Origin of the sequence: Nostoc sp. CCY0012 (assembly GCF_963920855.1) — a bacterium.
GTDB lineage: Bacteria > Cyanobacteriota > Cyanobacteriia > Cyanobacteriales > Nostocaceae > Cyanocohniella.
The window spans coordinates 57,672-101,561 of sequence record NZ_CAWUDM010000007.1 but is presented as its reverse complement, the minus strand read 5'-3'; the positions used below and the strand labels follow the sequence as shown (position 1 = coordinate 101,561).

Annotated in this window: 28 protein-coding genes and 1 pseudogene (1 of these 29 cut by a window edge); 14 read left to right on the top strand and 15 right to left on the bottom strand. The window is 39.8% G+C overall.

The genetic code is table 11. The annotated features are described in order from the left end of the window. Positions 1–704 precede the first annotated feature (704 nt). Complete coding sequence (locus tag ACM0OS_RS03325; RefSeq protein WP_414541729.1) at positions 705–920, bottom strand: hypothetical protein; 216 nt, start codon at positions 918–920, stop codon at positions 705–707. A gap of 1,157 nt (positions 921–2,077) precedes the next feature. Here ACM0OS_RS03325 and ACM0OS_RS03320 point away from each other — a divergent pair. Continuing rightward, on the top strand, positions 2,078–2,278 hold the full coding sequence (locus ACM0OS_RS03320; protein WP_414541728.1) for a hypothetical protein: 201 nt from the start codon (positions 2,078–2,080) through the stop codon (positions 2,276–2,278). 18 nt (positions 2,279–2,296) lie between these two features. Here ACM0OS_RS03320 and mobF read toward each other — a convergent pair whose 3' ends face one another. Next, positions 2,297–6,364: a MobF family relaxase gene (mobF, locus tag ACM0OS_RS03315; RefSeq protein ID WP_414541727.1), complete on the bottom strand. Its 4,068-nt coding sequence runs from the start codon at positions 6,362–6,364 to the stop codon at positions 2,297–2,299. Then, positions 6,351–6,833 carry a hypothetical protein gene (locus tag ACM0OS_RS03310; RefSeq protein WP_414541726.1) on the bottom strand — a complete coding sequence of 161 codons (483 nt, stop codon included), beginning with the start codon at positions 6,831–6,833 and terminating at the stop codon, positions 6,351–6,353. Before ACM0OS_RS03310 ends, mobF begins: the two co-directional genes overlap by 14 nt. A 338-nt stretch (positions 6,834–7,171) precedes the next feature. Between ACM0OS_RS03310 and ACM0OS_RS03305 the strand changes: the two genes are divergently transcribed. Genes ACM0OS_RS03305 through ACM0OS_RS03290 form a run of 4 tightly spaced genes read left to right on the top strand, consistent with a single transcriptional unit; the run spans position 7,172 to position 10,042 of the window. Then, positions 7,172–8,296 (top strand): ParM/StbA family protein, encoded by a 1,125-nt coding sequence (locus tag ACM0OS_RS03305; protein WP_414541725.1) that lies wholly within the window; start codon positions 7,172–7,174, stop codon positions 8,294–8,296. Beyond that, positions 8,289–8,726 (top strand): hypothetical protein, encoded by a 438-nt coding sequence (locus ACM0OS_RS03300; protein WP_414541724.1) that lies wholly within the window; start codon positions 8,289–8,291, stop codon positions 8,724–8,726. Before ACM0OS_RS03305 ends, ACM0OS_RS03300 begins: the two co-directional genes overlap by 8 nt. Positions 8,727–8,741: 15 nt before the next feature. Then, on the top strand, positions 8,742–9,626 hold the full coding sequence (locus ACM0OS_RS03295) for a hypothetical protein (RefSeq protein ID WP_414541723.1): 885 nt from the start codon (positions 8,742–8,744) through the stop codon (positions 9,624–9,626). Further along, positions 9,542–10,042, top strand: a complete 501-nt coding sequence (locus tag ACM0OS_RS03290) for a hypothetical protein (RefSeq protein WP_414541722.1) — start codon at positions 9,542–9,544, stop codon at positions 10,040–10,042. The genes ACM0OS_RS03295 and ACM0OS_RS03290 overlap by 85 nt, the downstream gene beginning before the upstream one ends. A gap of 89 nt (positions 10,043–10,131) precedes the next feature. Here ACM0OS_RS03290 and ACM0OS_RS03285 read toward each other — a convergent pair whose 3' ends face one another. Continuing rightward, positions 10,132–10,884, bottom strand: coding sequence for an antirestriction protein ArdA (locus tag ACM0OS_RS03285; RefSeq protein ID WP_414541721.1), 753 nt, complete (start codon positions 10,882–10,884; stop codon positions 10,132–10,134). A 303-nt stretch (positions 10,885–11,187) separates the two neighbouring features. Between ACM0OS_RS03285 and ACM0OS_RS03280 the strand changes: the two genes are divergently transcribed. Next, the gene (locus ACM0OS_RS03280; protein ID WP_414541720.1) at positions 11,188–11,382 is read left to right on the top strand and encodes a hypothetical protein; all 195 of its coding nucleotides are present in this window, start codon (positions 11,188–11,190) and stop codon (positions 11,380–11,382) included. Positions 11,383–11,545: 163 nt separating this feature from the next. Here ACM0OS_RS03280 and ACM0OS_RS03275 read toward each other — a convergent pair whose 3' ends face one another. Next, positions 11,546–11,860 carry a phospholipase D-like domain-containing protein gene (locus tag ACM0OS_RS03275; RefSeq protein ID WP_414541719.1) on the bottom strand — a complete coding sequence of 105 codons (315 nt, stop codon included), beginning with the start codon at positions 11,858–11,860 and terminating at the stop codon, positions 11,546–11,548. A gap of 284 nt (positions 11,861–12,144) precedes the next feature. On the opposite strand from ACM0OS_RS03275, the gene ACM0OS_RS03270 reads away from it, so the two are divergent. The 4 genes from ACM0OS_RS03270 to ACM0OS_RS03255 are packed head-to-tail and all read left to right on the top strand — an operon-like array spanning position 12,145 to position 28,332. Next, on the top strand, positions 12,145–15,012 hold the full coding sequence (locus ACM0OS_RS03270) for a DEAD/DEAH box helicase (protein ID WP_414541718.1): 2,868 nt from the start codon (positions 12,145–12,147) through the stop codon (positions 15,010–15,012). Continuing rightward, entirely contained in the window at positions 15,009–19,841 is a 4,833-nt protein-coding gene (locus tag ACM0OS_RS03265; protein WP_414541717.1) for an Eco57I restriction-modification methylase domain-containing protein, read from the top strand. Before ACM0OS_RS03270 ends, ACM0OS_RS03265 begins: the two co-directional genes overlap by 4 nt. Beyond that, positions 19,838–26,164, top strand: coding sequence for a DEAD/DEAH box helicase (locus tag ACM0OS_RS03260; protein ID WP_414541716.1), 6,327 nt, complete (start codon positions 19,838–19,840; stop codon positions 26,162–26,164). Before ACM0OS_RS03265 ends, ACM0OS_RS03260 begins: the two co-directional genes overlap by 4 nt. Positions 26,165–26,202: 38 nt before the next feature. After that, a complete protein-coding gene (locus tag ACM0OS_RS03255; RefSeq protein WP_414541715.1) occupies positions 26,203–28,332 on the top strand; it encodes a UvrD-helicase domain-containing protein in 2,130 nt (709 codons plus the stop codon). Positions 28,333–28,605: 273 nt separating this feature from the next. On the opposite strand, the gene ACM0OS_RS03250 is transcribed toward ACM0OS_RS03255, so the two are convergent. Then, positions 28,606–30,468, bottom strand: coding sequence for a DEAD/DEAH box helicase family protein (locus ACM0OS_RS03250; protein ID WP_414541714.1), 1,863 nt, complete (start codon positions 30,466–30,468; stop codon positions 28,606–28,608). Between the two features lie 155 nt (positions 30,469–30,623). On the opposite strand from ACM0OS_RS03250, the gene ACM0OS_RS03245 reads away from it, so the two are divergent. Then, positions 30,624–30,977 (top strand): Spx/MgsR family RNA polymerase-binding regulatory protein, encoded by a 354-nt coding sequence (locus ACM0OS_RS03245; RefSeq protein WP_414541713.1) that lies wholly within the window; start codon positions 30,624–30,626, stop codon positions 30,975–30,977. Positions 30,978–31,211: 234 nt separating this feature from the next. Continuing rightward, positions 31,212–32,210, top strand: a complete 999-nt coding sequence (locus ACM0OS_RS03240) for a tyrosine-type recombinase/integrase (protein WP_414541712.1) — start codon at positions 31,212–31,214, stop codon at positions 32,208–32,210. Between the two features lie 39 nt (positions 32,211–32,249). Here the strand turns inward: ACM0OS_RS03240 and ACM0OS_RS03235 are convergent, their stop codons facing one another. The 3 genes from ACM0OS_RS03235 to ACM0OS_RS03225 form a co-directional block, all read right to left on the bottom strand. Further along, positions 32,250–32,804 carry a hypothetical protein gene (locus ACM0OS_RS03235; RefSeq protein WP_414541711.1) on the bottom strand — a complete coding sequence of 185 codons (555 nt, stop codon included), beginning with the start codon at positions 32,802–32,804 and terminating at the stop codon, positions 32,250–32,252. A gap of 258 nt (positions 32,805–33,062) precedes the next feature. Next, positions 33,063–34,820 (bottom strand): hypothetical protein, encoded by a 1,758-nt coding sequence (locus ACM0OS_RS03230; RefSeq protein ID WP_414541710.1) that lies wholly within the window; start codon positions 34,818–34,820, stop codon positions 33,063–33,065. Positions 34,821–35,012: 192 nt separating this feature from the next. Next, entirely contained in the window at positions 35,013–35,522 is a 510-nt protein-coding gene (locus ACM0OS_RS03225) for a hypothetical protein (RefSeq protein ID WP_414541709.1), read from the bottom strand. A gap of 756 nt (positions 35,523–36,278) precedes the next feature. Between ACM0OS_RS03225 and ACM0OS_RS03220 the strand changes: the two genes are divergently transcribed. Then, on the top strand, positions 36,279–36,800 hold the full coding sequence (locus ACM0OS_RS03220; RefSeq protein ID WP_414541708.1) for a hypothetical protein: 522 nt from the start codon (positions 36,279–36,281) through the stop codon (positions 36,798–36,800). A 118-nt stretch (positions 36,801–36,918) separates the two neighbouring features. On the opposite strand, the gene ACM0OS_RS03215 is transcribed toward ACM0OS_RS03220, so the two are convergent. Then, positions 36,919–39,087 carry a dynamin family protein gene (locus ACM0OS_RS03215; RefSeq protein WP_414541707.1) on the bottom strand — a complete coding sequence of 723 codons (2,169 nt, stop codon included), beginning with the start codon at positions 39,085–39,087 and terminating at the stop codon, positions 36,919–36,921. A 452-nt stretch (positions 39,088–39,539) separates the two neighbouring features. On the opposite strand from ACM0OS_RS03215, the gene ACM0OS_RS03210 reads away from it, so the two are divergent. Next, positions 39,540–40,205, top strand: a complete 666-nt coding sequence (locus ACM0OS_RS03210; RefSeq protein WP_414541706.1) for a hypothetical protein — start codon at positions 39,540–39,542, stop codon at positions 40,203–40,205. A gap of 40 nt (positions 40,206–40,245) precedes the next feature. Here the strand turns inward: ACM0OS_RS03210 and ACM0OS_RS03205 are convergent. From ACM0OS_RS03205 to ACM0OS_RS03185, 5 genes and pseudogenes are all read right to left on the bottom strand, one after another. Further along, positions 40,246–41,813 (bottom strand): annotated as a pseudogene (locus ACM0OS_RS03205) (ThiF family adenylyltransferase). Between the two features lie 251 nt (positions 41,814–42,064). Further along, positions 42,065–42,550 (bottom strand): hypothetical protein, encoded by a 486-nt coding sequence (locus ACM0OS_RS03200; protein WP_414541705.1) that lies wholly within the window; start codon positions 42,548–42,550, stop codon positions 42,065–42,067. Between the two features lie 130 nt (positions 42,551–42,680). After that, on the bottom strand, positions 42,681–42,962 hold the full coding sequence (locus tag ACM0OS_RS03195) for a hypothetical protein (protein WP_414541704.1): 282 nt from the start codon (positions 42,960–42,962) through the stop codon (positions 42,681–42,683). Positions 42,963–43,036: 74 nt separating this feature from the next. Then, positions 43,037–43,363, bottom strand: a complete 327-nt coding sequence (locus ACM0OS_RS03190; RefSeq protein ID WP_414541703.1) for a hypothetical protein — start codon at positions 43,361–43,363, stop codon at positions 43,037–43,039. Positions 43,364–43,419: 56 nt separating this feature from the next. Continuing rightward, positions 43,420–43,890, bottom strand: the 3' portion of a protein-coding gene (locus tag ACM0OS_RS03185; RefSeq protein ID WP_414541702.1) for an NYN domain-containing protein. Its footprint extends 102 nt past the window's final position; 471 of the gene's 573 nt are visible here — the last part of the coding sequence; its start codon lies beyond the right edge, outside the window; its stop codon occupies positions 43,420–43,422.

Sequence of the window (43,890 nt, the reverse complement as noted above, 5' to 3'; positions counted from 1 at the left end):
CCTCTCGCACGTAGTCAAGGTTTTGACATTCATATTTCCAGGTGCAAGATCTAAGTTAACGGAACTTCCCTCACGTTGAGTCCAGTAGGGATTGAGCAGAGATATTTGTATTTGAGAAAATTCAAGCGGGAAATACTTACCTTGCTTAAATTTAATGATTTGCTACTTTCTTGTACGCAACACCATTTTAGGTAATGCAAAATCAACTATTTGGCTCATCAGTAATCTGTTGTAGGAAATTTTACCTTTAACCTACTAGGGAGAAAAAGTGACACTAGTGAATATTTAGGGGCTATTAATGAGTATTTAAGTGCTGTTTAGTTCAGTTATTCCTCAGCAAAAACTGTCAACCGATTGAAAATAATGAGTATTTAAGTGTAGTTAATGATGATTAAGGGGATATTTAGTGACAAGAGTTCCGGCAATAATTTAGCCGCAAAAGCATATATAGAGCTAGTTTTAGCCATTTTTACTAGGGAATTTTGACCCAAATTTTATAATACATTTATGTTGCAAAAGTAATTCAAAAAACTGTTTAACAACTCTTCTGTAGTCGTTAATCATACTAATGGTTACAAAAACTCTGTGTCCTTGCCCAGAGGCTCTTGGTGCTGAAGGAGTGAGTGATTTAGTTTTTTCTCCCCCTGCCCCTCCGCCCCTGAAGCTTGCCACCATGCTCCCGTTTGTGTGGTCAATTTTCAGTATCATCGACCAACATCAACGCCACAAATGCGGCGAATCAGATTAGCTTGCGCTTCCAATTGATGCAGCGCCCAAAGAGTTGACAAGCGCAATTGTTCACCGCGCACTCCTCTTGAGTACAAAACTAAAGGCAGCCAATGAGCTTTGAGAGTAACCATCACCGCATCAGCCAGAGTTGACCCTGGAGAAATCGGATCTGTCTTTAAAAAATTCAACACCTTACCATCAACGCTTTCAAGTCGCTTCTCTGCGAGACGCTGCGCGAACGCTCCAATTCAAAATTCAAAATTATAAATTCAAAATTAAAGAGATTAATGAGGGCTTGTACCCAGAATGAATCAATTCCCAAATTTTTCTGATTCTTCATTTTGAATTTTGCATTTTGCATTTTGAATTCAAAAAAGGTCACTGTCTCGTTTAATAGAAAGAATTTCTTGCTTGGCATTACTCATATAAACACCACAAATTACGTAGGATTAAAGTAGAAACTAAGTACAAAAAAAGTAGTTTTAACTACAAATGCCCGACTGCTGCACAATAGCCATAATATGACACAAAAAGATGCCTTGTTACTGCTATTAGCAGTTAATAGCAGTTTGACCGCAAAAATTCAGTTGAGCCAAAAAACGTGACTCGACTGCTATTAGCAGTCAAAAGTGGTCAAATTACGCCCATTCGTCACCTACTGGTTCTGAGTAAAATTGCCCTCTAATTCATACGCCGAGCCGCTTTGAGCCATTTTTAGCCATTTTCACTAGGTAACTTTGACGAAAAATCCATATTACATTTATGTTGCAAAAGTAATTCAAAAAACCGTTCAAAAATTATTCTGTAGGTCTTGATAATACAATTAGTTACAAAACAGTTGTGTCAGTCTTTGAAAAAAGTTGAGTGAATCTGAACAAACACAATTATTGTCATTAGACTAAACTTGTTGACAATAATATAGCCTGTAACCCTTGTAATTACGTGATTTTTTCCAGTAGTTAGCCAATGTTCACACCAGCATTTTTCATAGTAATTTCAGGTGAAAATTGACTCAACAATAGTATTTTTCTGGTCATTAGCTGAGATTTAATGATAATTATCAACCAGTGCTAAACCTGATGATTTTATTACCCCTGTAAGCCGGCAAATGAATCATGAAATAGTCGTTTTGATATACTTGTAACAGATGAGTTTCTGTCAATTATTGGCACGGGCAGGACTACCGCTATCACATGAATAGCAGATGAGCTTTTATGGAAGCATACATACTCACTACGGATCTAAAAATTCCGGGTGAGGCTATGACCCCATTCACGCTAGATCATGCACCAGGATACGTTTACTCAAGGGGGCATGAAAATTGAACTATTTATACAACTCATAAATAATGGCAGGTTTAGCAATTTTGCCCGTGGTGAAGCTGAAAACCTTTGGCAATGTGGGGGATAGAGAAGCCCATACTACCAGACTTCAAGAAACTGCTAATGCTGACCCACAAAAAATGATTCTCCGGTTGATTGGGGATCGTGATCTGCCTTTGGAGGAAATTGTTCAACTCCTAATCAAATGTAGTTCTTTTAGGTGTTGAACTGAGGAAAACATTTTATTAGCGTCTAAAGCGGATTGATTGATTTTCCACTTCTGACTCTAACAATGCGATTTCTTCCAGTAACTCAATTTCGGATGACAACTCCTGAATTTCTGCTTCTAGCTCTGATTCACTAGTGCTATTTAGCTTTTCTATAATCTGAGGTTTATTCTCTCTAATTACTTGACGAACAACCTTCATCTTAGATAACTGGGGGTCATTCTTTTGCTGTGGCTGTTCAAAGTAGTCTGACACTTCTAAGACTAAATCTGCTAATTCATCCTTGTTTAAACCAAATATCATCTCCCTGATTTGCCACTTTAGTTGCTGCTGGCGTTCTTCAGGACTCAACTTCTTAGGTGGTGCTGGTGGTGAATGTCGCTGTTTGTTGTTGCGATCGCGCCACTCCTTGAGGGTTAATGCTTCACTACATACCGAATGGTATGCCAAAGCCCCATGAGCCACAATCAAATCATCAACACCTTTATCTGGCCCTGGTAATGTCACCACATTGACCTTAACCCCTTGCTCCGCCAGTAGTCCACCAGTGCGCGAGATGGCAATATCTATATTTCGTTGCGTTTCTGGTCGCGTTTCATAGTCAAAGCAGAAAGTCATCTCTCGTCCCGGCGTAACAAAAACAGCTAACTCATCCATTAGCCTTGCTTTCACCTGCTCACCAAACTCATCCTTACTGCGATAACCAGCATATATCCCTGGCAATCCAATTGCAGCGTGACCTTGGCTTAACAAACTAGCGGCTTTCTTCGCTCCCTCAGTGATTGTCACTGGGAGGTTATACTGACAAACACAATACCAAAATCCACTTTTCTTATCGCTTTCAGTAGGCTGTACCCCTGCTTTCTCATAGATACGCTCGGCAAGATCATCAGGTACATCTAACAGGAAAATACTTAACTCAGTTTTAGGTGGATGCTCATATTTAATAAACTTACCGGGTTGATCAGCTTTTTCTCGTGGGTTGTTGGGTTTGTAGCATCCCCACAGTTTTCTATCAGGTTCATCTCCTGGTTTCAGGTCAGCAAAGGATTTTGGATTAACACCAGCATCACACCACCAGCCACCAGATTCAATATGAGCATACTTACTCATAAATCCTGATGAAAGCCTACCTGTATTGGTGCGGGGCAATTTATCACTGTACATCAGGTATTCCCAAGCCTCATGCTCCCATTCCCTGGTTTGATGCAGACTTTTGAAGTTACGACTGGCAATTTCCGGGTGAATGGCGCTGTCAAGTACTAATTCTTGCCAGTGCTGTTCATCAAGCCTTTCCGGTGCTTCACCAATATCACCAGGAGTCCAAAAAGCAACGTTAGGCGGTAAAGTTTTGGGAATTGGTTTATTGATAACTGGTTTGGGAACCGATACTTGTGGCGATTGATTCTGAATAGTCGGGGGTGTGACCTGAGTTTTTAAAATCGGCGGTAATACTGTTTTTTCTGGTGATACACTCGGTTGTTTAGCTACAATCGCCGCAGCTACAAACTTTTCTGTCTCTGGCTTTAACTGACGCTGCTTTGCTAATTCCTGCTGCCGCAGTAGAGCCAGAGCATTTTCCTTAGCTCTACTGGATTGCGCCTGGGCTAATAAATAATCCTTATCCTCCGTATACAGCTTTAATTCATACCTAGCACGGCTAACCGCTACATAAAAACTCTCTTGTCCAATGGTGTTATCAGCCGCAATCAACACTCGGTCAGCCGTTTTCCCCTGACTACTATATGTAGTGCTGACAATGGCATAATCCAGATGTTGGGCTTGTTGCAGATTAATAACTTCAGTTTGACTGCTATCTAAATACTCAATTTGTGCGTTAGACCCAGCAACGGCTGTAACTACAAATTCCTGACCGTTGCGCCGTCCTAATTGGCGGTCATTCTTCGTCCAGCGTAGGCGATCGCCCACAGCAATTTCAATCCCCTGCCTTTGATAAACTGCTTGCTCAAATCCCGTATCTAAGAGAAATTCTCTGCCATCCTCAGCTTTCAGGGTTAAACGGTCATTATCCTTACCCACCACTTCATACAGTTTCCCCTTCTCCAATCCCCGAAGCTTATAACTGCGCGTGGGCATGACTACATCCCCCAATTCAAAATTATGGGTGTAGCGCCTTTGTACTCTTGTCAAATCTTTGGCTTTTAACTGAGTAATGTTAATCCCAGTACCTAAACTTCCCTCAGCTTTCAGTTTTTCCCGAATGGCTTGGGTGATATCCAGTCTTTCAATATTGGTTCCTGCCAGTACCAAGGTTCTGGCTCGTTGTTCTGGTGTAGCTGTTATGTAATCACGGGCAATCGCCTCAATTTTCAGTTCAGGTGAAACGCTATGAATACAGCCATTTTCATCTAACCTTGTAAATCCGTCCTGAATTCTCCCTTCTGCAATTAAATCTACTGCCAGTTTTAGCTCTGGGGCGCGTTGCCTTAAAGATTCATTCAGGTAGCTAGTTTTAATTCCCGCCTGTTGCAGTGATTTGAAAGGGTTGCCTGCTTCTACGGCTGATAACTGCTTTGTGTCTCCTACTAACAGGACTCTGGCTTGTTCCTGGGTAGCTCGTTCTAACAGAGCGATCGCATCTTTGGCACTGAGTAATCCTGCTTCATCTACAATCCAAATTTGCTGTGATTCAATCTCCTGGGACGGTTCAGAAACCAGGGTAAGAGCAACTGTTTCAGCTTGAATATCCAATTCTTGACTCAAAACTTTAGCGGCCATTGAACTGGGGGCAAATCCTTTGATGGTGTACCCTGTATCGGTGGCGATTTTCTTTAATTCCTTGAGGGCGAAAGTTTTACCAGCACCAGCTACCCCTTGCCATGCAATAAATTGGTCTGTTGTGGTGGCTGCTGTTTCTAAGGCGCGGCGTTGTCCTATGTTTAAAGCGGTTTGCTCTAGATGGCTGGTAATTACTTCTGGGTGGGTGAGTGGGCTAACCTTAGACTGCCCATCCTGCATGAGTTTTATGGTTGCCAGTTCGCGGTTGACTGCTGCCAGGGTAGTAAAGTCACGGGTTTCCGATAGGCTGAGTAGTTCGGGATTGGCTTTAATTAACGGTTCAATCTGGCTTACGTCCGTGGCTAATCCTTGATTGAGGATGAATTTCTCTAATTCTTCCTGGGTGAAGGCGACATTTCTTTCTGAACAGTGCGCGATGGCATCTTCCAGGTTGTCATAGCTGACTAACCTCGGCTGTAGTTCCGGTTGTGCCTCCCCTGGCTGAACAAATTTAATCCCCAGTGCTGCGGCTTCTTCTCTCCACTTGGCTTTTAGCTCCTCTGGGTCAATTTTCTGTTTGATGCTCCTGGTGGTAGTCCATGCTTTTTCTCGTTCTGCCCAAGTTGCATTATCTCCGGCAGCATTTAATATCTGTTGTCTGCGTTTGGAGAATTCTTGTAAATCTTCTGGTTGAAATCCTTTAATCTCAAACTGTCCGTGATTTCTGGCTTCGACCGAGTACCCCAGTTTTTGTACTTCTACTGCGAGGTAGTTTTGGTACACCATGCCGAGAAATTTCTTGTTTTTGAAGATTTCATCATTGAGGAGACTGTACCATTGCCCGTTCTCTAGCCGTGTCATGTTCATCACCAGGGCGTGAGTATGCAGATGTGGGTCTAGTTTCCTGGTTTCAACATGGTCAAACTCTGCAACTACCAAATTATTGGTTTTCACAAGTTGTTGCCCGGCTTCAGTAGTTGCTCTGGTGTAGCTATAGCGTTCTTCTATCAGTTCTAAGGTTTTTTGTACCGCTAATGTATGCGCCTGAATTAAACGCTCATCTCCACCCACTAACGCTTGTAGGCTAACACTTTTTGGTGCAGAGAAAGTAAAGTCCGTTGCTGCCCGGCGTTTTGATGAGTTTAATTTTCTAGCGCATAGATGTTGACTGCCATCTGGCGATAGTCCATTAACAATATTTGAAAAGACTTCTTGGTTATCAACTGCTCCTGATAGTCCTAACTTTTCTGCACCTTTCCCAGACCAGCGTGAAGTTCCTTCCTGGTAATAACCCTCCAGAAAATAATGTACTGCTTGCTGTGGTTCTGAGTTTTTACCTGTTAACACTAACTGTTCCTCTGCTCCTCCGCTTCCTCTGTTCTCTTTCAGAGAATGTTAGATTAAGCGGTTGAAAAATTTCAGGTATTTGATTAGGGCTACTAACGATAAATTTCAAGTCAATGCCTGCACAATGATTGAGTTCATCAATGACATTTGCAAAATGCTGGCTATCAATACACCACACTGGGAATTTTGTATAACAATTGGGCTGAACCTCATAAAATAATCTTTCATTTTTGGGCAGTTGTTGAAATATCCTGATTCCCTGGGCGTGGTATTTACAAAAGTTAAACCCCACCCAATTAACCGTTTGAAAATAAACTACTCGAATCACTACATGGGCAGAATCTTTTGTTGTGGGTAATGGTTGACTACTCCAGTGATGACTATTTTTCCAGAAGCACATCGCCATCATTTGACGCGCTTCTGTCTGTAATAGCGAAAGTGTTACTGCTTGTAGTGTTGAGTGCTTCACATTTTAATATTTGTTTACACAAGTTTTTTCTGCATATTTTTATTCTAATTTTAGTGGTTTTTTCTGTCAAAACTTTTTTGCGTACTGTGCGAAAAAAATGAATTTTTCAAAAGTGGTTGATTTACCATAAACTTGACACAAACTCCCCATAAGAACCGCACAAAATTAATTCTAGGAACTGCTGAGAACTACCTATAAAATGCCACAAAAATATCACATATTTCTGTTATTTTTGTCTTAGAATTATCAGATAAATCACACAACAATTACAAGGTTGTACTGATGTGTTTTATTACCGAAAAGTACCATACTGAGAACCATTTTTCGAGGGAATTTTCATGAGCTTGTTAAGGTTAGGTGTAGATCCTGGTGGTTCTTCGCTCAAAGGATTTTACACTTTAGATTCGTTTAAACCAGAATTGATTTTAATGGAACCAGAAGTAGCGACAGTTCCATTAGAAAGTTTGTCAGCCTACGAAGAAAGCAAGATAGGTCAGTCAAATCCTGAGAATAGTGCCTGGATTGAATATCAAGGTAAGTATCAAGCAGTAGGTTTCTTAGCTAGAAAACGCTTCAACGCTGATTTGCAGCTGCAACGCCGCAAGTTTGAGTTAGCACTGCCTAAAGTCTTGGCTATGGTGGGAGCGCTCGCCGACAAGCATGATTTACCCAACGGCTCCTCTGTTCATTTAGGAATTTTACTGCCTTGGGGAGAATATCAGGATCGGGCTTTATTTCAACAGTTGATCACGACTGCTCTTGCTAATTACACATTCAAAGGGCGTGAAAAGTCGTTTTCCTTGGATCTGTTTGTTTGTCTTCCTGAAGGTGGAGGAATCTTAACTAGGGGACGCGCTCCTGGCTCTTCCCTTAAAGAACAAACCATCGGCGTGGTCATGCTGGGTTATCGAGATACTTCCATCCTGCTGATTGAGCGGGGAGAAATGAGTAGAGGTAAAACAGAACCTTTGGGATTCTCGAAAATGGTGGAATCCGTGAAAAACCAAACATCCGGCTTAAATTTGGAACGCCTGACTACTGCCATCTGTAAAGCTGGTAAAAACCTTTCTCACAAGGCTTTGGCAGAATTAGCTTCCTCGTTAGACCTAGATTATAGAGAACATGAAATTTCTACTATTCGTAAAGCCGTAGCTAATAGTAGACAAGAATATTGGATGATGTTGTCCAATTGGCTCAAGTTGCAAATTCCCCGTGATGTTGATGAAGTAATTCTCAGTGGGGGGACTGCTTATTACTTCCGTTCCCAGTTAAATAACTTGTTGTCTTTCTCTAATGTCAACTGGTGTGAAACTTTGGAGACACAAATCACTAATAGTTTTTCGCAAGTCGATTCTAAATCTCTTAATTATCGCTTGACAGATGTTTATGGGTTATTTTTCTTCCTCTGTGGTAGTGGTGTAAGGCAAAACAAAGGTCACACTGTAGGTGCAACACATGACTAATCGCATTGAATATCGTTGCCGTATTGCTCTAGAACAAGAGTTATTTAATGTCGCGTTGATTAATTTTCTCAAACAAAAAGTCAATATAAGTGAAAAAGATAAGGTAATATCTGCGTTATCTGCTTACTGGTTGCCTTTCGCTTTAAAAGCAGATGGTAATTGCTCTGATTCAGAATTAAAGCACTATGCTAGAACTGCTATTTATAAGTTGAAGTTGCATATAGCATTTCTTTGTGAAACGTTTGTTCTGGAAGATTTTTCGCTCGTTTCTCCAGCAAGTATTTCCCCTAAAACGATAGTCCAAGAACCAGGATTAACCTCGCCTGAATCTGCCATGAATGAGCAGAAACAACTAGAAAAATCCCCATCAGAGTCAATGGATTTTGTACATCATCAGGATGACAACACCTTTCAAAAAATGTTCGGTTAGAAGGATTAAATAAGTATGCCTTACACCAAAGAAGCTTTACAGAATATGTATTCTCTATCATTAGAGGATGTCTTAGCAACATTAACAGCTTGTGGACTTTCTCATGACACACAGGAATATTCTGATGCAGAGATTGAGTCTGGGTTTGATGTGGTGCGTCAGTTGTTCACCAGTGGACAAGCCTCTGATTACCAGCAGGCGACAACGCTGTTTCAACAAAGTTTAGAAAATAGCTCTTCAGAATCTAGTACAGAATCGAATTCACAATCAGGAACCGAACCCAAAAATGGCAGGAAAAAATCACGCAAGAAAATCCAATTTCCTATAGATGTTACTGAATTACTAGTTATTACTCGTGACCAGGGCTTTAAACTCACACTTTCTCAGGCTTTAATAATTCTCCAAGCCTGTGGGCTATCTGAGCAAGATGAGTATAGCTCAGATGAGTGCGATCGCTTTCTGGAAACTTGTAAATCAATCAAACAGCAAGACAAATCTTTTGAAGAAGTTATAGCTGACTTAACTGTTCAACAAACACATGAAAGCTCTGAACAACTTGAATTAGAGGCAGTCATTGAGAGTGTTAGCGAAAAAGCTGTAGCAGCAAGAGTTGATTTATCTAGTCTTGTTGACAAAATTACTGCTGTTCAAGCTCAAGATGTTCCAGAGTTAGTGCAATCACTTTATTTAAAAAATGTAGCGTTGAAGTTGCAACAAAGTGGTTCTGAAAATAATCTGTTTGTTCAACTAGAAGAACGAATTATGGCTCGAATTGAGGAAAAAAAGCAACAGAGACAAGAATTATCTGGCATGACATGGGAGACGAAACCCTTGGAGCCTTCTTCAGAGAAGCTGATGCTATCGCCCAACGTATCCGAGAATGGAACGAATACCGATTAGAACAGGAAATCGCCGCCAAAAAACGCACCCTCGACATCCAAGTAGAAAAGACTTCTGATGCTAAGGCTGTGAAATTAGCTTATCAAAAGCTGGAAAAACTGCAAGCATGGAACGAAGCTCAAAAGACACGAAAACAGCTACTTGAACAACGCTCTGAACAATTTAAATCTAATGTGTTTTGGTTTGGTCAGTGGCTAGGTTCAGGGCTTTCTGGGGTCTTTGTTTATTTAACCACTGCGGCGATGGCTGCTGTTGCTAGTCTAGCATTAGGTATTAATTTGCCTAGTATTATCGCCTGTAAAAATGACACAGGTATTTGCTATCAACTGCGTTTAAATAAATCTAGTGTGGTTCTTCCTCACCAAGTTGAGCAGGTTTTGAAAGAGTACGAACGCTCTAAAAAACGTAATCGCTAGTGATGCAAAAGTTTCTTTTAGGTATCATTGATAGTTGTCGCTATTCTTAAAAGAGAGGAAGTTTTGAAACTCCCCCTCTTTTTCATTAATTAGTGACGGTTAAAAACGTAGACTTTATTGTAACTTTCTTCTACTGAATAGTAAGAATCAATAAACCAATCACGGGCTATTGCTTCCCAGTTGATGTATATGCTAGAAACACCCATCTCTTCTAACTTTTTAATGAATCCCTGTTCTTCCAGTTGGTCATAAACAAAATCCTCTTCGGTTTTGTACTCTCCCCAGTAATGCTCTTGAAAATTTTCTACACTAGCATCAGTACTGTCATATTCATAATAAGCGGCGTAAGCTTCACCATGCTCTGATAATATTTGAGCAAGTTCCGCGAGTTTTTCTATGCTTTCGCATTCATCAAGATGAATACCATGCCAATTCTGAAAATCGTGAATTGCCCACTCTTCACAGGCTTCATAGTTGCGACAGGGCGACCAAGATAACATCCATTCAATGTCTTCTTGAATTTCGTCTGCTTCTTGTGTGCAATCTATCCACATACCGTGTAAAAAGCTATTGTTGTATGCAGATAAACAAGCCACATAAATCTGTGGTGCATCATCATCTTGACATTCGCGCTCACGTTTGGGGAATGGTAGCAAGCAGCTAGCGCCTTCTACTAGTGGGAAGTCAACACCAGCTAGACTGATTGCTAAATCTACTGCCTGTTGTTCTCGGATGGGAAAGGTTAACACATTACCCTCAAGGTGGCAGTTGTAAAGCTGTTCTGCAACTAATTGAGCTTCTAGTTCTGAGTTGAAGATTAGGGTGTTAGAAAACAAATTCATGTGTTACAATCCTCGTAGTATTTGAACTTAAAAAGAGCGCTTAAGATTGGTAGTCAGCAGCGCTCTTTTTGTTTTCTAAGGTTTTAGGTTATTGGCGCTACATCTTAAACTTCACGCTTCGGTTCGATTCCGTTACCGGGAGTCTTTTTGGCGCTCCTTTTCCTATTTCCTTATGTTATTATTATCCCGCATATATGCGGATTTGACAAGCTTTCTACGGGTATTTATTGATAAAAATAACTAATATATTGCCGCATATATGCGGGCATGGTAAATTAGTGTTAGACGAATGAGTTAAAAAATATGAGAAAAGATTATGAAACTCGCTTCCAACCGAAAGGAGTAGGAGTAAAGCATGATACTAAACCTATCTCCGTGATGCTTCCAAAAGATTTAGATACTTATGTGCGTAACAAATCTAACCGTTCCGAGTGGTTGCGGCGGGTTATAGCTGAGGCTGTGGCTAAGGAACAAGCTGAAGCTTCCCAGGAAGGTTGATTGTGAATTTTACCCAAGCGATCGCCTCCGGCACTGCGCTCCGCGCAATCGCTGCGCTTGTATATTTGTAATTCCTTCGTGAGCCAATGTGGTATAGCAGGATTGCTCAATTGCATTTTGGTACATCATAACAACAGTGGTTAAGTCTAAAGCTGAAATTGGTTTAATATTGCATGAGAGTACCTTGCTGAATTAAACATTTAATATGCTCTAGCACGTGAGTAGCTAATTCTTGACTATGAACTAAAAGCCCCATTTCCATATTTAATGTCAGGGCATATTCAGTGAGGTTAGCACTAGAAATAAACAGGTGTTTTCTATCCGCGACCGCACACTTAACGTGTAATGAACCGTAGCGCCCCTCTGAATCTGTCAACCGCTTATGTCGTGGCCAAATCAACATTTGTGCTTTGTGTGCAATTGCTCGACCAAGGGTAGCACTCGCTCCAAAAGATATTGGGTTCAAATGAGCATCCATATTCCCATTGCCATCTCCCCCGAAAAAAATCGCTCTCCTAGTTCTGCAAATCTTCTGCTACGAAAAATTACAGATTTTCTAGTTACAAAATATCGCGTACAATTTTTGTAATATCTTTAACGTTTACGCCTATAATATTACGTAATCAATACTTCTCTCAATCTCATGCACCACAGAAATTTCCAGAAGGGCAGATTTCTTATTCAGGAAAGCAAGCAGAGCAAGAAGCATTGGGCTGTGATGTACAATCACTTCCCCGTTTAGGTTAAAAAGACTAGGCTGATATGGAAACGCTTGCCCCTGGTGCGCGGATTGTTACTAGAGATGCAGAGTGGCTTGTAAAATCCACTTCAAGAACACCTAATGGTTCTGTGGTAATCGAAGTTGTAGGTGTAAGTGATTTTATTAAAGGTCGCACTGCACGGTTTGTCAAAGAATTAGAACAAGACCTAGAGGTTTTAGACCCGGAAAACACTAATTTAGTACCAGATAATACTTCTGGCTATAGGAATTCGCTGCTTTTTCTCGAAGCTCATCTCCGGCAGACTGCCCCTACTGATACTAATCTTTACATTGGTCATGAAGCAGCAATGGATGTGCTGCCTTACCAATTAGACCCAACGCTCAAAGCCCTTTCGATGCCGCGACAACGTTTGTTAATTGCAGATGCTGTTGGCTTGGGGAAAACTTTGGAAGCAGGAATTTTGGTTGCTGAGTTGATGCGTCGGGGACGAGCAAAACGCATTTTGGTTGTAACAACCAAAAGTATGCTGACTCAGTTCCAGAAAGAATTTTGGGTACGTTTTACTATACCCCTGGTACGCCTTGATTCTGTAGGTATCCAACGCATTCGCTCTCGTATCCCCACAAACCATAATCCTTTCCACTATTACGATAAAGCCATTGTCTCTGTTGATACCCTCAAACAAGACCGGGAGTATCGTACTTACATCGAGCAGGCTGAATGGGATGTAATAGTCATTGATGAAGCACATAACGTTGCTCGTCGGGGACGTGGTAGCAGTGCTTCGTTGCGTTCTAAGTTGGCTGACCGTTTAGCAAGCCGTTCCGATAGTTTAATTATGCTATCAGCCACACCCCATGATGGGCGTGCGGAAAGCTTTGCTAGCTTGATGAATATGCTCGACCCAACAGCGATCGCTAACGAGTCGAACTACACTAAGGAAGATATTCGAGATTTGTACGTCCGGCGGTTTAAGAAAGATGTTGTTGGGCAACTTCTCAAAAAATTCCCTGAACGTCAGGTTTTAGCAATCGAAACTAATGCTTCTGTAGAAGAAGAGGAAGCATTTGAAATTCTTAATAACTTAAAGCTGGCTGGGATTGACGCGAAAGCTTCCACAGGTAAGTTGTTTAAAACTACTTTGTTAAAAGCGATGCTGTCCAGCCCGATGGCTTGTTTGGAGACAGTACGTAATCGCATCAAGCGAGTAAAAAACACTGATGATCAGCATTTAAATACTGATGTTGCCGAGTTAAGGGCTTTAGAATCAGCTTTGGAAACTATTAATGATAGAAATTTTTCAAAGTATCAAAAATTATTACAATTAATCAGTACAACCGAAGCTGGGGGGTTTGCTTGGAAGGGTACAGACCCAAAAGACCGAATTGTGATTTTTACCGAGCGTTTAGAGACGATGCGCTTTCTTAGGGAGAGTTTAAAGCGCGACTTAAAGCTGAAAGAAGAAGCGATCGCTACTCTTGATGGGGGAATGCCAGATGTTGAGTTGATGGAAATTATCGAAAAATTTGGTAATGAAAAATCTCCTCTGCGGTTGGTGGTTGCTACGGATGTGGCATCGGAAGGGATTAATTTACATTATTTTTCGCACCGTCTCATACATTTTGATATTCCTTGGTCTTTAATGGCTTTGCAACAGCGTAATGGACGGGTTGACCGTTACGGACAAGAGCAACAACCGCAAATTCGTTATCTTTTGACTCGCTCGAATAACAAAAAAGTTGATGAAGCAGAGCGCATTGTTAGCGTTTTAGTTAGGAAAGACGAGCAAGCAATTAAAAATATTGGCGACCCTTCTGTTTTTATGGGGGTGTTTGATGTCGATAAAGAGGTGGAAGTGACATCAGCCGCCATAGAAGCAATTGAGCAGGGGGAAACAGCAGAAAGCTTTGATGCACGGCTGCAACCGGATAAGAAGACAGAGGATGATGATAACTGGTTTGCCAATGTGTTTGGGGATGAGCCAGAAGTGAGTGAGGAACCCCAAGCACAAGCTGCTATGCAGAAAATGCCAAGTTTATTTCCCGATGATTATCATTACACCTTGGCGGCGTTAGGTGCAGTTGATGAAGAAAATCCTTTGCAATTACGTAGTTTTGAGGAAGAGTTGTTAATCGAGTTAACAATGCCTAACGAACTGCGATCGCGTTTTGAGCGTTTACCAAGAGAAATTCAACCTGCATCCAATCAGGCATTGCGTTTGTCTGGCGATCGCAACAAAGTGATGCGCGAACTAGAGGAATCACGAAAATCTGAGGAACGCTGGCCCTCTATTCAGTATCTTTGGGAACTGCATCCGATAGTTGATTGGTTAAACGACCGTGGTATAACGCTTTTCGGTAGACATCAAGCACCCGTTATTGTTTTACCCCAACTACTGGCAAATGAGGTTGTATTTGTTATGTTAGGTATAATTCCTAACCGTCGTGGGCAACCTCTAGTCAATAAGTGGGTAAGTGTAGTGTTTCAAAATCAAAAAGTTAAGCATATAGAAGACTTTGAGGAAACGCTGCGCCGTACCGAATTTGATCGGGAGTCAATTCCCAATCAAATGTTGCCTGTTGATGAAAAACTTTTGAATTTGCGCGGGTTGGCAGTCACCGAAGCAAAAAAGAAAATGCTGGAGGAACTGAAGAAATTTGAGCATGAAATTGACATCCAATTACAGGAACAATTAAATCGTTTAAATAAGCTCAAAGGTCAACATTATCAACAATTAACAGTGCGCTTTGCAGATGGTACTCCTTTAGTTGAACAGAAAAAATCAAAAGAAGAACGCAGAATTGAGCAAATTTTTAATGACTATTGGCATTGGGTGGAGGATAGTATGACTACCGAACCTGCTCCATATATCAAAATTATTGCTGTGTTGCAGGGGGGTAGTGTATGAGCCAATTAATAGGAATTACTAACGAAAATGAGTTTTATTCCAATCACTATATTGATGCTATTCTGAAAGATGATATTAAAGGAATTGCTCAACGCTGGCGAGAAGCTGCGGCTGAAAATGAAACAAAATCTCCCCCCGAACTATTGGGAAGTTTAGCTGCATCTTATTTTAGATTTATAAATAATTTTAGCAAAGAAAAGGAGATTGCGGAACGTCTAACTTTTCAACAGCAATGGTTTTCGGAAATTTTTGGTGCTTTAGGTTATCAGATTGAACCTACTCAGCGCATTCTTGATGAAGGGCAATTACTCCCGATACTGTGTGAAGTCAAAAAAAGTAATGGAGTGCCGTTGCTTTGGATTATAGAAGCTTTACCAGAAGGCGATGATGTCATTGATATTTTAGATTTAAATTTAAATCAAGCACAAGTTACTGAAAAAGAAAATAATCAAAATAATATAAGTGCAGAATTAGTTTCGTCTGACTTTACTATAGAAGATATTGTCTCTGATTATATTTTCGCTCAAGATGAGCCACCCCGGTGGTTATTACTTGCTAGTATTCATCAAATTATTCTCATTGACCGTTTTAAGTGGAATGCATCACGGTTGTTGCGGTTTGATTTATCAGAAATTTTATCGCGCAAGGAATCGGATACACTACTTGCAACGGCGACATTACTGCATAAAGAAAATACCTGTCCTAGCGAAGGTACAGCCTTACTGGATGAATTAGATGAAAATTCTCATCGTCATGCTTTTTCTGTTTCTGATGATTTGAAATATGCCCTGAGAAAGTCAATTGAAATTTTGGGTAACGAAGCAGTTTTGTATTTAAAAACTAAGCGTAAAGAAGGGGTATTTTCTGGACAATTAGATGCAGGACAATTATCAATTGAATGTCTGCGTTATATGTACCGCTTGCTGTTTCTTTTTTACATCGAAGCACGACGGGATTTGGGTTATGCGCCGATGAATGCTGATATTTATCGGGAAGGTTATAGTTTAGAATCGCTGCGGGAATTAGAGCAAGTAGAATTACGGACAGAAGAAGATAAAAATGGTTATTTTATTAATGCTTCTCTTACCAAACTATTTGAAATAATTTGGCAAGGGTACGCACCAAGTAATGTGGGAACTCTGTATTTACCTGAAGAGAAAATTTATGATAACACTTTTGAACTTGCACCACTAAAAAGTCATTTATTTGACCCAGAACGTACCAAGCTACTGAATCGTGTCAAGTTCCGCAATAGTGTACTGCGAGACGTGATTGAATTAATGTCCCTGTCGCGGGAGGGTAAAGGTAAGCGTCGGGGACGCATTTCTTATGCACAATTGGGAATTAACCAGTTGGGTGCTGTGTATGAATCTTTACTGTGCTTCCGGGGCTTTTTTGCTGAGACTGATTTGTACGAGGTGCAGCGTGCAGCGAAAAACAGTAAAGAATCAGCTGGGGAAGATGACGAGGAAGAAGTAGAAGAAGAAACCCCCAAACGTGGAAAAAATAACTATGACGAATTGGATGTTGCTTACTTCGTCAAGTTGGAAGATTTAGAAAAATATACGACGGCGGAGCGGGTATTTAATACTGACGGTACGGCGAAAATGTGCCGCAAGGGTGAGTTTATCTATCGTTTAGCAGGAAGAGATCGCCAAAATTCTGCTTCTTATTATACGCCGGAATCGTTAACGCGCTGCTTGGTTAAGTATGCGTTGAAGGAATTGCTCAAGGATAAAACAGCCGATGATATTCTCAAGCTGAAGATTTGCGAACCGGCAATGGGGAGTGCAGCATTTTTGAACGAAGCTGTTAACCAATTAGCAGAAAAATACTTGGAGTTAAAGCAGGACGAGTTAGAGAAACGTATTCCCCATGACGAGTATTTGCAGGAAAAGCAGAAAGTCAAAATGTTTTTGGCTGACCGTAACGTGTTCGGAATTGACTTAAACCCGGTTGCTGTGGAGTTAGCAGAAGTGTCCTTGTGGTTGAATTGTATTTACAAACCGGAAAATAGGAAGGCTTTTGTACCTTGGTTTGGAGTGCAACTGCACTGCGGTAATTCATTAATTGGTGCGCGTCATCAGGTGTACAGCACTACGTTAATTCCGCGTGAGAAGAAACAACCATACTGGTATGATCACGAACCACAACGGGTGATGGTAGGGGAAAAGTTACCTGATGGGGTGGTGTTTCATTTTTTGTTGCCCGACCCAGGAATGGCGAACTATACAGATAAAGTTATCAAGTCTCTAGCACCAAACGAAATTGGAACTATAAATAACTGGCGTAAGGAATTTTGTAAAGCACTCTACGACGATTTTGATGTTGACCGTTTAGTGACATTATCTCAACGCATAGATGAACTTTGGCAGCGTCACACGGATGAATTGCGGGTAATGCGACAACGCACTACTGACCCGTTGAATATTTTTGGTTATGAAGAGGATACGCATCAGAGCAGCACTTTGGAAATCAAAGATAAGATTTTAGCACAAGAGAAATTATCTGAAGGTGTGGGTAATTCTAGCTCTTACCGACGGTTGAAATTTGTCATGGACTATTGGTGTGCGCTGTGGTTTTGGCAGATTGAAAAAGCAGATTTATTACCGTCAAGATATGAATATTTTATGGAATTGGCGGTAATTTTGGGGGAAACGGAAATGACGTTTGAACCTGAACCAGAGTTACCTTTATTTCCTGAAACTGCACTTGAGAATGAGGTGCAAAAGTTTGTTGATGATTATAAGTTTGTCAATGTTGCAAAGTTAGCGGAACGTTTTCCCAGGTTGGGGTTAGTTGCGAAGATTGCGGAGAATAAGCGTTTTTTTCATTGGGAGTTAGAGTTTGCAGATATTTTTGCTGATAATGGGGGGTTCAATTTTATTTTAGGGAATCCTCCTTGGATGAAAGTAGAATGGCAAGAAAGTGATATTTTAGGTGATGCTGAACCTATGTTTGAATTACAAAATTTTTCAGCAAGTAAGGTTGCAAAATTGAGAGAAGAATCATTTACTAAATACCCTGAACTAAAACTTGAATATTTTAGGGCTTATGAATTTTTTGATGGATACCAAAACTTCTTAAATGGATATCAAAATTATCCTCTATTAGAAGGACAAAAACCTAATTTATATAAATGCTTTATTCCACAAAGTTGGTATTATTCTAACTGTCATGGCATACAAGGTTTTATTCATCAAGAAAGTAATTATGATGATCCAAAAGGGGGAATTTTTAGAGAGTCTATTTATCCTAGATTAAAATATCATTTTCAATTTATTAATGAATTGCAGCTTTTTAAAGATGTAGATCATCATACAAAATATAGTATTAATATTTATGGGGAATTTTCAGAAAAAAATATATTTTACAATATATGTAATTTATTTATAGCTAAAACGATTGATATTTGTTTTGAGCATGATGGAGAAGGAAAAGTCCCAGGAATTAAAAACGATGAAGGTAAATGGGATGTAAGTGGGCATTCTAAGAGAATTGTTCATGTTAACCAAAAAACTTTGAGCTTATTTGCTCAACTATATGACCAAGCTAACACACCAGCCTTAAAAGCAAGACTACCTGCACTTCATTCTCAGCAATTATTAAATGTATTAGAAAAATTTGCTAAACAACCTCGTCGTTTAGCTGATTTAAATGATGGATATTTTTCTACAGTAATGTTCGATGAAACTGATGCTCAAAAAAATGGAATAATTCAGCAAAAAACTTGTTTCTCTGATTCAGTTGCAACATGGTTTCTTTCTGGCCCACACTTTTTTGTAGGCAACCCGTTAAATAAAACACCAAGAGCTATTTGTACATCTAATGGGCATTATGATCCAATAGATTTAACTCATATCCCTGATAATTATTTACCTCGGACTAACTATACTAGTCATGATGCTACTAAATATTTTAACCGAATTCCTAGTGTCTCTTGGATAGAGAAAACGGATAAAAAAAATTATAAGATCACAAAATATTATCGTTATATTTTTCGTAAAATGTTAAGTATATCAGGAGAAAGAACATTAATTAGCTGTATAATTCCAAAAGGTATTACACATACAAAAGCCTGCGTTTCTGTTGCATTTCAAGAAGAGAAAAAACTATTATATTTTGCTGCATTCAGTTGTTCTTTGTGTTATGACTTTTTCTTAAAGATAACAGGTAAAAACAATGTTACTGACGAATTAATATCACAATTTCCTTTGCTAGAAACAAATATAGAAGTATATTTACGCGCTCTTATTATTAATTGTTTAACTACTCATTATACTGAATTATGGGAAAGTAACTATACTAACCAATTTAACCAAGACACTTGGACAAAAAATAACCCACGCCTCAACAACAACTTCTTCAAAAACCTCACCCACCATTGGCAACGCAACGTTGCCCTCCGCACCGACTACGAGCGCCGCCAAGCCCTAGTCGAAATCGACGTACTTGCAGCACTAGCATTAGGGCTAACCCTGGAAGAACTGATCACAATTTACCGCGTCCAATTCCCCGTTATGCGCCAATACGAAAAAGATACTTGGTACGACCAAAACGGGCGCATTGTATTTACCATCAGCAAAGGATTTGTAGGTGTTGGCTTCCCTCGCAAAGGTAAAAAAGGCGAACAGGGATGGGAAGACATCAAAGATATGAAAACAGGTACAGTCGAACGCACAATCATCGACGACACCATGCCAGGTGGCCCCATCGAACGCACCATCATCTACCAAGCCCCCTTCGACCGTTGCGACAGAGAAGAAGACTACCACACCGCATGGGAAGCCTTTGAAAAACGCTTTGCCGAACAGGAGGTTAAATCATGATACCGTCAGTAGTTGCCTCAGAAGTTCGCGCCAGTATTGAAGATTTCCTCAAAACCGAATTTCGCCCTGCCTCCCCAGGGTTTGAAGGGCTGATACAACGCTTCTTAGCAACACCGGAAGCTGTATTTAAAGGCCCATACCTGTCTGTTGGTTTACCATTTCGCCCCGGTTCTACAGGTGCAGACTATTTCCCCGATGTACCAATGGCATTTCCTCCACACCGCCATCAGGAACAAGCCTTCGCCCGATTAAAATCACCCTACTACCAATCAACCCTCGTCGCTACGGGAACCGGTTCGGGTAAAACAGAGTGTTTTCTGTTACCAATCCTCAACCACTGCTACCAGCATGAGAGCGAACCGGGTATTAAAGCACTGCTAATTTACCCCATGAACGCCCTCGCTACCGACCAAGCAAAGCGGTTAGCAAGTCTCATTTGGCACAACCCAAAATTAAAAGGTAAGGTAACTGCTGGGTTATTTGTGGGCGAGTCGGAACGAGATCCAAAGGCGATGATGGGTGAAGATCATATCATCACCGACAAAAATATTCTGCGCCAATGTCCGCCGGACATCTTGCTAACTAACTATAAAATGCTGGACTATCTGCTGATTCGTCCTGGCGACCAACCATTATGGGTAGGAAATGCACCAGAAACCCTACGTTATTTAATAGTTGACGAAATTCACACCTTTGATGGCGCACAGGGAACCGATTTAGCTTGTTTAATCCGCCGCCTCAAAGCTAGGTTGCAAACTCCCAAACGTCATTTAGCCTGTGTTGGTACTTCTGCAACCTTGGGTGGTAGCGGTAACAAAGGGGATATGTTGAATTATGCAACTACAGTTTTTGACGAACCCTTTGGCGAAAATGCCCTAGTTGAAGAAGATAGACTTGCTTGCGGGGAATTTCTCTTTGATGCTTACATCAACCCCCTCCCCATTCCCGAACCCGATAAATTAGAAATTCTTAAAGCTGCTAACTACCAAACTATTGAGGAATATATTCGCGCCCAATATCAGTTATGGTTTGAGGAAGCAATTAGCGAACCATTTAATAGTAACGAATGGCGGGTTGAACTAGGCGATCGCTTAAAATCTCTACCTATTGTTCATAATCTACTCAAAGTTTTAGATCAAGGAGCAATTTCTCTAACCGAACTCTGGCAAAAACTCAGCCGGAAAATGCGCTTGCCAGATAGCGATGACCCAATTTATCAAGCGTCCTTATTTGATAGTTTAATCGCTTTGTGCGCCACTGCCCGCCGTCAATTGCACACTGCCCTTGCCCCTTGGGTTAATATTCGTTTGCAATTTTGGCTGCGAGAACTGCGCCGCATGGTGGGGACTGTAGAGCAAGAACCCCAATTAGTATTTGCTGACGACCAAGCATCAGAAGAAAAAGGGCGTGTCCTGCCTGTGATACACTGTCGGGACTGTGGTAGTACAGGATGGGGAGGATTAAGGCAGCAAGCAACGAACCATAAAATAGCTTGTGACCTGCGGGACTTCTATAAAGCTTACTTCTCAAACGACCCATTAATTACCTATGTTTTTCCCAACCAAGATAAAAATAACGATAGAGGTTGGTTATCTTGGCAACTTTGTACCGAATGTCTAACCCTTAACCGCACAGATGTCCCTAGTTGTTATAGGTGCGCTAGCCAGGAATTTATTCCAGTTATCGAACCAGACCAAGATACGATTGTTCGCACGATAAAAACCAAAAACGGCAATTCCCGGCGCATTTCTAACCATGATTGCCCCTTCTGTGGTAGTAAAAATGGTTTAGCAATCCTTGGTTCTCGTGCTGCAAGTTTAGCTAGTGCCGCAATTGGTACTTTGTTTTCATCAGCTTACAACGATGATCGCAAACTAATTACTTTTTCCGACTCTGTACAAGACGCAGCACACCGTGCAGGCTTTTTTGAAACTCGCACCTTCCGCACTACCTTGAGAACCGCCCTACGCCAGCACCTTGATAACAAAGCAACAGCATGGAATTTAGCGGATATTCGGGCTGACTTTTATCAATATTGGCGGAATCAAATTGGTAACGATGGTGATTATATTGCCACCTTTATGCCCTCAGATTTGCAATGGCTGCGGGAATGGGAAGAATTACAACAAGCAGGAACAGCAAAACCCAGCCTTGTTGACCTAATTAATAGACGACTGGATTGGGAAGTAGTTGCAGAAATTGGTTTGCGGACAAATTTGGGAGCTTCGCTGGAACGCACGGATACTTGTGCAGTTTTTCTCGATAGTAATTTGCTTAACCCTGCCTGCTTAAGCCTACTCGAACAACTTCGCAACGAAATCGGCGGGCTGGAAAACCTTGACCAAGACACCCTACACCGTTTCCTTTTGGGTTTAATTTCCCATCTACGGCTACAAGGCGGTATTTTGCATTCGATGGCAGAAAACTATATTGAAAGTGGCGGTCAAACCTTCCGATTGCAGCAACCATTATTTATGCCTGGTTTTGGCCCTTCCTCCCTTGCACCCGTTTATTTTGTCCAAAATGGTAGTGTTCCCCGCTTTGAAACCTTAGTCCGACCATCAGGAAAAGTAACTTGGTGTGAAAATTGGGCTTTTAAGCTATTTTCTAGCTACACGCCATTGATTGTCGCCCAGGTAGAAAACCTCTACAACCTAGTTTTAAATCAACTGGTGGCTCATCAGATTTTTGGAGTGAGGGAAACACGTAATAACGCAAAAGTCTGGGGTATTGAACAAACAGCATTATACTTAGATACTACAGCCCATCACCTCGAATGTGACAAATGCGGTCACAGTATTACGGCTTCCCCTGAAGAATTAAGGCTATGGACGGATACACCATGTATGCGTCCCAAGTGTACCGGTAAATATCAACCATCTGAACGAAAAACCCGCGATTTTTACCGCAATTTATATTCTAAAGGTCGAGTGTGGCGCATTTTTGCTAGAGAACACACAGGGCTATTAGAAAGAGATGTCCGCGAAGAATTAGAAAATCGCTTTATCACAGGTCGCCACCGCTACGACCCAAATCTTCTTTCTGCTACTTCAACATTGGAAATGGGGATTGATATTGGTACGCTTTCCTCTGTTTTATTATGTTCCGTTCCTCCCGCCCAAGCAAACTACCAGCAGCGTATTGGTCGTGCAGGTCGTCGAGATGGGAATGCTTTTATCGCCGCGATCGCCAACGGTACTCCCCATGACTTGTATTTTTGGGCTGATCCAATGTTAATGATTGCAGGTGGGGTGGATACTCCCGGTTCTTACCTCGATGCTTCAGCAATTTTACAACGCCAACTCACTGCTTACTGTCTCGACCGTTGGGTGTCCCAAGGTGTTACTCCAGAGCAACTCCCCGAACGATTTGGGACTGTTTTAGATAGCGTCCAGCAACGTGATTTAACTCGCTTTCCTTATACATGGCTGAGTTTTATTGAAAACCAACAGTTAGAACTTCTGCAAGATTTTCTCGACCTCTTCCAAAATCAAATATCCACCCGCAGCGCCGAACAGTTAAAAATATTTATTGAGAAAGGCGAGAACGATGAAGGGGGACTGCGTTGGCACATTGTCAACCGCTTGCAGGAAGTAGTGGAAGAACGCCGTCGCTTGAAAAACCAGAGTGATACTTTACGGCGACGGATCAAAGATAAAGAAAAAGCTGCCAAGAGTGAAAATCATGAAGAAGAACTAGCCGAACTCCACCGCGAACGAGGGGGGTTGATGGAGTTAGCCAAAAATATCAGCGATAAAAACACCTTCAACTTTTTTACCGATGAAGGGTTGCTACCCAATTATGCCTTCCCCGAACCCGGCGTAATCCTGAAGTCAATTATTTGGCGACAAAAAAATATTAAAGGGGATGGTGCATCTGGGAAGTACGAAACCTTTACCTTTGAGTACGAACGTCCTAGTGCGATCGCGTTGCGAGAACTTGCTCCTTCTGGTGTATTTTACGCTGAGGGGAACCGTGTCAAAATTGACCAAATCGACTTAAACATTTCCAAAATTGAAGAGTGGCGATTGTGTAGAAACTGTTCTTACGCTGCTGCCACTATTTTAGATGCAGCCAAAGAACCCGCTTGTCCGCGCTGTGGGGACAGAATGTGGTTGGATGCAGGACGCAAGCGCAAAATGATTCGTCTGCGCCAAGTTATAGCGACCACTAACGCTAGAGAAAGCCGGATTGGTGATGATAAAGATGAGCGCCAACCAGCATTTTTCACTCAACAGATGCTGGTAGATTTTGAACCAGAAGCAAGGGAAAAAACCTTTGTAATTAAAAATGATGAATTTCCCTTTGGTTTTGAATTTATTTCACGAGTCACCTTCCGAGAAGTAAATTTTGGGGAGGGTAATTCCCAATCTGAAAACTTTGAAGTCGCTGGTGTTAACCGTCCCCGTCCTGGTTTTCGGATTTGTCGCCATTGCGGTAAAGTTCAAACTGACCCGGAAAAACCAGAACACGCCTTGACTTGTTCCCGCCGTGAAAGTAGCAATGAAAACGATTTTACCGATATTTTATACTTGTTTAGACAATTTGAATCAGAAGCAATCAGGATATTGCTACCTGTAGATACTTTAACTTCTGATAAAAAATTACATTCATTTATTGCAGCCCTGCAACTAGGGTTAAAACAATACTTTAAGGGGAAAGTAGACCACCTCAGAACCCTTATTAGTCACGAACCGCAAGAAAATACGCCTAGCTTGTTACGCAAACCCTTTCTATTTTTATATGACACCATTCCTGGTGGTACCGGATATCTACGCGAATTACTACGAGATCCAAATAACTTTTTCTCGGTGTTTGAAAAAGCACTAATTATTTTACGTGCTTGCGATTGCAATGATGGCTGTTATAACTGCTTATACGGCTATCGTAATAGTTTTGACCAAGACCAAACCAGCCGCAGGACAGCAATTGATTTACTTAATACTATTGTTAGCCATCGACATCAATTAACTGAAACTCAAGGAGCGCTTTCTCAAGTTAAGCTTAATGCCTTATTTGACAGCATCCTTGAGCTACGTTTAATTGAAGCATTACGACGCTACCGCCATAATAACGAACCGACCATTGTTCGCAAAGAAATAGTTAACGGAAAAGCTGGTTATTTTATTAGAATTGGTAATCAAGATTGGAATGTTGAACCACAGGTAGAACTTGGCAGAAATGAAGGGGTTGAAGTTCGTAGTCTAGCCGATTTTGTCTTTTATCCTGCTAAAAATACAACAGCAATTAAACCAATAGTCGTTTTTACCGATGGCTGGCAATACCATGCACACCGCATTGCTGAAGATTTCCTCCAACGTATGGCAATTGCCAAAAGTAATAGATATCACGTTTGGTCTTTAACTTGGGGAGATGTAGAATCGCAGTTTTCTAATAAGCAAGCTGATTTTTATATTGACCTTTTAGAAGTCGGTATTAGTCAGCAGTTTAAGGCTAAAGAAAGCACGTTATATGAAAAATATCGATGCAGTGAATTACGGCTTGTTGCTCAGAAAAATAGTTTTATTTGGTTAACCAATTTTCTAGTTAACCCAAATAGAGATTTATGGAAAAACTTTGCTCTGATGAGAACATCGGCTCAATTTGATAATGTTCGTTTCAGCCAGCAAGATGCTCGTCAATCTTGGGCAGAAGCAGTATTAAGTAAAACTAATGTCTCAGTTATAGATGCATTTAAACCAATAGAAAATGGCAAAATGTTAGGTTTAGTCGATCTGATTATAAATAGCGACAAGATTTGGGCAAGTATTTACCTTTCTGTAGATGGTAAACGTCATTCATCTTTCGATAGTGCTGGTTCATTTGTCGTTATTTATTTGGATGATAAAACAATAGAAGCTGAAAAAGAATTACAAAAAACTTGGGGAGGAGTTTTACGGTATTTCAATATTTTACAATTTCTTGACCATAGTTACGTTGTGACTGCTCTAGGTAATGACAATGGTTTAAATTCTGCATTAGTACCTCCCAAAGGAAACCAGAATCAATCTCAACCAACAGTTCAATATAATATAACAGCTTGGCAAAAGCTAGAGGAACTAGTTTTTGATGAGACAACATTAGAATTGTTGCACTATATGCAAGAGCATAACTGGGATTTACCAGAGGTCGGTTATGAGTTAATGGATAGTAATGAAGTTATTATTACTGAGGCTGAATTAGCTTGGTCGAGTTATAAATGTGCTGTTCTAATAGAAGGAGATAATAGTTTAAAGCTATTTAAATCAGCCGGATGGCAGGTAGCTACTATCGCCGAAGTTATGGCAAATCCAGAAACATTTCGCAGTCAATATATCAATTAATGATTAACTAAATATAAAAGCATAAAGGAAGTAATTATATGTTAAATCATCAACTAAAACTAGCAATATCAGCAGATTTCCTTGACGCTTTTAGTAGGCTACCCCGACAAATTCAGGGTAAAACAAATGTATTTTTGGAAAAGTTCAAGAAAGACCCAACTAGTTCTAGTATTAATTATGAGTCAATTAGCGGCAGAGATTCTCGATTAAAATCTGTTCGCATTGACTTATCGTATAGAGCTATTGTTTTCAAACCCGATAAAGGCAATACCTATATTCTTCTGTGGGTTGATAACCATGATGATGCTTATAATTGGGCGCAACGCCGAGTGTGTAAAATCAACCCAGAATCCGGTGCATTACAAATTATAGACATTGAAGAAGCAAGCGCAATTGAAGCAGAAATTTCGAGTCGTAAAGTACCAGAAATTCCCGGTCGATTTGATAACATATCAGACAAATATTTACTACGGCTTGGCGTTCCCAATGAATTATTGGGTGCAATTCGCGCAGTTGTAACCGACGAAGATATCGATCAATTAGTCTCTAAGCTACCCGAAGAAGCTGCTGATGCTGTACTGATGTTAGGCGCTGGGTACTCCATCGAAGAAATCCTCGCAGCACAAGATAAAAACCGCGAACAGACTATCGACACAGACAACATTGATGCCGCTCTAGAAAAAGACGATAGCAAACGCCGCTTCCGAGTTGTTGAAAACGAAGCAGAACTGTTAGAAATTCTGGCTGCACCGCTAGAAAAATGGCGCGTATTTCTCCACCCCAGCCAAAGACGTTTGGTTGAACGCGACTGGAAAGGGCCAGTACGAGTATTAGGTGGTGCAGGAACTGGGAAGACAGTTGTAGCAATGCACCGTGCTAAATGGCTGGCAGAAAATCGGTTTACAAATTCAGGCGATCGCATTTTATTTACGACCTTTACCCGCAACCTTGCAGTCGATATTGAGGCTAACTTACGTAAAATTTGCTCTCCTGAAACCATGCGCCGCATACGAGTTGAAAATATTGACGCTTGGGTAACATCATTTCTAAAAAGTGAAGGAGTCAGCGCTAAAATTGTTTACGATGACCAAGTGGCAGAACTTTGGGACAAAGCTTACGAATGTAAACCTGAATCTCCATCGCTAACCCTTGCTTTTTATAAAGACGAATGGCGTGAGGTAATTCAAGCTAATAAAATTACAAACTTCAAGCAATACCTAACAGCTACCCGAACTGGACGCGGTACAAGACTCAACCGAGCCGAACGAGCCGCTATTTGGGTTGTTTTTGAAGAATATCGCTCTTTACTTCAGCAAAAAGGATGGAAAGAAAGCGAAGATGCAATGCGTGATGTTTGTAGTTTACTACAAAATAAACCAGGGGAAACCTTACCTTTCAAAGCTGTAATCGTGGATGAAGCTCAAGATATGAGCGATGCAGTTTTCTCACTAATTAGGGCAATAGTTCCACCTAAAGATAATGGCAATGATATTTTTCTAGTTGGCGACCCTCACCAACGCATTTACGGTCGTAAAGTTGTTCTTAGTCGCTGCGGTATTGATATTCGTGGCCGCTCCCACAAATTGAGAATTAACTACCGTACAACAGACGAAACTAGGAAGTGGGCAACAAAGGTACTAGATGGAGTTACTGTTGATGACTTGGATGGAAATCAAGATGACTTAAAAGGATACCGCTCGCTACTTCATGGCGATGAGCCAACTGTTCAAGGGTTTTCTAATTTTGATGAAGAGATTGGTTTTATCAAACAATATCTTCAGCAGTTAGAAAATGGCGAGAATTCTTTATCCAACACTTGTATTGTGGTACGTACTAACCACTTAGTTAAACAGTACATCTCTGCTCTTAATCAATTAGGGATAAAAACACAGGAAATTAAACGTAGTCAACCTGATAATCTATCTCAAATAGGTGTTCGTATCGCTACTATGCATCGAGTTAAAGGGCTGCAATTTAACTATGTTATTTTAGCAGGAATTAATGAAGGTTTTTTGCCTTTAAAATCAGCTTTATCAAATGCTTTTGATAAAGCTACATCTAATGCGCTAATTAGTTCCGAACGTTCTCTAATTCATGTAGCAGCTACTCGCGCCAAACAGTGTGTTGTGGTTAGCTACTATGGAAAGCCTAGTCCTTTATTACCATAAAACGGATTATCACCAAGTTTTATTAGGAGAGCGATTTTTTTCGGGGGAGATGGGCAAGAATTAACCAAGGGGTTTAAACATTAATCATCATAGAAGTGTCTCAAAAAGTACAGTTTCTGAGACACGTTGGGGGGAAAGCTTTGTTGACAAGGATTTGAAGGTAATAATACAAAACCTCGTTTTTGCTATGTATTTTGGGAGATATGGTAGGGTGTTTGAATCAAGATTTCATAGGATTAGTTGATGCTGCTCTCAAGCTGCATTTAGGTTTAGTCAAGGGATCTTAGCTGTATCTAGCTGAGTAATCCACTGATTGATTTGGTTGCGTTTATCACCACTTAGCCTTGATGCTGCTATTTTAACAGATGTTTTTTGATAAATTTTCCATAAAGAAGAAAACATTTCAATGTCTTGACAAGCTTCCAAATACTCCGCTATTAATCCTAAATTTTCTTCAGTCAACCATTCCTGAGTTTCATTTTCATACTTGTCTTTCATTCTTTTAAAAAAGTCTTTTTCTCGGCTAGATAACCTACTCCAAATAACTTTTTTCACATTGTCTGGACGATGAGACATAATTTTGGTCACGTCTTCCCATTCACGAGCGTGGCGAACCCGATATGCTAAAAATTCTATGCTCGACTCAAATATTTCTTCTGGACACTCAATTAACTGAATAGCGTAAATTAATTCTGTCAAATTTACTTCTTGGCAATTAAAAAACCAGTTGATAATTGTGGAACTATAAAAAAATAATCTTTTTTCTTGGTTTCTAAACTTGCGCTTTTTGGCTTCAATAATTGGGCGCAGTAAAACGGAACGGACTTCAGGCGGAACTTCTTTAAATTCAATATCAGAGTTAGAAACAATTACTGGCACCCCCTCATTTTCGGTGAGAGAAGATTCTTCTAATACCCATTTAAAAGATTTACCGCAATTAGGACAATCTACTTCATATTGGATGACAAACTCTGCTGTTTGAGAATTAAAGTATTCTTTGGTACGAATTAAAGCTGCCATTGGTTTAAAAACATGGTGACAGTGCGGGCAGCATCTCACCCCTTGGGTATCTGGGTCACAGGATACTGGGTCTAGACTCCATTTTCTGTTGTCACAGGGACGGCCCAGCCTAAACCAGTTATCAGTCATATCTAGGATAATTGCATAATCTTTTCCCGGTGCAGGACGTAAGATTCTACCAATCATTTGCAGCCAGAGAGTAACACTGCTAGTAGGTCGAGCAATCACCACCGCCCCAGAGTCAGGGCAATCAAATCCCTCCGTCAGAATTGCACAATTGCTAATAACCTGTGTTTGACCACTACGAAATCTATCTAAAATTGCTTTACGTTCATTATTGGGTGTATCTCCATCAAGATGTTCACAGGTAATGCCATCAGCATAAAATACTGCGGTAATCTCTTTAGAGTGCATGACGTTGACTGCAAAAATAACTGTCTTTTTACCAGCACAAAAATTTTTCCACTGCTTCAAAACTTCAGATGGTTTGTAGTCAGAAGCAACTGCTTCTAATTCTTTTCTAGTAAAGTCGCGTTTTTTAGGAACTTTATGCTGAGAATATTTAAAACCTGCTATCAATTTGTAGTCTGTTAAGTATCCAAGAGCTATTAATTCCTTAGTGGTAATTGAGCCAATTAGGTGGTCGAAAATATCTCGCAATCCATAACCATCTTCACGTCTTGGTGTGGCAGTCAGTCCTAAAATGAGCGCATCTGGATAAGCATCTAGCAATTTACGGTAACTATTAGCTGAAGAATGGTGAGCTTCATCAATAATGACAAGCTTTGCAGGAGGGTAAGTTTTGCGACTAGAAAGAGTTTGAATACTTGCTACCTGAATTAACGAATCAGTAGGCTTGTATTTTGCTTTGATAATGCCTGGTTGTACTTTTGTGGTTGCTTCCAGTTTCTCAACCGCCTGGATAATAAGCTCTTCCCTATGAGCAACTACCAACACACCCATTCCTTGGTCTGTAAACTGAGATGCCACAGCTGCAAAAATAATAGTCTTGCCACCACCCGTGCTTAGTTGCAGCAATACTTTTCTAATTCCAGAAGACCAAGCTGCTGACGTTTTTGAAACTAAATCCTGTTGGTAATCGCGCAGACTAAACACGGTTTGGCAGTATTTGTAAATTTATTTACCATTGTTCTATTTTGCCACGATGACCCCTAGAACAAGCCTTTCTAGACTCTATTTCCGTTTTCGCGCAGATTTCGGTTCAATAGCTATATATATAGATGTCATGGAAACTGTTGATTAATATTATTATGTCCCTTCAAGTTTACGGTATCCCCAACTGCGGCACTTGCAAAAAAGCTTTTACCTGGCTGCAAAATCACAGCATTGACTATGAATTCATTAACACCAAAGAAACGCCGCCAACTCGTGACATGATTCAAAACTGGGTGAAGTCCTTGGGTTTTGCTCCCATGCGGAATACCTCCGGCCAGTCATACCGCGCTTTAGGTGATGAAAAAAAGAGTTGGACTGACGAACAGTGGATTGATGCCTTCGCTGTTGATGCAATGCTGCTCAAGCGTCCGCTTTTCGTTAAAAATGGAACAGCCGTGCTGGTAGGTTTCAAAGATGAGGCAGTAGCTAGAGAAAAATTAGGGCTTTAATCTCCAAACCTCACTCCCACTCAGATGCATTCAGAAAATCCCTGCCCCGAAACAAATTTTGGGGCAACCCCTCAAAGAGAGGTTGAGCTGTAGGGCGTGCTATGGCTTTAGGGCTTTACGCTTTAGCGATCGCTATTTTGCTGGTTGTTGTCAATGCCTTACATCTTTGAGCTGATTGGTGGGAAAATGAGTTATGAGAATATGGCTTGTGAGAACTCATATTCTAGCTAGTTAATGCCTGAATCCACTGACACCCACTCCCTCACCTCTCCCTTGGCGCTGGCTGCACCTACTCCCCTCATTGAGCATCCGGCGGCTGTCTATTTGGCATCGCTGGGCGTTGGTTCTCGTCCAGCTATGCGCCATGCTCTCAATACGATCGCTCGATTACTCACCAATGACAGTTGTGATGCCATGACTCTCAACTGGGCAGCGCTGCGTTATAAACATACTGCGGCGGTACGCGCTGTGCTGATTGAAAATAACAGTCCTGCCTATGCCAATAAGATGCTTTGTGCTTTGCGGCGAGTTTTAAAAGAAGCTTTACGGTTAGAGTTAATGAATGCTCAAGATTTTGCTCGTGCTGTGGATATTCCTAATATTAAGGTCACTAAGCAGTTGCGGGGACGCGCCCTCTCAGCCACAGAAATTGCTGCTTTGATACAAGTTTGTTTTGATGACCCTACACCCACTGGTTACAGAGATGCTGCTTTGATCACTATCCTGCGCGGTGCCGGATTGCGGCGCTCGGAAGTAGTGAATTTAGATTTGAGTGACTTTGATGAAAATACAAGCGCTTTAACAGTTCGTGGGGGTAAAGGTGGAAAAGACCGGACTGTATATTTACCCGATAGCGGTTTAGAGGTGTTGTCAGATTGGTTCAGCATCAGAGGAGTTACAGATGGCCCTCTGCTGTGTCATGTCAACAAAGGTGGGCGGGTGGTGCTACGGCGGCTAACATCTCAGGCGGTGTTGTTCATTTTAGAAAAACGTGGGCAGCAAGTGGGAGTTACTGACTTTTCGGCTCACGATTTCCGCCGCACTTTTATCTCGGAACTGTTGGACTCTGGTGTCGATATTTCCACGGTGCAAAAGCTGGCTGGTCATGTTAGTCCTGAGTTAACTGCCAGATACGACCGCCGCGATGAACAAACTAAAAAACGTGCTGTTCAAAAGTTAATTATTCCTGGTTCTCGGAGAAAACCTCGGCAGGAGTTGGAATTGAATTTTTAAGTGGCGATTGCCGGATTTCTGCGCGGGACTCTCATCTCCTCACTTGACAGGATCATAAAGTCCAGTGTTGGCATTCCATTTCCATCCCGTACTCATGGGGTCGCGGTGGCGCGTATAGCTGAAAAATTCTTTCGTGCTGAGTTTTTCTCTTTCAGTGATCAGGCTTTGGGAAGTAACACCTAGTCTTTGGGCCAGACTTGTGTTTGTCCTGGGTTGCAGTTCAACTTGTGGTTGCTGATGTGAGTATACTTGTCTGCGCGGTCTGGTATTGGTAGATCGTCCAGAGGCGATTGCGCGTTCGATTAGTTCTAGCTGTTTGTTCATTGTTTCAAGCTTGGTTTCCAGCAACTTATCTCTATCAGCAAGATGGGATTCCAATTCCTCCAACTTCTGCTGCAATTGTAAAACTTGTTTGCTACCTGTTGTTATATCGATATCATTTTTGCTATCAAATTCTCCTATTAATTCCTCTAAGGCTTGTAGCAAGGCAATTGTATGCCCTTGCCTGTGTAACTTTGATAGTCGCCGAACCACCCCAATTAGTGGTACGGGTACACGGATCATCTCGCTGGGTGGGGATTTTTGGTCATGCATTTGATATCATTTTTGATATCGACATACTAATCTTAGAAGGTTTGGTAAAAAATTGAAACTTACTGAGTATTAATGCAATTAATACTTACTGAAATTTAAGCTTCGCCCTGTCGTAGCAATGGAACAGGAATGTACGTTAAGCCCAAGATGCCTCAAAGCCTGAATTATCGGTCACCAAGAGGAAAAGGGACAGCTTTGCTGGGAGCAAGGGGGAAAACTGGGACGAAGCTTGGACTCCGCCTGACTTTTAGTTAAGTTTTACTTATTGAGGAATTTGTTTTTAACATAATCTTTAAAATCATTATCTATGTTACCAAAGATGATAGGACCCATAACGATATTAGGATTCTTGTTAGGGCCTATACCTATACCCTCAGTTACAACCAAAATATATCCATGTTTTTCAACGACAGTTCTTGTAATTCTACCTGGATGAAAGCCATGACCTTTTAATGTATGGTTCATAGCTGAATAATTATTCGCATCTATAAGAGTTGTAATTGGGTCTGGGCTGCGGAATATATCAACTGGAAGAAATGGGATAATTCTTATCAAATATGGAAGATAACTCTGTGGTCTGAGTTCACTTCTAGTACAGTTTTGCATAGGCAAGTTCTGCAAATTTTTAGAAATAAATGGGGCAACAAATCTGCGTTGGGAAAGCATTAGCTGATAAATGTTCTGTCTTGTACAATTTGGGTCAGAAGTTGCACAAATTTGAGTTTCTCTAGAATATTCATGCCAGCTGTCTTTGAATCTTGGATCGTTAGCTGGATCTGAAGAAGTAAGATATGGATGTTCTTTAAGATTGAATTCTGGAACATTCTTACACGGTTTTTCAGCAAATAAATCACTAGGTGGAACAGAAATGCAAGAAATCACATACCACCATCGAGTATTTGGATTATCATTTCCCTTGACTGTAATCCCTACTTGTCGGGCTGTGGCTGGTAATCTAAAAGTTCTTTTACCTTGTCCTCCTGTTGGCCCTACAGAGAAAATGCGGTTGCCATCATAATACATCTCCAAGCTATCGGGAATGGTAAAAAATTCATAAGTCAAGACAACCTCACTACCACTTACATTCTGAGGAATGTCAAAAAGGTCAGTTCTAATTTCACTACCACCGCTTACACGTCTCTCCTCACACTGCACAGGTGATCTACAGGTTAATTCTGGTAAACCAGAACCATCAATAGTTGCAGAATTTTGTAATGCAGCGGAACCATGACCAATTGCCCAACCCAAAGCCTGGACTAGCTCTGAAGAAGATTGTGACATCTGACTAGACCAAGAATCCATAGATGTAGAGATTTGATTTATCGATTTTTGGGCATTGTCTTGACAAGTAGTTGATGTCTGAGAGCGTGCGATTTGATAAAAAGAATTAGGTGAGTATGGGACTAACTTGTTTGACTTTTGACGGGGAATATCAGCAATTTTTTGATTAGTTACATTTCCTAATAACTGAAAAGTTTCTAGTGTTTTTCCACTTGGTGACTTGATAGTAGCAGCATTAGCTCTAATCTGTGCTTTTGTGCCATCCGATAAAACCACTTCTGATAATGAGTTGCGAGAAAATTTCACCTGGAAGTTTTGGAGTGATGCTTGCAGTTGTTGATTTTTAAATGGAACAGTATCACTTGAAATTAATACCCGATTAAATGCGATTTCGTGTAGTTCAAAGTTAGCAGAATTTGGTAAGTTAATAAATAAACGCTGCTCTGAACCTGTAGATGGTGAAACTAAAAGAACTTCTCTTTGACCAGAACTCAATGGCATTTGGCGAGTGACAACAAAATCTTTAACTGTCAGACCCCAAGGAGGTAAAAAATAGGGTGCATTGCTATTTGTTGGTCTTTCCCAAGGAGGAAGAGAGGCTAACTGAAAATGACTAAAATTAGTTTGTGTTTTATTTGCTAAAGCCTTATTTATACGATAGTCAGAAAAAATATGCAGATTCAGGCAAGATAATGAAAAAAAACTAATAATTAATCGTTTTTGTTTAATCATCATATAATTATTCATTTATCAGTGAACAGTTATCATTTTATTTTGGTATATTTTCATGTTTTGGGCAGGTAATATGCTCCCTCCACAAGAGTTATATCGCTTCGCTCTAAATAGGAAGTCGGAAGTCAAAATTTTTGAAGAATAAATAACTCCCGACATTGAATGCTTTTGGATGATAGTTGTTAACTGTTTATTCTAAGAGCCACAATTATTACCACCACTATTAACACAAAATGCAAAGGATAAAAATCGACTTCTTTCATGAGCAGATGCGTCTATAACTTGCTGTAGTTTAAAGAATAAAGATGAAACTTGAGACTGGTCAGTGATTGGTTTTTGTAAGAACCATTCGCTGTTAGAAATAGTTTCAAAGGTGACAGTCTGACTTTTAGCGTGTTGCATGACTAACCAAGCAACTATTTCTTGATCTGAGCTTGATAATCCTTTATACCAAGTTTCGTAAACTCCTAGAAGTTGTTGGGTTGGATCTTTGCTATTTGTACCAGGAGATTGGATACCTAAAGTGTTGCTTAAATTTTGAATTGAAGTGTTAGTTGTTTTCACAGTACTATCTATTGTGCGAATTGTATTGTTAATATCTTGCAAAAAGCGAAATGGGTTAGCTGAAGCTGGACGCTGATAAAGGCTGCTTAAAATCAATGCAGTCAAGCAAAGAGTTAGTGAAGATTTGAGGATTTTAGACATGATTAATTCTCCTATTGTCTGAAGTTGGGTGACCAGTTTTAGTTTTCAGGTAGAAATAGACAAATAGATTGCTTCAGTTCATTAAAAAATGTCTGAACTGTTATCTATAAATACAATTAGCATTGCTAAAATTTTTTGAAAGTAGTTTTTATGCGAATGACAAATTGATTATCTGCTGACATTTTTATATGTGTCTGTCGGGAATAAGCAATGGGGATAACTGGATATTTTGAAGCTGGTAATATATTTTCTTTACAAAGCTTTTTGCGTTATTTAGCAACGCGGAGGTTTCAGTTACCAGTTAATGTAAGCAGATCAAAAGCTTTTGTAAATTGACGAAATAATCAGAATTTCAACCACAACTTTTGGGTTGATGAGTGTGATCGCCGATACCATATTCTTAACTCATCAACAACACCCATCCTTTGAAAAGCAGACTCTAACAGGATTGCGGTCAATTGTATTCCTTAAATCAAATGAACATCTAGTAAGGGTTCTGGAAAAATTTTCAGTCTATTGAATGTGCGATCACAAAATTTTTAATTAATTTCGTTATTCGCATAACTATAATCTTTTTCTTGCATCGTCACTGGTAGATTCATAAGTATCAAACTTCTAATAGATACACCATACAGGTGAGCGACGATAAGTAACAATAATTATGATTGATATTTAGGTAAAAATTAACAAATTTTAAGAGAGTATTCCTTACTCATTCATAGAAATTTAAATAACACAATCCAGGATGTTTTTAGCATGAAATTATTTACTTTTAATTGGATTAAAATTGCTATTCTCAATAGTCTATTAGTTGGTAATTTATCAATATTCAGCCCTCAAAATCCGGCATTATCTCAAACTGAAGTTGAAGCTTGTAAAGCAGCGATTAGCAATGCTAAAAATCGCATACAACAAGTTCCTTATGTTGTGATTCAACAGAATTGGACAAGAGATAATTCAGAAAGGTATTTGAATTTACCACCAGGTAGAAACATAGAATATATCTTTCATCTTGGTGGTTATAGACGTAATGGACGTGAGTTAATAACTGGTATACAAACCATTGGAAATTCGCCACAATTTATGAAAAGTATCAGCCAGGAGATTATCACTAAATGTAGTTCAGTCAATTCTGTTTCTTTTGGCAGTACTTTTGCTCCAGGCTGTGGAATAACTTGGGGAATAATGAATGATGGCACAATTAAAGAGTTTACAATGGTGGATGATTGGGAAGTGCGATCGCCTAAACTCAAATGGGGTGAATCAGTATGTATGTAGAGAGCAAATAACCTTTTAAAGCCACCACCAATTACTAAAAGTAATATGGTGGTGGGTAGTTTACTGCTCAATCAACTTTACAGGCTATATTAGTACATCTGCACGGGGAAACTTCAGCTTAAAAAGTTTCTTCTAGCAGTTTGTCGGTAATAGCTTCTACAGCATTCCATTGAGTAAGAATCTGGCTATCGAGAGTATTTAAGCGAGAAACTTCTGCGGTTTTGTCAATTTCTTGAAACGCTTTTTGAGCGAGAAGCTCCTCTAGCTCTAGTTTACGAGAAGAAATGTCACTGTCGATTCTTTGAGTAACTTCATTCTCAAAATTATTAAAAATTTCTTTCACGAAATTATAAACTTTGATCCTTTCTGCCTTAGCAACATTCGGCAAACTCTCTTTCATTTTTTCTTTAGTTAACTTGACTAACTTATTTCTTGCTAATCGTAGTTGCACAGCACCTGCAACTAAACCAGCTAAAGCTATACCTATTGGTCCTAAAAAAGTCCCACCACCGTATAGTAAAAAGATATTAGCTCCTACAGCAGTAAGAAATTGACCAATTAAACTTTTCCAATCTAGAGCGCCAAAACCTACTAAAGCAGCCCCCGCAGGATTTCCTAAAAATATCCCAGCAGCAGCCCCGGCCCATCTCGTCCACCCTGGATATCGTTCTTCAGAAGAAACTGTTCCTGTTTCTATTTTTTGTTCATTCAGTTTTGCATAAATTTTATCTGTCACTTGGGTATAAGCATCGCCATAACTTTCGGCACTTTTAGCAATTTGAGAAAAAGCCTCTTTCAGTTTTTGTTCGGCTTTTTTAGTCCAGTCTGCTATCTTGTCATTAGAATATCGATTAAATGCCTGCTCCAAATTCTCTTGAAACTCTTTTCGTTTACCACCTTTAAGTAAATCAAAAACTTTCAAGTCAGGTTGGTACGGAGCAAAATCAGTTTCAAATGTACTATCTAAGTTAGATAAATAGTTACAAAAATCATCTGCCAATTCGTTGGCGTAGCGTTCTGATTGATTGCGAATTTCATGTTTAAATCTATCCCTAATCTCAACCAACTGATTAAATTCAGGTTGAACATCTAAGATTTTCTGTTTGAGTTCCTCTACTCCTGAGTCTAACAAAGTTATACGTATTCCTACTGTTTCATGAACCTGATGATAAATTTGACGAACTAAACCTTTGACATTTAGTAGCTCGGCAATAATTCGTTTTTGAGTAAGGAAAGGGCGTAAGACATCAAAAAATTTATCGAACCCAGTCCCCTCTAGTGAACCAGAGGGATTTTTGGTGCGGGCTTTAAAAGCTGCTAAAGAATTTAGCTCAAATACTCGTTGCTCGTAAAGGTTTCTGCCATTGACTTGACAGTAAGCAAACAGATTGCTTTGAAATACCTGACGCAGTGTATTCTCGGCTAATGGCAATTCATCTTCATCCTCGATTTTTTGGGCAATTAAATCCCAATTGTTAATGAGAAAAAAAGTAGCTAATTCTCTGCCGTGAATATAATTTTCTAAATAACGACGTTCTGCTTGAGTCAAGGGCTGTGTAGCAGAGAGAACAAAAAGAATAGCATGACAGTTATTGATATAACCCAAAGCTAAATTGTTACGGGCTTCAGTATCATTTAAACCAGGGCTATCGATCAATTCTACTCCCTTCTCTAAAATGTCTAGGGGATACTCAATAACGGCATATTCTACATCTGGGAATGCTGGTATTCCTTCTTCTTCCAACTTTTTAGCCTCATCGGGAGGAATAGTATAACCTTTTTTGAAGGTGTCAAAATCCATTGATTCAGGTGGTTTAGCATCATTAAAATGAATAGTTACTTGTTTATTTTCACCATAGCGAACAATAGTAAGCACTGCTGTGCAAGGATTGACACCTGTTGGTAAAATTTTTTCCCCAATAATGGCATTTAATAAGGTGCTTTTACCTCGTTTCATATCTCCTAGCACGAGCAAGCGGAATCTACCTTGGCGCAAGTTTTCACTAACATTATTAAGATATGTAATATCCTGCTCAAATCCCAATTTCCCAGAAGTATGTTCACCTGCATTTTCAGCTTTCATCAGGATTTCTGCTATTTCATCTAAAATTTTAGCAGTTTCTCTGCGAACTCTAGTAGCTTTTTCCAAGTCACTGCCAAATTGTTCTACTTCATTTAAAGGAGTTTTTACTGTTGAAGTCGTCATAGTATTAGTTGCACTAATACTCACTACTTCAAGGTTATCTGAAGCAAATTCATTATTGATGGGTTTGTCGATATTACTCATAAATTTAAGTCCTCGATTCAAATGTGTATTTTGCGTTTTAACATTTATAAGTTTACAGATAATCACAATCAGACAATGGCTATTTGATGCGACTGACGAAATTCATTAGATATTCAGCGATCGCACGTTATCACTGCTTCAATAAAAATGGTTACTATACTGTTTTTATGCGCCTCGTAACTTTGAGCCAACAACACAGGAAATAGATACTGCTAACTCTACTACAGACTAAACATCAGCAGATAATCATTTCGTCATTCGCGCATGATGTATTTTTATAGGCTCCAACCAATGTTAATTGTGGTATAGACCAAAGTTTCATCTGATTCATCCTGAAAACAGAAGTTATTCAAAATAAAGTTTCAAGTCTTTGGCTGATATCAATCGCTCTATTTATGGTTACACTAACTAATTTATTGAAACTTAAGTGAGCTAAATAAGGAAACAGCAAAATGAAGAAATTACTTGCAGGTATTGCGGCATTCAGCGTATGTATGACTTCTCCAGGTATTGCTAATGCACAGGAATTTACAGAATTTGAGCATCAAAATAATAGATATTACTATGAAACCCTCAATCCTCAAGGTGTTACTTACTATAAGTATAAAGTGCCTGCTTATAGCTTTGGAGTTTTTACACTCAAAAATCACAGTCGTATCTCGGATTTTGACATTTACATATATGACTATTCTGGAGGCTGGAAGCTATTAGGTAAAGGAGAAAATACAGGAGTTAAAACAGAATTGGTTACCACACCAATGGTCTCGCAAGATAGATATGCATATATCAAGATAGTTAATTATGGTTCACAAGCATCTCAATATCTTTTTTACGCAAATCATGTAACTCCTGCAAAGAATTTTGGTATTACTTTAGCTGAAACTATCATCATCTGTAGTCTCGAAGGAAAAAATATTGACAGCGGAACATCTTCTGGCCTAGTCACGGGGATTTCCTCAATACTCCAAGGTAATAATTTGGCAGGTTTGAATCGAGACCTCTTCATTAATGGCATGACTAGCAACATTAGGAAACAATTTGGTTATGGATGTTCAGGAGATTTTGCGGTTAATTGGGTAGTTTCGATGATCAAGGATGTTTACAGGAACTATCCTTGAGTTAAGCTTTGAGAATATTTATTCACATTGCCATGAACCACTACCAATAGTCCATATTGTCAACATCGCTTTCTGTATCAATATCTTCACTCTCTGTTGTTAAGCCGTTAGAGTGAGAACAGAAATAACAATCAGGTGTTTCTAAATACTTTGTATCTGTTTGATGCCAAACGGAATTAGGAAACTCGTAAATCCAATCAATGCCAGCATCTAAATTGAGAAAACCGCTTACCATACCGTGAATTACACCGACTCCGGTACTCGCACAAATACTATTTAACCAGAATACTGCTGGGTCGTTGACTCCTTCTATATAGCCTGCGCGATTCACCATTTGATTGATTTGTGCTGGTGCGGATTCGACGGCTGCTTTTTGCAGGCTAATAATATTACCACACATCAAACACCAACCACCCCCCAAAGGTGGAACGGTGACACGACAAAACATTCGTGGTTATCAGACGGGTTGATATCGATGTGAGTACCCAGACAAACCAGAGGACGCATATATGTCAATGCTAATTCCTGGGCTTGTTTGCGGGAGAGATGATTATCTGTTGCCACTACAATTAAATCAGATCCGGCTATTTCTGTTTGAGCTATTTCGAGATCGCATGATGTGGGGATAGCTTTGACATTGGAACCTGTGGGGTAGATTTTTTTAATTAAATATTTGATATAATCGACTTTATACCATTGTTGCTCGACCATTTTTTGGGTGGCTCCTGGCATTCGATTGAGATTGACTGTTTCCAGGCGATCGCTGTCAATTAAAACCCAATTTTTTACTCCCAATCTCCCTAATGATTCGGCAAAATTTGCACCGATTCCACCGCAACCAATCAGGCTGATTTTGAGTTCGTGAAGTTGCTTTTGACAGACATCACCAAATATTCTTTGTCTGGCAAACATCAGATTTTGATTATTATAGGATTTTTGCTGGCTAAAAATTGATTTCGTCGTGGATTGCATTAAATTTTTGGAGAAGGAACTTAAAATTGTCGTATTATCAAATCTATCTTGATATTGACTATTAAATGGTTGCTCAAATTCTTCTTGTACTGCATCTGAAGCGAAACTGGCATCAAAATTATTTGTTTTTAAGTATGTATTATGAAAATCAACATGATAATAATTTTTACCTTTTCTGTTCCAGATTCGGAATTTACCTTTTTGTAGTGATTGGTTGAAAACTCCAGAAATTAACCGGATTTTTTGAGAAAAGTTACGAGTCAGAAAATTAGCATATTCAGATTCATAATAATCATCAACAGATGAAAATTCAGGCATGAACTCGCCAATATGGGTGTGAATATGAACCACATGCAGTCCATCTTGAAGATACTTTTCTAATATGTAGGAATGGAATTTTTGTGCTAATACTAAGCCACTATTCGATTGTAATTCGTAACAATCTTGTAAAGGAACTACCCAAGCTTTAGGAATGTAGCGAATCTTGAGTTGGGAAATTTGATGGCTTTTACAGAAAAAGAAGCCAATAACTTCTTCGTTAATATTTCGAGACTCTAACATACTTTTGCAAAATTCCTGCCACATTTTTGGAGGTATGTGTAGTAAGTATTCTGGGAGTTTATTCTGATATTTCATTGGATATTTCTCGCAATTTTATTGAAGTGTGATTAAAAGAATTCGCAATTCGCAATTACGTTCTGTGACGTTCGCGGAGCGTCTCGTAGAGAAGTTTGTGGGGACGGTTTACCTCCACAAAACTTCAAGGTATTTAGACCACGACACAAAAGGCGCTACTTGACAGAAGCAGGTGGCTTAAACCCCTAAATTTATTTAATTCCATCTAGACCTCTGCATTAGTGGTGAGAGTCATCACGTATTTATTGCAATCAATCGTCACTGTTAATTGCATGACGGGCGGTAACAAATAGTGTCGCTAAATTATGTCCTTTATCGACTTTTTGACTGGGTTTCCATGAGTTTAACCAGACTTCACGGTTAAATCCTCCTCCGAGTCCAACACAGTACCAATACCATCCCTCATCGCTTAAAAATGGCGCTCCATAATAGCTTTGTCTGGTGAAGTGATGATCTCCTTCTCCGGTGGTGTTCCAAGGGTAATTGAGATAGCAACCGATGGGTGGTAGTTGGGGATATTCAGGTGGTAGTAGAAATAAAACATCGCTGTTGGAAACGGTGAATTTTTGGGATGAAAGGGGCATTCCTTTGATTAAAATTGCCGTATATCTGAGATGTTCAATTGTTTTATTACCAACGATAATATTCTTGGCTAGTTTTTCTAAAATTTTGAGTTCTTCAATTAATCTTGAAGTTGGTTGAAATTCTAATTTGTCCTGAGTAATTGTAATTGTCATAATTTACCTGTTTGCGTTCAAGTTATTTAGCGTTAGGAAGCAAAAAACCTTGATAAGATGTCAATTTTGAAAAAAATAGATAGTGGAAGTTAGAAATTTCCCGTTGTATAAAGTGTGTAAGGTACTTGCACTACAAAATAAAATCTCCCGTACCTTTGACAATTTTGGGTACACTCCATACTTTTGAGCCTTCTTTGAGAGCTTCATTATTTTTTAAAGGTTTAGTTCCACCAAAACCTTCTTCCATGACATCATCGTTGCCAATTTCGGGAAACTTTTTCCGCAATTGTTCTACTGTTGTACCTTGAGGTAAATCCACTAATTTACCATTGATTACTGCCCGCATATTTTCTCCTTGATATGTATTTTCGTATTTAGCCGCTAGTACCGCTGCGCGGAAGTCAAAAGTCAAAAAGCTTATCAAACAGGCTGTTTGACGTTTGACGATTTCAAAGGGTATGCTTATTTACGCCGTGCTGTACTAGTTTATTTTTGTAGTTGCTGCACTGTTGCCTGGGTTGATTGTTTTGTAGGTTGATTGCCTTCTTGGTGGTTGGCATTAAACCAAAACCATAGAAAAAATAATCCAATCACCCCGCAAATATTAATGATGAGAAACTGGATAAACTGTCGAGCGATCGCTTCTTCGAGAAGGATGCATCTTTTGTCTAGTTTGCTGAGGTGATTTTGGATATTGTTGAGTTCCTGGTGATATTTTTCGTTTTGCTGTTGACTAAATTTCATTATTTGTTTTTCTACATTATCTGGATCGTGTATTTCTTGGATAATCAATTTACCGTTGATTGTTCGCATGATTGCTGTGATTTTATGACTGGTTTAATTAATTGCCAAATTAATTAATATTAGAATTAATCAAATATGTTGGCATTACCGATTCTGTGGAATGTTTGATTACTATTTTGAGGGTTAAATGAGTCAAATACTTCTATTAAGTCGATAATACTGTTGGCGGCATTTTTTAACTCACTACCTAATGACTGTTCTACAGATGCAACTTCTACTCGCATTCCTCTTCGTCGCAACTTTTCTGCTAAATAGGCAAAATCTGAATCTCCTGTCACCAAGACAACGATATCGGGTTTGACTTCTAATGCTAATTCGATTGCATCCATTGCCATGACAACATCGATGTTGGTTTCATATTCTTCTCCTTTGGCTTTTCCTTCCTTTGCAACTACTAAAAAGCCGTTATTTTTAGCCCAATATACAAATTTTTCTTTGGTTTTGCGTTGTTCTTCAAATCTTTCTCTAGCTGGTGGTAAACCAACATAAATCACCATTTCGATTAATTCTCTACCTTCTTGGGGATTAGCAAGGTA

Bases quoted from the DNA above. Each gene is read 5' to 3' on its own strand.
- ACM0OS_RS03320 (WP_414541728.1), top strand. From the start codon at position 2,078: ATGGCAGGTTTAGCAATTTTGCCCGTGGTGAAGCTGAAAACCTTTGGC.
- ACM0OS_RS03305 (WP_414541725.1), top strand. From the start codon at position 7,172: ATGAGCTTGTTAAGGTTAGGTGTAGATCCTGGTGGTTCTTCGCTCAAA.
- ACM0OS_RS03300 (WP_414541724.1), top strand. From the start codon at position 8,289: ATGACTAATCGCATTGAATATCGTTGCCGTATTGCTCTAGAACAAGAG.
- ACM0OS_RS03295 (WP_414541723.1), top strand. From the start codon at position 8,742: ATGCCTTACACCAAAGAAGCTTTACAGAATATGTATTCTCTATCATTA.
- ACM0OS_RS03290 (WP_414541722.1), top strand. From the start codon at position 9,542: ATGGGAGACGAAACCCTTGGAGCCTTCTTCAGAGAAGCTGATGCTATC.
- ACM0OS_RS03285 (WP_414541721.1), bottom strand. From the start codon at position 10,884: ATGAATTTGTTTTCTAACACCCTAATCTTCAACTCAGAACTAGAAGCT.
- ACM0OS_RS03280 (WP_414541720.1), top strand. From the start codon at position 11,188: ATGAGAAAAGATTATGAAACTCGCTTCCAACCGAAAGGAGTAGGAGTA.
- ACM0OS_RS03275 (WP_414541719.1), bottom strand. From the start codon at position 11,860: ATGGATGCTCATTTGAACCCAATATCTTTTGGAGCGAGTGCTACCCTT.
- ACM0OS_RS03270 (WP_414541718.1), top strand. From the start codon at position 12,145: ATGGAAACGCTTGCCCCTGGTGCGCGGATTGTTACTAGAGATGCAGAG.
- ACM0OS_RS03265 (WP_414541717.1), top strand. From the start codon at position 15,009: ATGAGCCAATTAATAGGAATTACTAACGAAAATGAGTTTTATTCCAAT.
- ACM0OS_RS03260 (WP_414541716.1), top strand. From the start codon at position 19,838: ATGATACCGTCAGTAGTTGCCTCAGAAGTTCGCGCCAGTATTGAAGAT.
- ACM0OS_RS03255 (WP_414541715.1), top strand. From the start codon at position 26,203: ATGTTAAATCATCAACTAAAACTAGCAATATCAGCAGATTTCCTTGAC.
- ACM0OS_RS03245 (WP_414541713.1), top strand. From the start codon at position 30,624: ATGTCCCTTCAAGTTTACGGTATCCCCAACTGCGGCACTTGCAAAAAA.
- ACM0OS_RS03240 (WP_414541712.1), top strand. From the start codon at position 31,212: ATGCCTGAATCCACTGACACCCACTCCCTCACCTCTCCCTTGGCGCTG.
- ACM0OS_RS03235 (WP_414541711.1), bottom strand. From the start codon at position 32,804: ATGCATGACCAAAAATCCCCACCCAGCGAGATGATCCGTGTACCCGTA.
- ACM0OS_RS03230 (WP_414541710.1), bottom strand. From the start codon at position 34,820: ATGATGATTAAACAAAAACGATTAATTATTAGTTTTTTTTCATTATCT.
- ACM0OS_RS03225 (WP_414541709.1), bottom strand. From the start codon at position 35,522: ATGTCTAAAATCCTCAAATCTTCACTAACTCTTTGCTTGACTGCATTG.
- ACM0OS_RS03220 (WP_414541708.1), top strand. From the start codon at position 36,279: ATGAAATTATTTACTTTTAATTGGATTAAAATTGCTATTCTCAATAGT.
- ACM0OS_RS03215 (WP_414541707.1), bottom strand. From the start codon at position 39,087: ATGAGTAATATCGACAAACCCATCAATAATGAATTTGCTTCAGATAAC.
- ACM0OS_RS03210 (WP_414541706.1), top strand. From the start codon at position 39,540: ATGAAGAAATTACTTGCAGGTATTGCGGCATTCAGCGTATGTATGACT.
- ACM0OS_RS03200 (WP_414541705.1), bottom strand. From the start codon at position 42,550: ATGACAATTACAATTACTCAGGACAAATTAGAATTTCAACCAACTTCA.
- ACM0OS_RS03190 (WP_414541703.1), bottom strand. From the start codon at position 43,363: ATGCGAACAATCAACGGTAAATTGATTATCCAAGAAATACACGATCCA.